Annotated in this window: 54 protein-coding genes, 1 pseudogene and 2 riboswitches (1 of these 57 running past the window's edge); of the genes and pseudogenes, 11 read left to right on the forward strand and 44 right to left on the reverse strand. The window is 42.5% G+C overall.

Features of this window, described 5'->3' with window-relative positions; translation table 11 throughout:
- A pseudogene (locus tag DWB64_RS19355) lies at positions 1–202 on the forward strand (hypothetical protein); the annotation flags it as partial.
- 226 nt (positions 203–428) lie between these two features.
- On the opposite strand, the gene DWB64_RS09345 reads toward DWB64_RS19355, so the two are convergent.
- Positions 429–935 carry a TetR/AcrR family transcriptional regulator gene (locus DWB64_RS09345; protein ID WP_129487967.1) on the reverse strand — a complete coding sequence of 169 codons (507 nt, stop codon included), beginning with the start codon at positions 933–935 and terminating at the stop codon, positions 429–431.
- A gap of 130 nt (positions 936–1,065) precedes the next feature.
- Between DWB64_RS09345 and DWB64_RS09350 the strand changes: the two genes are divergently transcribed.
- The 4 genes from DWB64_RS09350 to DWB64_RS09360 all read left to right on the forward strand — a co-directional run bounded on the left by DWB64_RS09350 (position 1,066) and on the right by DWB64_RS09360 (position 5,103).
- Positions 1,066–1,740 carry a hypothetical protein gene (locus DWB64_RS09350; protein ID WP_129487968.1) on the forward strand — a complete coding sequence of 225 codons (675 nt, stop codon included), beginning with the start codon at positions 1,066–1,068 and terminating at the stop codon, positions 1,738–1,740.
- On the forward strand, positions 1,721–2,692 hold the full coding sequence (locus DWB64_RS09355; RefSeq protein WP_129487969.1) for an alpha/beta fold hydrolase: 972 nt from the start codon (positions 1,721–1,723) through the stop codon (positions 2,690–2,692). The genes DWB64_RS09350 and DWB64_RS09355 overlap by 20 nt, the downstream gene beginning before the upstream one ends.
- Before the next feature lie 786 nt (positions 2,693–3,478).
- Entirely contained in the window at positions 3,479–3,634 is a 156-nt protein-coding gene (locus tag DWB64_RS19245) for a hypothetical protein (RefSeq protein ID WP_164980329.1), read from the forward strand.
- Positions 3,631–5,103, forward strand: coding sequence for a recombinase family protein (locus DWB64_RS09360; RefSeq protein WP_129487970.1), 1,473 nt, complete (start codon positions 3,631–3,633; stop codon positions 5,101–5,103). The genes DWB64_RS19245 and DWB64_RS09360 overlap by 4 nt, the downstream gene beginning before the upstream one ends.
- 95 nt (positions 5,104–5,198) lie before the next feature.
- Here DWB64_RS09360 and DWB64_RS09365 read toward each other — a convergent pair whose 3' ends face one another.
- From DWB64_RS09365 to DWB64_RS09385, 5 genes are all read right to left on the reverse strand, one after another.
- The gene (locus DWB64_RS09365) at positions 5,199–5,870 is read right to left on the reverse strand and encodes a GNAT family N-acetyltransferase (RefSeq protein WP_129487971.1); all 672 of its coding nucleotides are present in this window, start codon (positions 5,868–5,870) and stop codon (positions 5,199–5,201) included.
- 55 nt (positions 5,871–5,925) lie between these two features.
- Positions 5,926–6,657, reverse strand: a complete 732-nt coding sequence (locus tag DWB64_RS09370; protein ID WP_129487972.1) for a nitrilase-related carbon-nitrogen hydrolase — start codon at positions 6,655–6,657, stop codon at positions 5,926–5,928.
- 411 nt (positions 6,658–7,068) lie between these two features.
- Positions 7,069–8,202 (reverse strand): Rho termination factor N-terminal domain-containing protein, encoded by a 1,134-nt coding sequence (locus DWB64_RS09375; RefSeq protein WP_129487973.1) that lies wholly within the window; start codon positions 8,200–8,202, stop codon positions 7,069–7,071.
- Positions 8,203–8,323: 121 nt separating this feature from the next.
- The gene (locus DWB64_RS09380; RefSeq protein ID WP_129487974.1) at positions 8,324–9,895 is read right to left on the reverse strand and encodes an HD domain-containing phosphohydrolase; all 1,572 of its coding nucleotides are present in this window, start codon (positions 9,893–9,895) and stop codon (positions 8,324–8,326) included.
- Positions 9,896–10,001: 106 nt separating this feature from the next.
- Complete coding sequence (locus DWB64_RS09385; protein ID WP_129487975.1) at positions 10,002–10,760, reverse strand: YaaA family protein; 759 nt, start codon at positions 10,758–10,760, stop codon at positions 10,002–10,004.
- 304 nt (positions 10,761–11,064) lie between these two features.
- Between DWB64_RS09385 and DWB64_RS09390 the strand changes: the two genes are divergently transcribed.
- From DWB64_RS09390 to DWB64_RS09405, 4 genes are all read left to right on the forward strand, one after another.
- On the forward strand, positions 11,065–12,171 hold the full coding sequence (locus tag DWB64_RS09390; protein WP_129487976.1) for an SPFH domain-containing protein: 1,107 nt from the start codon (positions 11,065–11,067) through the stop codon (positions 12,169–12,171).
- The gene (locus DWB64_RS09395) at positions 12,168–13,313 is read left to right on the forward strand and encodes a hypothetical protein (protein WP_129487977.1); all 1,146 of its coding nucleotides are present in this window, start codon (positions 12,168–12,170) and stop codon (positions 13,311–13,313) included. Before DWB64_RS09390 ends, DWB64_RS09395 begins: the two co-directional genes overlap by 4 nt.
- Positions 13,314–13,380: 67 nt before the next feature.
- Positions 13,381–13,752: a VOC family protein gene (locus tag DWB64_RS09400; protein ID WP_129487978.1), complete on the forward strand. Its 372-nt coding sequence runs from the start codon at positions 13,381–13,383 to the stop codon at positions 13,750–13,752.
- A 3-nt stretch (positions 13,753–13,755) separates the two neighbouring features.
- The gene (locus tag DWB64_RS09405) at positions 13,756–14,208 is read left to right on the forward strand and encodes an SRPBCC domain-containing protein (protein WP_129487979.1); all 453 of its coding nucleotides are present in this window, start codon (positions 13,756–13,758) and stop codon (positions 14,206–14,208) included.
- A gap of 68 nt (positions 14,209–14,276) precedes the next feature.
- Here DWB64_RS09405 and DWB64_RS09410 read toward each other — a convergent pair whose 3' ends face one another.
- Complete coding sequence (locus DWB64_RS09410) at positions 14,277–15,518, reverse strand: aminopeptidase P N-terminal domain-containing protein (protein ID WP_129487980.1); 1,242 nt, start codon at positions 15,516–15,518, stop codon at positions 14,277–14,279.
- Between the two features lie 206 nt (positions 15,519–15,724).
- On the opposite strand from DWB64_RS09410, the gene DWB64_RS09415 reads away from it, so the two are divergent.
- Entirely contained in the window at positions 15,725–16,654 is a 930-nt protein-coding gene (locus tag DWB64_RS09415) for a phosphotransferase family protein (protein WP_129487981.1), read from the forward strand.
- A 52-nt stretch (positions 16,655–16,706) separates the two neighbouring features.
- Here DWB64_RS09415 and DWB64_RS19250 read toward each other — a convergent pair whose 3' ends face one another.
- From DWB64_RS19250 to DWB64_RS09495, 16 genes are all read right to left on the reverse strand, one after another.
- Positions 16,707–21,500 (reverse strand): HD domain-containing protein, encoded by a 4,794-nt coding sequence (locus tag DWB64_RS19250; RefSeq protein WP_164980330.1) that lies wholly within the window; start codon positions 21,498–21,500, stop codon positions 16,707–16,709.
- 87 nt (positions 21,501–21,587) lie between these two features.
- On the reverse strand, positions 21,588–23,933 hold the full coding sequence (locus DWB64_RS09425) for a pyruvate formate lyase family protein (protein WP_129487982.1): 2,346 nt from the start codon (positions 23,931–23,933) through the stop codon (positions 21,588–21,590).
- A gap of 1 nt (position 23,934) precedes the next feature.
- A complete protein-coding gene (locus DWB64_RS09430; RefSeq protein ID WP_129487983.1) occupies positions 23,935–24,822 on the reverse strand; it encodes a glycyl-radical enzyme activating protein in 888 nt (295 codons plus the stop codon).
- 161 nt (positions 24,823–24,983) lie between these two features.
- Positions 24,984–26,372, reverse strand: a complete 1,389-nt coding sequence (locus DWB64_RS09435; protein ID WP_164980331.1) for a sigma-54-dependent Fis family transcriptional regulator — start codon at positions 26,370–26,372, stop codon at positions 24,984–24,986.
- A gap of 8 nt (positions 26,373–26,380) precedes the next feature.
- The gene (locus DWB64_RS09440; RefSeq protein WP_129487985.1) at positions 26,381–27,721 is read right to left on the reverse strand and encodes a hypothetical protein; all 1,341 of its coding nucleotides are present in this window, start codon (positions 27,719–27,721) and stop codon (positions 26,381–26,383) included.
- Positions 27,714–28,988: a glutamate-cysteine ligase family protein gene (locus DWB64_RS09445; RefSeq protein WP_164980332.1), complete on the reverse strand. Its 1,275-nt coding sequence runs from the start codon at positions 28,986–28,988 to the stop codon at positions 27,714–27,716. The genes DWB64_RS09440 and DWB64_RS09445 overlap by 8 nt, the downstream gene beginning before the upstream one ends.
- Before the next feature lie 224 nt (positions 28,989–29,212).
- Positions 29,213–29,371 (reverse strand): rubredoxin, encoded by a 159-nt coding sequence (locus DWB64_RS09450; RefSeq protein ID WP_129487987.1) that lies wholly within the window; start codon positions 29,369–29,371, stop codon positions 29,213–29,215.
- Positions 29,372–29,396: 25 nt separating this feature from the next.
- Positions 29,397–29,984 (reverse strand): thiamine phosphate synthase, encoded by a 588-nt coding sequence (locus DWB64_RS09455; RefSeq protein WP_129487988.1) that lies wholly within the window; start codon positions 29,982–29,984, stop codon positions 29,397–29,399.
- Positions 29,981–31,297: a phosphomethylpyrimidine synthase ThiC gene (thiC, locus tag DWB64_RS09460; protein WP_129487989.1), complete on the reverse strand. Its 1,317-nt coding sequence runs from the start codon at positions 31,295–31,297 to the stop codon at positions 29,981–29,983. The genes DWB64_RS09455 and thiC overlap by 4 nt, the downstream gene beginning before the upstream one ends.
- A 44-nt stretch (positions 31,298–31,341) precedes the next feature.
- Entirely contained in the window at positions 31,342–32,334 is a 993-nt protein-coding gene (gene thiE / locus DWB64_RS09465; protein WP_129487990.1) for a thiamine phosphate synthase, read from the reverse strand.
- Positions 32,331–33,437 carry a 2-iminoacetate synthase ThiH gene (gene thiH / locus DWB64_RS09470; RefSeq protein ID WP_129487991.1) on the reverse strand — a complete coding sequence of 369 codons (1,107 nt, stop codon included), beginning with the start codon at positions 33,435–33,437 and terminating at the stop codon, positions 32,331–32,333. The genes thiE and thiH overlap by 4 nt, the downstream gene beginning before the upstream one ends.
- Position 33,438: 1 nt before the next feature.
- Positions 33,439–34,206: a thiazole synthase gene (locus DWB64_RS09475; RefSeq protein ID WP_305775277.1), complete on the reverse strand. Its 768-nt coding sequence runs from the start codon at positions 34,204–34,206 to the stop codon at positions 33,439–33,441.
- Positions 34,207–34,210: 4 nt separating this feature from the next.
- On the reverse strand, positions 34,211–35,011 hold the full coding sequence (thiF, locus tag DWB64_RS09480) for a sulfur carrier protein ThiS adenylyltransferase ThiF (protein ID WP_129487993.1): 801 nt from the start codon (positions 35,009–35,011) through the stop codon (positions 34,211–34,213).
- Entirely contained in the window at positions 35,011–35,205 is a 195-nt protein-coding gene (gene thiS, locus DWB64_RS09485) for a sulfur carrier protein ThiS (protein WP_129487994.1), read from the reverse strand. Before thiS ends, thiF begins: the two co-directional genes overlap by 1 nt.
- An 86-nt stretch (positions 35,206–35,291) precedes the next feature.
- Positions 35,292–35,388: riboswitch (TPP riboswitch) on the reverse strand.
- A 315-nt stretch (positions 35,389–35,703) separates the two neighbouring features.
- Positions 35,704–36,231 carry a putative metalloprotease CJM1_0395 family protein gene (locus DWB64_RS09490; RefSeq protein WP_129487995.1) on the reverse strand — a complete coding sequence of 176 codons (528 nt, stop codon included), beginning with the start codon at positions 36,229–36,231 and terminating at the stop codon, positions 35,704–35,706.
- A gap of 137 nt (positions 36,232–36,368) precedes the next feature.
- Positions 36,369–36,779, reverse strand: coding sequence for a universal stress protein (locus tag DWB64_RS09495; protein ID WP_129487996.1), 411 nt, complete (start codon positions 36,777–36,779; stop codon positions 36,369–36,371).
- A gap of 199 nt (positions 36,780–36,978) precedes the next feature.
- Here DWB64_RS09495 and DWB64_RS09500 point away from each other — a divergent pair, with 199 nt between their 5' ends.
- On the forward strand, positions 36,979–37,224 hold the full coding sequence (locus DWB64_RS09500; protein ID WP_129487997.1) for a hypothetical protein: 246 nt from the start codon (positions 36,979–36,981) through the stop codon (positions 37,222–37,224).
- A 59-nt stretch (positions 37,225–37,283) separates the two neighbouring features.
- Here the strand turns inward: DWB64_RS09500 and DWB64_RS09505 are convergent, their stop codons facing one another.
- From DWB64_RS09505 to DWB64_RS09605, 21 genes are all read right to left on the reverse strand, one after another.
- Positions 37,284–37,688, reverse strand: a complete 405-nt coding sequence (locus DWB64_RS09505) for a hypothetical protein (RefSeq protein WP_129487998.1) — start codon at positions 37,686–37,688, stop codon at positions 37,284–37,286.
- A gap of 130 nt (positions 37,689–37,818) precedes the next feature.
- A complete protein-coding gene (gene rlmN / locus DWB64_RS09510) occupies positions 37,819–38,850 on the reverse strand; it encodes a 23S rRNA (adenine(2503)-C(2))-methyltransferase RlmN (protein ID WP_129487999.1) in 1,032 nt (343 codons plus the stop codon).
- A gap of 1 nt (position 38,851) precedes the next feature.
- A complete protein-coding gene (locus DWB64_RS09515; RefSeq protein ID WP_129488000.1) occupies positions 38,852–39,574 on the reverse strand; it encodes a phosphatase in 723 nt (240 codons plus the stop codon).
- Between the two features lies 1 nt (position 39,575).
- Positions 39,576–40,517 carry an NAD(P)-dependent oxidoreductase gene (locus DWB64_RS09520; RefSeq protein WP_129488001.1) on the reverse strand — a complete coding sequence of 314 codons (942 nt, stop codon included), beginning with the start codon at positions 40,515–40,517 and terminating at the stop codon, positions 39,576–39,578.
- Positions 40,518–40,579: 62 nt separating this feature from the next.
- Positions 40,580–40,933 carry a PilZ domain-containing protein gene (locus DWB64_RS09525; protein WP_129488002.1) on the reverse strand — a complete coding sequence of 118 codons (354 nt, stop codon included), beginning with the start codon at positions 40,931–40,933 and terminating at the stop codon, positions 40,580–40,582.
- 77 nt (positions 40,934–41,010) lie between these two features.
- Positions 41,011–42,555, reverse strand: coding sequence for an HD domain-containing phosphohydrolase (locus tag DWB64_RS09530; RefSeq protein ID WP_164980333.1), 1,545 nt, complete (start codon positions 42,553–42,555; stop codon positions 41,011–41,013).
- A 169-nt stretch (positions 42,556–42,724) separates the two neighbouring features.
- The gene (gene aroQ / locus DWB64_RS09535; RefSeq protein WP_129488004.1) at positions 42,725–43,147 is read right to left on the reverse strand and encodes a type II 3-dehydroquinate dehydratase; all 423 of its coding nucleotides are present in this window, start codon (positions 43,145–43,147) and stop codon (positions 42,725–42,727) included.
- Entirely contained in the window at positions 43,119–43,631 is a 513-nt protein-coding gene (locus DWB64_RS09540; RefSeq protein WP_129488005.1) for a shikimate kinase, read from the reverse strand. Before DWB64_RS09540 ends, aroQ begins: the two co-directional genes overlap by 29 nt.
- Entirely contained in the window at positions 43,628–44,686 is a 1,059-nt protein-coding gene (aroC, locus tag DWB64_RS09545) for a chorismate synthase (RefSeq protein WP_129488006.1), read from the reverse strand. Before aroC ends, DWB64_RS09540 begins: the two co-directional genes overlap by 4 nt.
- Positions 44,679–45,938: a 3-phosphoshikimate 1-carboxyvinyltransferase gene (gene aroA, locus DWB64_RS09550; protein WP_129488007.1), complete on the reverse strand. Its 1,260-nt coding sequence runs from the start codon at positions 45,936–45,938 to the stop codon at positions 44,679–44,681. Before aroA ends, aroC begins: the two co-directional genes overlap by 8 nt.
- Entirely contained in the window at positions 45,898–46,968 is a 1,071-nt protein-coding gene (gene aroB, locus DWB64_RS09555; RefSeq protein ID WP_164980334.1) for a 3-dehydroquinate synthase, read from the reverse strand. The genes aroA and aroB overlap by 41 nt, the downstream gene beginning before the upstream one ends.
- Complete coding sequence (gene aroE / locus DWB64_RS09560; RefSeq protein ID WP_129488009.1) at positions 46,952–47,767, reverse strand: shikimate dehydrogenase; 816 nt, start codon at positions 47,765–47,767, stop codon at positions 46,952–46,954. Before aroE ends, aroB begins: the two co-directional genes overlap by 17 nt.
- 63 nt (positions 47,768–47,830) lie before the next feature.
- The gene (locus tag DWB64_RS09565) at positions 47,831–48,760 is read right to left on the reverse strand and encodes an ABC transporter permease (protein ID WP_129488010.1); all 930 of its coding nucleotides are present in this window, start codon (positions 48,758–48,760) and stop codon (positions 47,831–47,833) included.
- Entirely contained in the window at positions 48,753–49,829 is a 1,077-nt protein-coding gene (locus tag DWB64_RS09570; protein WP_129488011.1) for an ABC transporter permease, read from the reverse strand. The genes DWB64_RS09565 and DWB64_RS09570 overlap by 8 nt, the downstream gene beginning before the upstream one ends.
- On the reverse strand, positions 49,822–51,339 hold the full coding sequence (locus DWB64_RS09575; RefSeq protein ID WP_129488012.1) for an ABC transporter ATP-binding protein: 1,518 nt from the start codon (positions 51,337–51,339) through the stop codon (positions 49,822–49,824). Before DWB64_RS09575 ends, DWB64_RS09570 begins: the two co-directional genes overlap by 8 nt.
- A gap of 7 nt (positions 51,340–51,346) precedes the next feature.
- Positions 51,347–52,429: a BMP family ABC transporter substrate-binding protein gene (locus DWB64_RS09580; RefSeq protein WP_129488013.1), complete on the reverse strand. Its 1,083-nt coding sequence runs from the start codon at positions 52,427–52,429 to the stop codon at positions 51,347–51,349.
- 16 nt (positions 52,430–52,445) lie between these two features.
- The gene (locus DWB64_RS09585; protein WP_129488014.1) at positions 52,446–53,024 is read right to left on the reverse strand and encodes a xanthine phosphoribosyltransferase; all 579 of its coding nucleotides are present in this window, start codon (positions 53,022–53,024) and stop codon (positions 52,446–52,448) included.
- Between the two features lie 66 nt (positions 53,025–53,090).
- A riboswitch (purine riboswitch) is annotated at positions 53,091–53,189 on the reverse strand.
- 90 nt (positions 53,190–53,279) lie between these two features.
- Positions 53,280–54,905: a hypothetical protein gene (locus tag DWB64_RS09590; protein ID WP_129488015.1), complete on the reverse strand. Its 1,626-nt coding sequence runs from the start codon at positions 54,903–54,905 to the stop codon at positions 53,280–53,282.
- A 63-nt stretch (positions 54,906–54,968) separates the two neighbouring features.
- Positions 54,969–56,498, reverse strand: coding sequence for a sensor histidine kinase (locus DWB64_RS09595; RefSeq protein ID WP_129488016.1), 1,530 nt, complete (start codon positions 56,496–56,498; stop codon positions 54,969–54,971).
- 80 nt (positions 56,499–56,578) lie between these two features.
- Complete coding sequence (locus DWB64_RS09600) at positions 56,579–56,887, reverse strand: DUF192 domain-containing protein (protein ID WP_129488017.1); 309 nt, start codon at positions 56,885–56,887, stop codon at positions 56,579–56,581.
- Positions 56,888–56,897: 10 nt separating this feature from the next.
- Positions 56,898–57,671 carry the 3' portion of a type II secretion system F family protein gene (locus tag DWB64_RS09605; protein WP_129488018.1) on the reverse strand. 120 nt of this gene lie beyond the right edge of the window, so only the last 774 of its 894 coding nucleotides appear in the window; its start codon lies off the right edge, out of view; the stop codon is at positions 56,898–56,900.

The raw sequence follows: 57,671 nt of genomic DNA on the forward strand, positions 1-57,671 counted from the left end.
GAAACACTTCTATGCTTGTACACAAGAAGGCACTGAGAATCAAGTGTATCTAAGTCTGATCATGTACTGCTTGCTTGCACTATTTAAACAAAGCATCATAACAAGAGGGACACTGGATAAAATTAGAATCGCTATTCGAGCGAGTATTTATCAGCCATTTGAACTAGTAAAACCAAAACTTGAAAAGCTGACACCTTATTAATTGGATGTAAGTGAATAAGTGCTCCAATCACTGTGCAATGAGACCTTCTTGTTGAGGTTGTTCTTTTTTCAATCATCAGCGGAAGGTTGAGTAAAAATTATACAATAATAGGTTTTTTATCTATATCAAGAACAAGCTCAAGTGTGTTAATGCAACGCCAGTGAATACGTATGACAAATAAGAGTCATGAATAATAGTACTTCTTTTGAATGATGCAAGAGAGGTACTATTTTTCTATCAAGTCCATGATAATATCTGTCATCTCTTCTGCTGACTCTTTCATGCCTGTTTTAATCCAATGCTCTGTTATCTTGAATATCCCTGCTGTATTGAACATTCTTTTGTATAAATCAGTCTCTTTAACGACTTCAAAGAAAGACATAGTCATAAGACTATATTCTTCTAGCAGAGGAATCAGTTGGTTATTTTTAATGAGTAAATCAATATGCCTTGCAGAATGCATCATTTGAAAGTGACTGAGTAATAAATCTCCAATACTCGCATTCTTCATTTTTGAAAGTAGTTTACCTTGCTCAATAGTGTACTTAGAAAAGTAATGATAAATAACCTTATCTTTGTCCTCAAAATGACGGTAGAAAGTCATCCTCCCTACACCAGCTTTCTTTATGATATCAGAAGCCTTTATCCTATCATAATCTTCTGATTCCATTAATTCCAATAGTGCATTTACAATCATCATTTTCGATTCTTCTTTTTGTTCTTCTCTTTTCATGGTACACCTCCTGACTTCTGTATCACTTTATGTCATTCGCTTGAATTAAGTTCAATTCATTTATATAATAACACAAAACTGATACTTTATCCCACATTTTACGATAAGTATACTACAAGGAGGAATTAAAATGACACACAAAAGAAAAACAATCATCAATTGGTCAATCATCACACTTATATTTATCCTATTTTTAACTTGGCATGGTGCTTTTGATAGACCGCTGAACCAGGCTGAAGTTGATGAGCTTATGACTAAATATCATGCAGCAGACCTTGGTACTGATACTAACAAAGAAGATCTTAGAGAATTCTTAGAAAGTGGTGATGGTAAACCAGTCTATATGATAAACGTCATAAAAAATTATGATCAGCCTAAACTAACAGATGCTATGATAGAAAAAGGTATGACAACGGACATGACGGCTGAAGAAGTACTCGCTGACTATACAGGTTTTGTCTTTCCTTACCTTATAAAAAATGGTTCTTACCCGATTTACACTGGAACTGCTCTCCTAGATTCTCAAGAAGTATGGGGAATCGAAAATGCAACTGAATGGTCAAGTGGTGCTATCATACGCTATAAAGACAGAAGAACCATGATAGAAATGGCCACTGATCCAGCATTTGCACAGTTCCATGACAGTAAAATTGCAGCTATTGAAAAAACAGTCTCTTACCCTTTGACAACTCAAATGTATTTTGTTGACTTAAGCTATTTTATGTTTGTTCTTCTTGCTTTAATTGGTTCGCTCGTACAATTCTTTATTAACAGGAGGTCAAAACATGAAAAAATCACTGACTAGAACCCTCATGGCCCTTGGTAGTATACTCAGTTTATTCATCATTATTGGAATAGTTATATGGTATTGGCCAGCAGGAGATTATGGTGATTTCACCGTTATTAATGAAGATGGTACAATCGTATATGAATATATTGAGACGAATGGCATTACCCTGCATGTCGCACTTTCAGGACCCGAGGATGGTGAACCGGTATTCTTACTTCATGGTTACCCAGATGCAAGTTTTGGGTGGCGAGATCAAATCATTGCATTAAGCGAAGAAGGTTATCGAGTGATTGCACCAGATCAAAGAGGTTTCAATCTTAGTGACAAACCTAAAGGACTCGATAATTATACACCTGAAAATCATGCTAATGACATATTGGGTTTAGCTGACCACTTTGGTTATGATACTTTTAACATAGTGGGTCATGATTCTGGGGTTGTTGTCTGCTGGAATATTGTAGACAAACACGAAGACCGTGTTGATAAAATGGTTACAATAAATACACCTCATCCAAAGGTCTTATTTGAATTTCAAGAAGCAAATGAAGAACAAAGAAAAAAAAGCCAATATGCCTACTTTTTCAGAACACCCTATATTCCTGAAATTGCACTCAAATTTAACGATTATGCCCTTATGAGTAAGTCCATGGAAGACTCTTTCACAGAAGAAGAAATCAATGAATATAAGCGAGCCTGGTCACAGAAAGGGGCCAACACCGCCATGCTCAACTGGTATCGTAATTTGTTTACACAACCTGAAACTGAAGTGCCAAATAGAGTTGTTGATGTTCCATTATTAGTTATATGGGGAAAACAAGACCCCCACATGATGTGGCAACAAGCTGAACCATCCTCTAAGATGTCAACCAAAGGGTCGGTAGCGTATATTGAAGAAGCTACCCACTGGGTTATGAGGGATACACCCGATGAGCTAAACAAACTTTTATTAGACTTTCTTAAAGATTAAAATAATCAAATCAACTCATTAAAATAAATCATAGTAAGCTATGATTTATTTTTTTATACAATAGTTACTGTCACTTACCGCTATTTCAATTTGTTCATGCTCAAAACCACTACCATCTACATCGTATGGAAGTAAGTTGTTTTATGAATCTAAATTTCTATAACTCACTACAATTTCTATATCGTCCGATAAAATAGTTGGAATTTTCGGTTTTTTTAGTTTCTACTCATAATAAAAGAAGAACCCCTAGATATCAACAGATTCGAGGGTTCATTCGACACTTTTCTATATTAAGCTTTTAGCAACAGCCGCACATATCAGAATTTATTCTACTTCTTCGATGTAAAAACTTACAAACTCAAAAACTTATAATTTGTAAGTTTTTGAATCATCTATATAATTTACTTTAAATGAGGCAGTATTACTACTTTTTCGCCTTAAAAATATTAAAACAAAAAACTTATTATCAATAACTTATTAATTAGTAAGTTTTTTTGTGTAAATAGTAAGTTTTTTTGTTTTGTTAGAAATTAATATTTTACCAAAACTTCTATCTACTTTACCAAATTTTTTTGCGAGTTTACCAACAATGGGAAGCACTTTTCCAAAACTCTAATTATTCTTTCCAAAATATCTACTTAGTTTACCAAAATAATTTATTGTATTGAGGTTATTTTATACACCTACAGATATTTAGATAATCTGTCCCTTATCACTAAAAGAAATCAGTAATGATGTAAATTGCTTAGTAACAAGACTATGTTTCTTTGATCGGAGGAGCATAGTATGGATAAAATTAAGAAAACCAAAACTTTTAGTGAGATTTTTATACTTTTTTTAGTTGATGAACTTGAGCATAGAGCAAATGAGGATTACAATGATAGTAAATTAGAAATGGTCACTTCCAAGAATAGTGAAAACAACTTGGAGGTGGAACAATGAAAGCAGTAGGATATATTAGAGTCTCGACAGATAAAATAGAGCAAGAAGATTCACAAGACAACCAAAAGACGCTCTTTATACAATATATTAAGGAAAGAGGTTTTGAATTCGGTGGTTTTTATGAGGATGTTGAAAGTGGTACCAAAGAAGAACGAAACGGACTCAATAAACTTCTAGATCATGCTGAAGATAAGAAATTTGATATCATAATTTCCAAAGAATTATCCCGTCTTGTAAGAAATGTAGAACTGGCTTATCGTATCAAACGTATCATAGTGAACAATCGGATTCATTTAATTACATTAGATGGTCTAGTTGATACAAAAGATCCAGCTAAGCAAAATATGTTTGGTTTATATGCATGGATATTTGAACAAGAATCAGTTCGGATATCAACTCGTATTAAGTCTGTCTTCAGAAGTAAAATGAAAGAAGGCAAATTTCTTGGTTCATCAGCTCCTTATGGCTATGAAATTAGTAAGGATAAGTCATTAATTATTAGAGCAGACAGCGCCCCACTTGTTGTTAAAGAAATCTTTGAACTCTTTTTAAAAGAAAACAGTTTTCAAGGTATTGCTAAACTACTAACAAAAAGAAAAATACCAACACCAGCAACTGTGGCTGGAAAAAGCAATGCTGGTGACTTTTGGCATGGTTCTACAATCAAGAAGATTTTAACCAATCCACATTATATTGGTGATTTAGTTCAAGCTAGAGAAGAAAACATCAGCGTCATTAATCGTAAAAGAATACCAGTTGCCAAGGAAAATCAAGTGGTCGTAAAAAATACACATGAGCCAATTATCGACAAGAATACTTTTGAACTTGTCCAAAGCATCCTTTCTAAACGAAAGAAGAAAGGTAAAGGTAAACATAAAACAGTAACCTATCTATATACGAATTACCTCTATTGCAAGGACTGTGGCAGCGCATTAAAGTATCTCAAGCAACGAAAGGGTTATGTCTGTGGTAAGTATCATCGCTATGGGAAGGATATTTGTACATCTCATGTTATAAAAGAGGATGTTATTTCCATAAGAATTCAGAACGAATTAAAGGCTTTAGCAGAAAGCATTAATACAGAAGATCTCATTCAATCACTTCAAGCTATTGAAAAAGGTAATAGTAAACGTTTCAATGAAGTAAAGCAACTTGAAAGAGCTATTAAAAGCAACCTTTTGAAAAAGGAGAAGCTTCTGGACTTACTACTTTCTAGTACAATTGATGAAGATATCTATCATCTAAAAATGAATAAGCTAAAAAAGGAATCACTTGCTTACGAAGAAAATCTACTACAACTAAAATCTCAATCTAAAGATGATATCTACTCGCATGAACGGTTAATCAAAGAAATCACTGAAATTAAGTCCTTCGATACCATTAATCGAAATGTACTTCAAAAGTTCATTGATAAGGTAATCGTTAATGAGGATAGTACCTTTAGCATTCAGTATAACTTTAAACTATAATAGCAGGGCATTGCCCTGCTACCTAAACTAATCTATTCTGATATCACCGAAAAACACTCGAAATGTGTTGTGTGTTGATGACTACTCGCACTGTTTCAGGAATCTTGTCGTGTAACAGGTTGTGTCATAGAAGCATATGCTTCATTTGGAGTAACTGGTAGCCGCTCTTGTACATTTTGCATTAATTGGCGATTGTTCTCTACAAATTTAGCTTTATCTAATTTGAAAGCTAACCCATCATAATTCTTTCCATTGACTTGACGCAGATCTTTCTTCCGTTCAATCTCGACAAAACCACACCTATCAGCGAGTTTGACCATACCAATATTACCAGACCAGGTTCCACAGTAAAGACTCAGATCACCTGTAGTATTAAATAAATAAGCCAGCCACAATTTTAAAGCTTTCTCACCCATTCCCTTTCCCCAATGATCTTTTTCACCTATAAAAATCCCGATATAGCGACGTTCCTCTCCATCGATTTCTTTGATATATTCACTCACAGAGCCTATATGCACCTGTTCCTCAACACAGATCTGTAGTCTTCTCCACACATCTGGTTTAGGTCTTGACATAATCCGGGTAAGTCTTTCTCTAATCTCATCAGGATCACTCTGGTGGTCATCCCATGGAGAATCCTGTTTTAACCACTCTGTTTCAACAGTATGCCACCTGACATAGTTTTCAATATCTGAATTAATAGAACTTCTAATCTGTACGTCCCCATTACTCAATAGAAAAACTTCTTTATTCTCATTAGTTGTCATAATTATCCCCCATTTTCTTATTTAATCTTCGTTGCGAACTTAAATACAATCTCTTTTATAGTGTCACTTCAAGCACACCTACATTGCCAAGGGATAATTCCTGTTCAATCTTCCCTTTATTATAGACATAGCACCCACCATGGGCCCTGTTTTCATCTACACTAAAGCTGTTGATCATGAGTACCTTTTGGCCTGTTTTTCCTGCTTGCTCAGCATATTCTGCACTTACACTCTCTTGCCAGTCTTTAACACTGTAGTCTATGTATAGTGGCCACAACAAATAATCTGCCTTTACCTTTTGTACTGCATCTAGGTTTTCCTGATGGAAGAGATCCCCACAAATAAGAGTCGTAAATGTTTTACCACCAAACTCAAAAGTGTTTAGCTCTTTACCTTCTTTGTACATATCTGTGGCTATAGGTTCTTTCCAGCCTTCAGATACCCTGCGGAAAAGATTGATGATCTTACCCTTTGAATCAATGACCACATTTGATGAATACAGTTCATTGCCTTCTCTTTCGATAAAACCAAAAGAAATTCCTGTAGCTTGGTCTTTAGCGAAATTCTTTAAGTCAGCCATCAGTGGTGAATCTAAACTGATGGCGATGTCTAAATCCTTTTCATAATCCCATGTTAAACCTTCAAAGCCTTGTATGTAACTTTCGCCAAAGAAGAGCATGTCTAAGTGGTTATTATTTTTTACATAGTATTTTATTTCTTTAATCTGGTGGTCGATGTCTCCATCAATGAATGTTGCAGCAACTAAGCCAATTTTTAGACTAGTCATTAATCCCCCTATTTTTCCTACGAAATCTATTTATACATAGTCTAGCATATCAATTCGGGAAAGTAATTTTTAACCTAATTTTTCCATGATAAGATAATTTTAATTAATAAAGTAACGAACAAGATTCTCATTTCTGTCAAAGGGAACGCCTTTGTTCAAGGGTTTGATACGGATTAGGTGGTGGTTATAGACTCTATATAATCGTGTTTTTGGACACATCGCTGAAAGTGAGGGCGCACATAAGGCCTAAAGAACGTCGTTTGTTCTAAAGGCCCCTACATTTGGGAATTTGATTTTAGAGAGGCGACCACTAGGGTCGCTACTACGCGAAAGATGGCGGGCGCTTTTGTGGGCTTTGGCTTGAGTATGGAAAAAGGCTGTTGCAAGTTTGCAACAGCCTCATTTTGTCTTTTAAAGACAGCATTTCTTATATTTTTTTCCGCTTCCGCAGGCGCAGGGGTCGTTTCTGCCGATTTTATCGGTATTGACCACTTGCTTGGGCTTTTCTTGTGGCATGTCTGGCTTTGTATCCTCTTTTGGAATATACAGCTCATGCGGGGTATGGCCTTTTTCGAGCCATTTTGGCGTGTGCTGGTAAACAAGCCCGAGAAGTTGAACTAAGCCGTTTCGCTGTTCGGGATGCTCGAATTTGACTGTACCGTCAAGGTCTGAGATGATCTGTTCCATCTGCCAGTCAAGGTTCATCTTGATCATCATGTCGTCCATCAGAAGATGAGCGGACACGGGATCAAGCTGTAGGACCGATCCTAAAAACTGCTTCAGGCGGTCATGGTGAATTGAAAACGCCGGTGACTGTTTCTTTTTAACCGCGGCGATATATTCAGGTGAAATTTTCGCATAGGCTGTCTGGTCGCTGCCAAGTACCGCCTCGTATAGGGACTGGGGATTCTTTACTCGTCCATGTGCCAATAAGAACTCACTTTTTCGTGCAAGTCTTGTGAAATGCAGCGCATGGTGTATCTTTTCAAGCAGTTCCTGATCGTTCCCTTTTAATGTCGTATAGCTTCTGACCACTGCGACTACATCGTTAAAGGTCAATGCTCCATGATAGATGACGATGGTGTCAAGAAGCGCGGCCAGTTCTAGCTGGTCTTCGTTTTGTAAGCCGAGACCTACCATATTGGCAAGATTTTTTGATAACTCGCCAGGAATGATCTCGATCAGCCTGTCTTCGAAAGTACCTGTGAAGACAATTCCAAGCGCCCTTAGGTAAGCAGCACCTGTGGCCATTTCAGTTGTTCTTTCACCCGTCTGAGTCAGGTAGGTCTTTAGATAGTTGACGGCTTCTGAGGTGAGTTCCAGCTCTTCAATCTTGACAGCCGAGCACACGTGGTCGTTAATCGTCTGCACCAAATCGTTTTTACGCATGGCTGAGGTGACTTTGATACTCCAGAACTCAGCGATCTGTTTAAGGTCATTGAGTGTGTACCTGCTTAGCATTTGTGTATAGTTCATTGTCGGTTCGAGTGCTTTCTTGTTTTTTATCAACTCTTCGGCACCGAATCTTATCATTTTTTCATTCATCTTTTCACATCCTTGTCAATTCTACACTACATGTTACCATATCTCTTTTTTTGTTCAATGCTTTTCATTAAAGTTACAAAAATAAAATACAGCATCACGTGGCGTGGTGCTGTATTTTTTCTTATTTTTCAAATGACATTATTTCATCGTAGTGGTCGACAAAAATTTTCACAAGTTCAGGATCGAATTTTTTACCTGCTTCGGATTTAATCAGTTCCAGCGCATCTATTTCGTTATAGATGTCTCCATAGGTCCTGTCATGCGTGATCGCGTCGTAAACATCGACGATCGACAACATTCTTGCTGTTTTTGGTATAGCCTCACCTTTTTTTCCTTCGGGATATCCGGTTCCGTCAAATTTTTCATGGTGATTGAGTGCCATCTCAGCCGCAATCCTCAACAGATCAAGATCCGAGTGCTCTAGAATATCGTACCCTGCCTTGGTATGATGCTCGACAATTTCAATTTCGCCTTCACTTAGCGGTTCGGTTTTCCATAAAATTGTCTTTGGTATCTCAAGCTTACCGATATCATGCAGACTGCTTGATACCCTTAAGACCTCCGCCTCGCTCTGTGAATATCCGCAGGCGATGGCGAACTTACTCATCATGCATGAAGTCCTCTTAATATGGCTGTCTGGATCGGTGTAGTGGTTTTCTACTGCAGAGATCACCGCACGAATAATGTCTTTTCTCGCTGAGGATAAGATCGTACTCATCAGGTAATTATCAAGCGCCGAAGAGTAGTTAAGCAAAAATAAGTTGATCAGTTCAAAATCATATTGCTTTCTCTCGCCTTCGATATAGACGTAGTTGTTGATCATGCTGCGGCCCCTATTCTTAACGACAAAGCCTTTTTCCACTTGACTGATTGGATTTTCAAACGGTGTCTCGTTAAGTACTTTGGGATCTATGAATGAAAGTTCCGGCACATCCTCGATGTCTTTACCAATATATTCTTTGTACTTTCCTGTTGCTGCGACAATTTTTGTCTTATTGCGATTGTCTATCGTCACAAAGCCGCTATTGATCGAGTGGTCTGTATGATCCTCTCTCAAATAAACCATTCCGCTTGGTTCCTGATAGAAATTGGACAGTTCATCCAGCACACTTGTTAAGAAGTCGTTGAGTGAGGCGTGACTGAATAATTGGCTACTAGTTTTAATGATTCTCTCCAAACCTTTTTTATGGTCACTCAGTTGCCTTAGGTCGCGATAATTTCTAAGTGCTGTGTACAGGGTAGTATGCAGCCTCTTTACTGTCAGTTCTGTCTTTAGCCTATAATCGTTGATATCATACTGCTTAATGACATCTTCCTCAGGAGCTTCTCCCGGTTGGCCTGTCCTTAGTACGATTCTGGTCATCGTATTTTTTAACACATCCCGCATATAGGTGACCACTTCAAGTCCGGAATGATGGCTTTCCATGACCACATCTAAAAATACAATCGCGATATCCGATTCTCTCTTTATAAGCTCGATGGTTTCTTTCCCTGAATAGGTATCGAAGAACTCCAGTTTGCTTCCTTCAAATTCAAACTCTTTCAAAATCATCTTCGTGATCATATGAACTTCTTGATCGTCATCGGCGATGATTATCTTATATGGTTTTTTGACAGGCTTATTCCCAACGTCTTCAACATCATCAATCAGAAAGTCCAGCGTGAAATCTTCGTTTTCATTTTTATAACCCATAGCAGCCTCCGCCAGTCAACTTATAAACAAACCGTTTTCTCTTTCTTATTGAATACCTTTATTCGAGTACAATAATCAAGTTTTATGAATTTCCTAAAAAAAACCGCTATCTATTACTCATTTGAACCGCAGACGCATAAGACTCAAATGGTTTGATAAAGACAAAGTCTTCACTGCTTGATAGCGACTGTGAAAATGCATAGCCCGCCTCACTGAATTTTTTTATCTCTTCAGGATTGTTTATGCAGTGAGACACGAGATAGTCTACCATTAGTCCCCTCGCCTGCTTTGCATGAACTGTCACGATCTTTAGCTTGCCGTCTGATTGCTCTTCTTTAAAATGGATATTCAACATCTTTTTCTTATGATTCTTCAGCATTCTGCTGAATTCCACCGAGGCTAAGTTGATGATCAGGTTTTCTGTACTGAAGTATCGGTCCACTTGCTCCTGCCAATACTCATATAGGTTGATACCACTCGGTCTTGTCGTCATATCCAAACGATAGGGCTCAATCAAAGAGTTTGGCTCCAGTACACCATACATCGCGCTGAGCACCACCAGATGGTCGACCAGATACTGTGTCTGCACAGGGTCATAACTTCTCCAATTGATCTCATTAAATACGATTCCGTTATAGCTGGCGATCACATGACCGCACTGCTTTTCTTTTGAGTGGAAATTGTCAAAGGTCTGATCGAGTAACTTGCCTTTTATCTTATAAAGTCTTCCAAGCTCCTCATAAGTCAGTGAAGAGATAAGGTCTTTTAAATGCTGCGCTTTGCCTTTATCAAAAGCAGACTTTGTCTGCATGGTTTCTACGAGCTCATTCTTTTGCAGTTTACTCGGCGATAGGATAATTTTCATCTTTTGCTCCTTTAGAAAATGGTGTGCAGTTCTATATAAAGGATACAATGTCGCCTATGAGATTGCAACAAGCCGATTGCCATAAAAAAAAAGAGTGCCATACGGCACAAATTAAGAGATATGTTGGGGGCTGCGGCTTTAACCGCCATCAGAATATGTTAAACATAAGACTGATGTATCTTTCTTATACCTTAAGATTACGACTTTAAACAGAAAATTGGTCCTGCACAATAATTATTTCAGACACCATTGGTAAATCAATCCATAATTTGATAAACTGAAACTATCAAAAAGGAGGTCTACTATGGGACTATTTAAGCAGTTTATAGAAGTAATCGAATGGCAAGAGTCAAGATCGAATCGAATGGTTTATCAGTTTCCTGTACATAAAAATGAGATTAAAATGGGCGCTCAGCTTACCGTGCGGGAATCTCAAGTCGCTATTTTTGTAAATGAAGGCCAAATCGCAGATGTTTACGAACCGGGCCGTTACGAGCTTACCACTCAGAACATGCCTATACTGACCAAGTTGAAATCCTGGTCATACGGTTTTAACTCCCCTTTTAAGGCGGAGATCTACTTTGTGAACACCACTCAGTTTCTCAATCAAAAATGGGGTACCACAAACCCCATCATGATGCGGGACAAGGAGTTCGGCATCATCCGCTTGAGAGGTTTCGGTTCCTTCGCATACCGGGTGACCGATCCTGTACAGTTCATGCGAGAAGTTTTCGGCACCAATAAGTTCGCAGATACAGAGATGATCACACCTCAACTTAAAAAGCAGATACTTTCATCGCTTACAGACCTTCTTGCCGAGTCCGGCATTGCTGCGCTTGATTTGGCAATGCATTACGATGAGTTCGCACAGGCTTGCAAAGAAAAAGTATCTGAGCAGTTCAACGAATACGGCTTATCCATAACAAACTTCACCATAGAAAACCTGTCGCTGCCTAAAGAGGTGGAAGCCGCAATGGACCAGCGCACACAGATGGGCGTACTGGGTGACTTGAACAAGTTCACACAGTATCAGACGGCACAGGCCATCAGAGATGCCGCGAACAATCCAGGTGGCGGGATGGCAAGTATCGGTGCGGGTATCGGCGCGTCTACCGCTATCGCAGGTGCCATGCAGGGGCAAAGCCATCAGTCGCAGACCTCAGAAGCTAAAGTGATTTGCCCACACTGCTCAGCTCAAGTCGCAGCAGGGAGCAAATTCTGTTCGGCATGCGGAAAAAGCATCTCACCACAAACTAAATCCTGCGTCTCATGCAAACTGGACATACCTGAAGATGCCAAATTCTGCGCACACTGCGGTGCCAATCAAACCGTGGCGACTGAATGTCCAAAATGCCATCAGACACTTACTCCAGGTTCTAAATTTTGCACAAATTGTGGGACTACCCTATGAAAGGTTATGACGAAAATGAGCAAATCATAGCGGATTCAGAACAGGTCGCCTGTCCAAGTTGCAGCGGTCCTATGAAGTTCAACCCCAAAACCCAGGCACTCACATGCGAGTACTGCGATTATGAAAAACCTTTGGAGCTTGAGAACGAACTGACAAACTATGATTTCTTTGAAGCCGAATCTACAGCAAATCACATTTGGGGCTCAGAAATCAACTCTTTACACTGCGAAAGTTGTGGAGCAAGCAGCAATATGAGTTCAAAAGATACGACCTTGACCTGTCCCTTTTGCGGCTCGACCCACATTATTCCTCAGAACTCCGATTTTGGGATAAGACCCCACGGTGTTGTTCCTTTCGAGTTGACACGCGAAGACGCCTTCGAGGCATTTGAGAAGTGGATCAAAAAAAGATTTTTTGCTAAAAAAGCTGTAAAGGACGCCCAGGATTCTGAACGTTTGAAGGGCGTCTATATTCCTTACTGGCAGTTCGATGTCAACACACAAAGCTTTTATCATTGTCAAATCGGTTACAATTACACGGTCACTGTCAGTAAGACCGTCATGGAAAACGGCAAGCAGGTGACAAAAAACGTCTCTGAAACAAGAATCCGTTGGGAACATAAGACCGGACGTATCTCGAATATCTTCGATGACGAACTGATCAACGCTTCCAGACAGTTCAACACCGGTAAGATTAACGCCCTTGAACCATTCGACCTCAGAAAGACCAAGGCCTATCATACCGATTTTCTGTCGGGGTTCGTGGCTCAAAAGTACGAAATCAGCTTGAGTGAAGGCTTTGAAATTCTCAAGCCGCAATTACATCATGAAATCGTCGATTCGATCAAACGCAAGTACCACGGTGACCATATCAGGGCCGCAAGGCTCAGCACCGATTATGAGCAGGTCGAATTTAGGCATGTCCTGCTCCCCATCTGGCTTTCCAGTTACCGCTACGCCGACAAGACCTATCAGTTCGGCATAAACGGTCAGACTGGTGAAGTACAGGGTAATTACCCACTTGATTGGGTCAGGGTGATGTTGGTTGTAGGTGCCATAGCAGCGCTGATCGCCGCTTATTTCCTGTATCAGTATTCAAATGATGCCTACAGTTTAATCGAAACCTTAAGCTATTATCTTTGATCCTCACTCAAAATGTTTTTGGCTAATTTATCTTTGATTGGGTAAAAGAAGTGTAGGAGGTCTCACTATGTTGACAAAACAAAATTACACCGGCGAAATCACGTGTATCATTTCATGCCACCACTTGGCGACTTCTAGAAAATGGTATACAGATACTTTAGGATTCACTTTGATGTATCAAGTGGACGACTTGCTATGGGCTGAGTTCAAAACTCCAATGCCTGGCGTTACAGTGGGTCTTGAAGAAGTTGAATCCTTTATTCCTCAGAATTCTATTTTGACAATTTCTACGCCCGATATAGAAGCAGTCGCTTCAAAGCTTGACCTGTTGGATGTGAAGCGCGATGAGATAAAAACCATCGAAGGTTTGGTAAAACTCATGAAGATCTATGATCCCGACAACAATGTCCTTCAGTTCGCACAAAGCTTGGGAGTGTGACTTATGACCAGTGTCATTCATTTAGCATTTGACATACCGCTCGCTGCGGACATCTGCTTTCAGTATTTTACTGAGGAACACCTTATAAAGTCCTGGCTGGCTGAGGATGCGCACATCGTTCCGCACGAAGGCGGCGCCTATGAGCTTTATTGGAATTTGGAGGATCGGGCTGTTGACAATACAAAAGGCTGTGTCATCACCGGTTATTGCCTCAACCGTATGCTCGGCTTCACTTGGAAAGGACCGCAGCGGTTCAGTCACTTCATGAACCATCACGATCCTTTGACCCATGTCTCCATCAGTTTTTTCAGTACAACCGATAAGCATACCCAAGTCCACCTTGTTCATTCGGGATGGCCGCAACGAGAGGATTGGCAAGAGGCAAAAGAGTGGTTCGAAGACACTTGGAAAAAGGCTATTGAAAATTTGATTCTTCAAATCACCGCCAAGTCATGAACGAATACAAAGAAAAAACCTGATGAGTGATCAATCAATCATCAGGTTTTTTTAGGTTTGTTCTCTTCTTATTTTTGAGCCATGAACGCTTCGATTTCTTCCACTGTTTTAATAATATCCTTAGAAAGATTTCTGTGGCCGTCTTCAGTGATTAAAATATCGTCCTCAATCCTTATGCCGATACCCTCTTCGGCGATATAAAGACCTGGTTCTACCGTGAAGACCATACCGGGCTCCAGCACGATATCTCTTCCACCTAAGTCGTGGACGTCAAGTCCTAAGTGGTGGCTTACTCCATGGTAATAGTACTTGCTTAGCTCTTCAGGTTTTTCGATCAAACCGATGTCAGTCAATTCCTTGACAAGAACATCAGAACACGTCTTGTTCAAGTCATTGAAGGCGATTCCAGGTTTCATACTTTCAATGACCGCATTCATCGCTTTTAAGACGATGTTATAGATTGTCTTTTGCCTTTCTGTGAACTTACCCGACACAGGATAAGTTCTAGTGATATCGGCACTGTATTCATGATACTGAGCACCAAGATCCATAAGCACAAGCGTGTTTTCCTCACAAGCCTTATTGTTCTCAACATAATGAAGGATAACAGCATCTTCACCCGAAGCCGCTATCGTTGGGAACGAGTTGCCGTCCGCTCCGTTATATCTGATCGTATGACTGAATACGGATTCCAGCTGATACTCCATCATTCCCGGCTTTAGCTCATTCATGACGGCTTCAAGGCCTACTTTAGTCAGTTCAACGGCTTTCTCGATTTTTACGATTTCATAGTCCCGTTTGATTCGTCTTAATCGATTGAATATCGGATGAGCCGATTTTACTGGAATATGGACAAAACGCGAGCTGAAGTCCTGGGCAAAGTGATGCGCAGTAGAATGGCTTTCTTTCCAGCTGAGTTTTTCAAGATCCAGATAGACCGTTTTAATGGCGTCATTGTAGATGCCGCCAGTTAAGAACCTTTCAAACCCTTCGATGTAATCGACCTTGTCTATTCCCGAAATTTCAGCGGCCTTTTCCTTTTTTAATTTTCTACCCATCCATTTTTCGATATCATAATCGGATTTTTCAATAAATAGAGTCGATTTCGCCTGATCATCCACCTTCTGAACGGCTAAAATGAAATTCTCTTGTGTTAGCCCAGTCAAATAGTAAAAGTTCTTATTCGCTTTAAAAACATAGTGCGCATCCGCTGTGCTCTTTGGCGCTTGTCCGGCAAAGAGAATCACAACATCTCCATTGTTCAGGTCTTTTACTAGATTTTCGCGATTCTGTGTGAAAAAAGTATGCATATTGCCTCCTTCAAATCTTATAGCCAGTTATCCGAATTGCAAATTCTCTTGCAATGATTGTTCATTTTATTATAACCTTTTTTAGAGGCTAAGTTCATAAACGTTACAAATTTGCTATAAATATTTCGAAATCCGAATTATTTAAACGAGTGACCATCTCAAAACAGGGTATTTAAAGAATAGTCTACCCTACTAAGGAGCATACGATGCCTACAGATAAGTATACACGAAAAGAACTTGAGCGAATTGCCTCACAGCTTGTGGGTGAAAAAGTCACACTGATCCCCATAGGCAACCACGATCTGAACAGACATCTGGTTTACAAGCTTACCACCTCTGAAAACCAGCACTTTGTCTTTAAGTATTTCTATCAATCACATTATGCGTCAAGAGAAATCGCAGCCCTTAAATACCTTGCGACCCATAAGCTTCCAGTACCCAAAATTATCAACAGTGGAGCACTCGACGACCAGCGCACCTGGCTTTTGATGACCTACATTGAAGGTCTTCCCATGATGAAGATATTAAGACATATCCCAATCGAGCAGCAGCTTCGTCTATTCGAGGAGCTCGGCAAGGTCTTAAAGGCTTTCCATACCGTTCATTTCGACCACTTCGGAACATGGAACACTTTGCAGCTGACAACACCTCTTTCTCTAAAGACGGCATATCAGCCAAAGTTAGATTTTTTAGACCAGCGGCTAGCTGATCCAGACCTACCCAACAGGGAATGGCTGAACTTGGCTTGGAAATATCTCGAAGATCACATGTCCTGCCTAGACTATGCAACAGAAGCTGTTTTATGTCATCAAGATTTTGATGCACGAAACATTCTCATCCGAAAAATCGGTGAAAACTATGAAATCACAGCAGTCCTGGATTTCGAACACAGTGTTCCATGGGACAGCTACGCTGATTTTTCCCAGCTCTATCTAAAGCATTTTTATGACCATCCCGAATTGGAAGTCGCCTTTTTCAGAGGGTATCACCCCTCTTTTCATAGTGATCCGCACTTTGATGAACGATTTAAGTATCACCTTCTCTATTATACGCTTTCAGCATGTTCCTGGGCATACGATATCGCTCCGGATTTTTATGAGATGTGCATGAAGACACTTAAAAGGCTCTTGAAATAAGCAACAGAAAAATCCCCTCTGATGATATAATTCAAAAATCAGAGGGGTTTTTTTATTCTTCAAATAGTTTTAACAGATGCTCGAGTCTGATGATGTCACTTTCGACCATCTGGCTCGGCAAGACATGAACATCTACAGAAAGTGCTTTGCCATACTGAGGAATCCTTGGCGTGATAAACACTTCAGAAAGTCTCTCAATGGTAAATGGCCTTCTATTCATCGCTTCATATCTTTCTTCGATTACCTTCAGGAGACTATGTGAGTTATTCAAGCATTTCAGTGAAAAATCGACATAGCTTCTTTTCGGACGGCAGTAATCGTTTTTGGATACCATATAGGGCAGTATCTTGTTGACAGAGGGCATGTTTCCCGGTGGAAACTCTTCACTTAACCATAAGGAATCGCCTCCTATAAACGGATAAAGCATGCTTTCTGTGTACCACGCCGACAGGTTTGGAATATTATATGCCGCATGGACCCGGTAGCCCTTTTGTTCAATGCGTTTCCGACCTCTTCTTGACATGATTCCTACGATGATGGAGTCTACTGATACTTTCTCATTCTTAAAATACATTTCAATGGCCTGAAGTCTCAATCCTTTGTCCAGCAGATCATCAATCAGAATGACTGGCTTATTGAAGGCTTTGATGATCGCGGTCTGTTCTTCAATGGACAGGTAATACGGATAGGGCTTGACATCGAAATACCTTAACTTTTGATCGTATACCCTCTCGGTATGTAGCGCTTTTGTAACAGAATGCGGTAGTCTCCAACGTTTGAATAGTTCGCCATAAGGCACACACATCGACGCTCCGATACCCGTATCATCTAAAGGCACATTGTGATGGCTGATCATCTGATTGATTTGATCGTACATCATACCCCGGTCGAATGCCAGAACCACCTGATTGGGATGCCTGCTGACAACCGCATAAAGGAGTTTGTCACGCGTGTTCGACATACTGTTTCGAATACTTTTGTCTTTCCTGTAGTCATCCTTGAGCATAGACTGGGCATCAAGAATAATCACGACAGGATTTTTCAGACTGCACATCATGATTCTCAGTTCCTTATTTTCAGTGAATCCCGTCGTCCTCAATACTTTGAGCAGATCGGTCATCACCATCCCTTCGCCAACTTTGTAATAACAATATTCATAGCCCTGACTCATCACACTTACAAGCAGTTCAGTCTGTAGCATAAGTAAATTATTATGAAGTGGCGTTTCAGGAATTGCCACAAGCACCTCGATGAGGGCAGTGTTCTCGACATACAAGTCCACATAATCAGCCTTCAGGCTGTCGTGGTTCATCATGGCCTCAAACTCATTTTCAGTGATCCCACGATATATTCCGACACCGATAATGCTTTCAGGATTGTTTCCTTTGATCAGGATGATTTTCCTTTTGCAATTCTGTTGACAAACCACTCCTTGAAGTAGGCTGTCGACCTCCAGATGAAAGGTTTCTTGAAGCTCTTTTTTCAGCGATTCGGAAAGACCGTCCATTGTAAGCACCTCAGTCGTTTTAGGTTCCAGATCATTTTTAAACTGAGGTTCGTTTTTATACATATCGAATTTACGGATGGCTCGCGATGCAAGAGGATCCATGACATCTGTCAGATCCCAGTTCAGATCGATCGCACGCCTGATCTGATCAGGAGTGATCCGCTCTAGATCCACCATGATATTCACATGAGTCACCTGTTCTATCCCATCCATGACTTTAAGCGCCTGATCCTTCTTCTTTTTAGTAAGGTTCCCTCTACTTACTACGATATGGGGAAGGTCGAACAGATGGCTGTCCTCATTCATATAAGAAGCATTCGAAAGAAGCATATCCTCACCTGTCACCAGGTGGACAGGCTGTTCGGGGAAGAGGTCCGACAGTCTATTTGAGCTGTCTTCCATATTCAGATTGATAATTTTATTACGAGGAAACAGATAGACGCCAAACTCATCCGCTATCGTCATGTTGATCAGCTTTCTTCTTAGCAGGGTCGGCTGCGTCCTTCTCATCCAGTTGAACGGATCGATTGCGATATAAACATCGAAACCGGCATCTCTCACATGCCGTGCCACACTCTTCTGCCCCAGACTGAAGGGATCGAAGGTCCCAGGAAAATAGGCGACCTGGTGGTCCGACTCAAAGGTGAATCCCCCCTTCTCATGGATGTATTCGTTGATGAACGCATAGAGTTTGTTTAAACCGAACGCGTAATCCATGGCAGGCTCCAGTAATCCGCTGGAACTTTCATCAAGGATCGTCAGCATTTTTTTGTGCAGCAGCTGGTAGATCCGTTGTTTTTCAGACAGATTCGTGACCTTGCTCGATAGGATTCCATTAGTGATCGTATTGAAAGCGATCGAGTGGACAGGCGAATCGTATTGTACAAGTCCTGAAAGTATGATCCCCAGCATCTCTTTGATCAGGTCATCCTTCACTTTGCTTTTTCGTCCAATCATCAGAGCGGCATTGATACCGTGTCCGATAGTTTCGACAATGACCATCTTAAGTGCTGTTGACCCCATTTTCACTTTGATTTTCAGGTCGTCAAGCAGCTCGATCAGTTCGTCGCGTTCAAGGAGCATGAGTATGCGTCCCAGCACGCCTGGAATAATCTTTGAAAACTGATAGCTTTCAATTTCAAGACCCCTCAAGAGCTCTATCGCCACCTCGTTGATTTGTGATTTGGTCAGTTTCTCTGTAAGTGTGACAAGCGCCTTACCTGAAAGTATGCGTATATCGTGGGAGACGCTGTTTTTGATCAGGTTGCAATAATGGATTGCCGCGTAGAACTTATCCGCATTTTCAGTGGTGAGCATATGTTTGAGTATCATTTCAATATGAAGTTTCTTGACTGTCATCGCCGTCGCGGTTTTTAAATTGCTAAGGTACATGTAGGATATCTGCTCTGTGCTGATTTGATTGAATCCGAACTCGCTGTGGTTCTCGATTTGATGTTGAACGTGTAGCCTCTTATTGATCTTACTGGCCATAAAGGACTCATATGGCATCTGCTCATCGATCGTCATCAGGCCTGTCGCTAAAGCCACAATCGCCTTGTTTTTGCTGCTGGATAGATGATAAATGCATTCCATGGCAAGCAGCTTCACTTCTTTGTAGCTTGAATCCAAGGAGTCGCTCACCAAAAGTGTCAATTTGGAAAGCTGGTCGTCACTCAGCCTTGAGACAGGAAAATAAATGATCGTCCTTAACAGATACAGTCTTCGTTCTCCTTGAAACTCCGATAGTTTCTCTATCACAAGGTCCACCGTATTGACGATTTCTTTTGAATGGCGCACTACTTTTCTGATCAGATCCGATAAGGCATATCCTACCCATTCTTCCTTCTGCTTGGAATGGATGTTTTCTGGATTTAGAAACTCATTGACGAAGCTTCTTAGCACACCCGATTTTGAAAGTTTGAATACATTCGGGTCAATCGTCGGTGGAAGGTATTTGCTGTAGGGATCGTCAAAGGAGGCGATAATGGTACCCATGATTCCTGCAGCCTGCTTCCTGATATCCTCTTCAAACCTGTTCAACATACTGAAAAGAAACTTAAGCGTGATCATTTTCTGCGCCGGAGTCAGGTACTTTGAAAACTGCTCCAACAGGTGCATATATCGTCTGAAATCCTGCGCGGTCTTCTGGATACGTGCCTCGTCAAGCATGACCATCAAGGATTCTTCCGTTCTTAGTCCGTTCATCAGTAGAATGTTATGTGCAATCGCCATTTTCTTGTACTTTTTGACGATCTCCGAGCCAGTCAGCAGCGCACTCTCTCCAAACGCGACCTCTTGGGCGTTATCAAAACGCTTGTCAAATTGAACGTTTACTCCCAAATAGAGCATGTAGTCTTCGAAATCCTTGAGTTTTTCATAGACCTTTCTATATCGCTTTTCCTTTTTTTTGTCCACATTATCCAGTTTATCTAAAATAATATCAAACGAATCGTCTATATTGAAAAACTTCATCGCGTATGGCCAGTTTGGATCCTTATGCCTTTTCACCCTAAAATCCGAATAGATGAGCACCAGCGACTCAAGCGACAAATGTTCAAGCTCGAGATCCCAGGTAGAATGGTTCACTGCTATGTTTCTTATGTATTTGATATTCTTTCGGTAGAACCATTCATCGGAATAGTAATAATGAAAATAGGCTACCTTGCTCTTCTCTTCAGGCTTACATCCGAACTTTCCGATGTCATGGAGCGCCGCCGCACCCGAAACGATTCCCAAGTCTACGGGCAGGCCGAGTTTTTTCAGCTGCCTTGCTATGTATAGGGCCAGATAATGCACACCCGTGATATGTTCGAGTGTGGCATGTCCCGATACCTCTTTGTTGAGCTTCATCATCTCATAGATATAGTCAAATCTGAACGACTCTTGAATGATTTCATATTCAGAGGTATTCTCTAGATCCTTCACTTCTTGTGGCAACAATAACTCAAAGGGATATCTGCTGATATAGCTTTCCTTACTCGACTTCTTCTCCACCTGGTTGATCAATCTAAAGAGTTCTAGGAATACGACTGAACAGTCCTCTAGACCGTCAATTTCAGGAATCACAGCGGTCTGGGGATAACTCTTACAAAGGGCGAACTGATAGATCGCGCTGATCCACTCGTCCGCTGATATCGCAGTTTGATTGTCAAAGGCTAAAAACAGTTCTACAAGAGACCTTCCAGAGTAATCGCACCGATTGATCATCTTCGAAAGGCCATCAGAGAAGTTCTTTTCTGACAACGCTGCAAACCACATGCAGCCAAGCGCTGAATCGTGGTTAAGCTTTCTTATGTTCGCCACTGCCTCTTTGATTAGTATTGCTGTCATATCAATCACGTCACACCTCCGGATAATACATAATTTATTACACCTTTACCCAAAATAAAAGCTTCTCACCGAAAATTACGATAAGAAGCTAATTAATTACATTTGCGCCGTGCGAGTGATGATCTCATTTTGTAAAAGAGGCGTCAGATGGTTGAAATAATCCGAATAGCCCGCCACTCTCACCACAAGATTTTTATATTCTTTGGGAGATTTCTGAGCATTCAGCAAGTTCTCCCTATCCACCACATTGAACTGGATATGATGCCCGCCTAAACCGAAGTACGTTCTTACGAGCGCTTGAACCGCGTTTTTCCCTTTTATCGACTTGAAAAAATCAGGAGTGTACTTCTGATTCAAAAGTGTTCCGCCAGTGAGCTCATGAGGGATCTTCGACACCGATAGGATCACCGATGTAGGTCCCTTGACGTCCATTCCCTGAACCGGTGATATGCCTTCAGATAAGGGCTCACCACTCAACCTGCCGTCTGAAGAAGCGATCATGACATGACCGAAATACACATGACAGGTCGTCGGAAGCAGGTTGACCCTATAGACAAATCCCATGGGTGATATCACGGAATCCACATTTCTGAAAAAAATATCAAAGGCGTCTTTCACGCACTCATCTGCCCGCATGTCATTGTTTCCAAACTTAGGCGTTTTATTCAGCAGCTCACTTCTCAACTCCTCATGACCCACAAAGTTGTTCTTAAGGGCCGTCTTAAGTCTATCGATTGTCAGCCTTTCATCTCCATAAACCCTATGCTTTATCACAGACAGCATATCGGCAGTGCTTCCGATACCTACCCCTTGAACGTAGCGGGTGCGGTACCTTGGACCATAAGAATGATAGTTCGCTCCCCTTTCGATACAGTCATCTGTGACGATGGACAGGGTCATCGCCGGCATTTTTTCCTCAAACAACTTTTCGATGATATGGTTCCCGTTCAGCTTAATTCTTAAAAAATGCTTCATCTGAACTTCAAATGCCGTTAAGAACTCGTCGTAGGTCGTCATTGCTTCAACAGAAATCCCCGAGAGTCCGTTTCTCTTGTTCAAATAATGGTCGAAGCCGTTAAATAGCGTCATCTCGACAATCTTTGCGATATTGAAGTAGCCTGTCAGAATATACGCTTCTTTTCCAAAAGCGCCCGTTTCAACACAGCCGCTTGTACCACCCTGTATGGCATCCTCTCTAGTTTTTCCCTGCCTCAAAAGCTGTTTGACAACGCCGTCCGCATTAAATAGCGAAGGCTGTCCCCTGCCGTTTTCAATGACTTTTAGAGCGCTATGCAAAAAATCATCCGGCATGTTCTGAGTGACCTGTATGTTGGTAGACGGTTGTAAAAGCGCCATCTCATCGATCACCTTAAGCAGCAACACGCTTACCTCATTCACTCCAGATGAGCCATCCATCTTCAGCCCGCCTAAGGAGATATTCGCAAAATCGGTGTAGGTCCCGCTTTCAAGAAGCGTGATTCCCACCTTGGGCGGTGCCGGCTGATTGTTGAATTTGATCCAAAAACACTGCAAGAGTTCCTCCATGTCCTCTTTGGAAAATCCGTCATTCAAATCCTTTTCATAATATCCGATCAGATGCTGGTCCAGCCGTCCTGGAGAGTACGCATCCCATGTGTTGAGCTCTGTGATGATCGCCAGATGGATAAACCAGTACATCTGAAGTGCTTCATGCGTGTTACGCGGCGGGTGTTTAGGAACCCGTTTGAGCGTTTGAAGAACTCGCCTTAGAGTTTTAAGCTCTTGTGGACTCTGAGTCTTTTCGATTTCGTCTTCAATAAGCTTTTCGTATCGCTGCCCGTAGGCAATGATCGCATCCGCTGTAATCAACATCGCCCGTAACTGTTCGACAATAGAATCGTCTTCCTTTGTTTTGATCGCACGTGTCAGTCGTTCATTGATTTCCTGCTTAAATCCGATCATTCCCTTTTCGATGACCTTTTTATCCGCCACCGTATGGCCAGGAGCGCGCTGCTCCATAAACTCAGTGAATATTCCTCCCTGATAGGCCTCATGCCACTCTTGTGGCAATGATTTTAGAATCATCGACCTCATCGACCGATCTTTCCAAAAAGGTATGATATAGGTTTCGTGCTTGTTGATTTCCTTATCCTCTATCTTAAATGGAATCTTTGCCCGAGAACGGATGTGTTCTAGGTCTTCCACCGTATGGCAGCAAAGTTCAGGATAAGTCGGGACCTCTCCGGGTACCGAGCCCCTCTCTCCTACGATCAGTTCACCTTTTCCATAATAGAGGGCTTTCTTCTCTAAAATATGTTTCAAAACAAGCGCTCTTAAAACCGGCGTGCTGACACTTCCCTCATAGAGTCGATAGGCGTCTGTGACAAGACAAGCCCTTTCCATGCTCATCGATGGTACGACATCGATGCTTTGTTTTCTTAACTCCACCACTCTTTTTCTCATCTTACTCCTCCACAGCGCACTTCATATTATTTGCTAAGCATTTCTTTACGATAGAGTCCAGCACTTGCCTTTGCGGCGTATAAAATGCCTGGTCCTCCATTTTCACAGCGCACTTCTCTCTTTTTTGTGCGCCGTAGCTGTGGTAAGGAACCACCGTCACTTCGGTTACATGGCGACGTTTAAAAAGTTCAATCATCCCCTCAATCGTAGACCAGCTGTCATTGACACCACCGATCAGAGGCCACCGGACGATTACCCGCGCCTTGGAAGCAAGTGAGATATCCAGTCCATCAAGCACATGTTCCAAATCTCCACCTGTCCATTTTTTAAAAGCGTCAGGATCATAGTGTTTGATGTCGAAAAGTACTCCATCCACAATCCCTACAAGCTCCTCAAGCAGGTTTAAATCGCCATAACCGCTGGTATCAAGCCATACGTCTATGTTGCGTTCCTTCAGTCCCTTTACCAGATCGACTAGTTCATATCCCTGATAAAGCGGTTCGCCACCCGATAAGGTCACACCACCGGCTGAGGCCTTGTGAAAGACTTCATCCTCAATCAGCTGATCGATCAGTTCATCTGTTATTAGGTCCCTGCCCACTCTGATGAGAGCTGAGCTGTCGCATGCGTCTGTACATTTAGAGCAGTGCATCAACTCAGTGCACCCAAGCATTTGCTCCTTGGTTTCAAAGCCGCTTGGACACCGGCGAATGCATTTGTCGCAGTCATTGCATAAGTTTTTATGCCACATCAGCTGCAACTGCATCGAGATCGACTCTGGATTGTGACACCAGCTACATTCCAAAGGACACCCCTTAAAGAAGGCAGTCGTTCTTATTCCCGGTCCATCATGCACCGCGAACCGTTTGATATCGAATATTCTTAGCATTGGTCCACCTAAACCCGTTAATTTTTTTATGATAAAGCTCCATGAGTTTCTGTCTTTTTATAATGCAATTACCATGCCATCAATTTCAGCCTGATTGCGCCTCATTCAAATTAAAAAAGTCCCAAAAAAGGGACAAGTCCAGTCTCATTTTTGGGACAGTCCTATTTTTGGGACGCAGCGGTCAACTCATATTTCTTCATCTTATTATGAAGTGTCTGTTTGGGTAGTCCAAGCAAGTCAGCGGCTTTGCTGATATGGCCTCCCGTAGCGGACAAGGCTTCCTGAATGCAGTTTATTTCGAAGCTTGCAACACGTGATTTGAGCTGAAGGTGCCCATATGTTTTTGAAACACCCGCATTGACGGCGGGTTCCTGGTCTTCTTCTATACATTCGAGTAAAACCATCTTATCTACAGCGGTTGTCTCATAGAGGTTATAGATTCTTTCGATCAGTGCTTTGAGCTCTCGTATGTTTCCTTCCCACTGCTTTTCTGTCAAGATCTCGATAGCGCTCTGATCAAAATGCTTCAAAGGCTTATCCATCGATCCTGAGAGTAAAAGGCTAAAATGATCCACCAGTAGTCCGATGTCGCTTATTCGCTCTCTGAGAGCGGGAAGATGGAATCCCACCACGTTTAGCCTGTAGTATAGGTCCGGTCTGAATTCATTCACCCGGATCGCCTTTTTCAGGTCACTGTTAGAGGAAGCGACTACCCTCACATCGACCACCAAATCCACCTCACTGCCGATGGGTCTGACTACACCGTCTTGCAAGACACGCAGCAGCTTGCTCTGTAAATCATAAGGCATCGCATTTATTTCATCCAAGAACAAAGTACCGCCATTTGCCAGTTCAAAAAGGCCACGGGTATTCTTCGCACCTGTAAAACTTCCAATCACCGTTCCAAAGAGGACACTCTCAAGTAGCGTACCTGGAATAGCGGCACAATTTTGTGCCACAAATGGTTTGTTGCTCCTTGCACTGTGGCTATGAAGCGCCTGTGCGACAAGTTCTTTTCCTGTTCCTGTTTCACCTGTGATAAGCACTGTCGACGGGGTCAGGGCAACCGAAGCGATTTTTTCTTTCAACCTGATGATGCTCGGATGTTTGCCCACAATTGCTTCGCAGGTATGGATCGTTCTGGAATCCTTATTTTTTTTCGAGACGATAAATGTCCCCAATTTTTCAATCATCATCCTATAGGGCTTTAAATCCCGATAGATTTCAAAGGCGCCGATCACCATTCCATTTTCAAGGATAGGAAAAGTCGACGAGAGAATCGCCTGTTTTTCGCCTCTGGCGTTCTCATACTCCTGCAAGAAGTCAACGACGGGCTCACCGTATTTAAGTACCCGCATCAGGGTCGATTGATCCTGCTTCAGTTTACCGAACACTTTGAGAAGATGTTTACCGATGACAGACTCGCCGTCAACGCCTGCAATTCCACTTGCCGGTTCGTTGAAGTGGGTGATGATCCCCTCAGAGTCGATCACGATGATTCCTTCCGCCATATGTTCGAGCATGGTGTCAAACAATTTATTGATTTCCATCATCCCACCTATGTCAAGCTCATCTCATCCTCTGTTTTTACAAAAAACGTCGGAAGCGTGAATACATCGTGCAGTCCTGATATGATCGCTGTACGTCCCGCTCTTGAATAGACGCCATAGACCTTTTCGTTGTAGATATAAAGACCGGTGATATTCTTGTACTCTCCGACTTGAAGCTCACCATCGACCATGTCCACATTGCTTGTGATCGCAGGTTTGCAAAAACGTTGAATCAGATAAGGTTTGTCCAGATGCTCTTCAAGAATCTTGCGCCACTCCTCACTTGTATGAGAAGCACCCGCATACACGCCGATTGACGCATAGAAGTCCAGAGGCTTGATTAAGTACTGGTCCTTGTTTTCAACAAACTTATCTATGGAATAACTGATATTCCTAATAGGGTCCGTATATGGCACGTGTCTGTCGATAAAAGCCAGTTCGTCCTTTGTGAAGAACTCTCTGACCGATTCATCGAATAACAGCTCGAAGAAGACTTTCGTATGCACGACCTGCGACCGTATGTTTCCTATCACGACCGTCTTATTGTCAAGGCATGCCTTTTCAAATGCCGGAATCTCGTCTATCCTATCCATCATATCCCTTGTCACCAGTCTTCTATAGACCACATCAAGCTTTACATCCTCAAACATCAGACCGTCATCATAGGTCAAATCCCTGGGATCGGCAATGTATGCCTCAAATCCCGCTTTTTCAAATCTGAGCTTGAACTCTTCAAACTCGATATTGCTGCCCTTATCGATGAAATCGACAATCGCCACAGTCGGCTTACTCAGTTTCCCGGTCGCTTCCGTGTAGATGCTCTGAACCTCTTTCACCCAAGTGTCAAATAGCTCGAAGCTTCGCATTTCGAATGTCTCGCTCATCTCCTCAACGATCTCGCTCTCTCCAAGTATCGAAGCGAGAATCATGTCCTCGTTCATCGCAGAGGTTCCATCGGTGTTCAGTTCGCAAAACATAAAGTCGTCGGGTCCATAGTAAAACACGTCGAATCTGGCCATTGGAACGTAAGACCGATATGCTTCATCCTTTAGGATCAACGCTTCAAGCCTTGAGTCAAAATTGTATTTCTTTCTGATTAAAGGAACGCTTCTATATAGGTCGATCATCTTTCTACAGATTTTCATCATGCTTTCCGTTAGGCGATTGAAGGATGCCAGATCGTGTTCCGTATAAAACTTAGGCATGTAAAGGAAGGGTACCGGTTTACCTTTATAGATGGCCTTAGAACTGGCTACCGCCTGGTTCACTTTCTTGTAATCCTCTGCGTAATGCTCCTTATTGTCCATCACCTTATTGATAAACCACTGATCAAGGGCTTCTCTAGTCATTGAACTTTACCTCCAATTCTTCCAGTAGATTTTCTTTGCTAAGTCCCGCAAGGTATTTCGCGTATCCATGCGGGTGTTGCTCGAACGTTTCTCTGAGCGAGCCAAAATAAGTTAAGTCATGACAAGATTTAGAAACCCTGTCCATCAGATCAAGCATGAAGCTTCTGACGGTCCGCCCTCTAAAGCTAGCGGTATTTCCGTGTACGGCGATATCCGCCTTTAACTGCTGAATCTCATTATAGGTACAGGTCTTGGCCCACTGGCTGTAATAATCGTAAAGATTGCTGCAATAGGTCAGTCCGTAGATCAGCTCCACATAACCCATATTGAGAGGAAAAGGCATCGCATCCGCCATTCTCACCTCTACAAAATTCTTGAGTCTGACATCTGGGAACAGCATGGTCAGAACATGGTTGATCTGATCCTTGTCCATCTCGATCTCATCAAGTAGCGATCCCAAGGTCTTCTCGTGAGTAGCCTTGACATCCGAGCCGTCGAGTACAAGAATCGGAGGACATTTCAAAACCCTATCGGCATAATCCCCAAAAGAAAAGGTTGGCGAAAATGCTTCTTCTAAAACTCCTGATCGGTCGCTATCCGTCTCTTCCCAGATCTGCATTCTCATCGCATGTCCCGGAACCTTTTCCCCTTCAAAATAGGGAGTCGTATCGAAGAAGGCTGTAAAGAATGGAGACAAGGCGGAAAACATCCTGTATTTGTCCATACAGTCCTGCTCCGAGCTAAAGTCGACTCCCACTTGCGTCGAGGCTGTACCTTTCATCATGTTATGCGCATAACGGCCCCTTTTAGTGAAGTATGCGGACATCTCGCCGTATCTTGATTTGGGTATAAAGGGTATGTCGTTGATTTTAGATACCGGATGATAGCCCACACTGATCAGCGCCTGCTCCTCGGTAAGACATGCGTTGATATCCCTTACAAAGGATTTGTAGATGGCTGTCAGCTCCGACACGAACTCATTGGGCATGATACTTAGCTCAATCTGACCGCCTGGCTCAAGTGTTATGATGCCATCACCTTTTCTCATCATCATGATCGCGTCTGTCGCGTCATCTGAGTTCCAACCGTAAGACTTCATTTTGAGTAAAATATCCTTGATTCCGTTCTCTTCATAGTAATTGTAACTTTCAAGCGTGCTTCTTCTTACTATAAAATGCTCGAACTCCGCACCGATTAAATAATTTGATTTGATACCTGATTTAAAAACAGATATGAGTTGCTCTTTAACTTCTTCTCTTTTCGTCATGACTGCTCCCTGATAATATTTAGATAGTCGAAATATCATGATAATCTAAAGGGACAAAACTTGACACTTTGTCCCTAATCATATGAAAATTCTTTCATGTATTATACCCTTAGTTTATCTGAATAATCTATTAAGTGCAAGGTGCATCAAAATTATTATGGTACTTCTGTGAACTTCTATAAAAAAAACTGCTGTAAAACGTTTCGTCTTACAACAGTTTTTTATCACATTTTTTGAAAAACAACCTTTGGCTGACCGCACATAGGACATTTATAGTCTTCAGGCAGATCTTCAAAAGCTACTCCTGGCGGGATCTCATTGATGTAATCTCCGCGCTCAGGTTTATACATATAACCGCAAATCGTGCATTTGTAATTATCCATATGCCCCTCCTTATGACTAATCTTATTAGAAACCCATCTCTTTGTAAAGCCCAATCAGTTCGAGCGGGTTTTCAACAGTCATCAGCGACGACCTTAGTGCGATGTGCTCGAATCCGATTTCTTTGAGCGATTTCGCATTTTCAACCGTAACGCCTCCGAGGGCGACAAGATTCTCATCAAAAACACTCAGAGCTTCTTTCATGGCCTCTTCAGTCAAGGGTGCGCATCCCGGTTTACAGGCCGTTTCGAAGGCAGGCCCTATCAGGGTGAACAAGGTTCCCTTCTCCAAAGCTTTAAGCCCATCAACCGAATGGACGCTGTAGCTGTATTTTGTATGTGATCTTCTCGCTTCTGTCACTCGAGATTCTGGTAAATGCACATAGGTAAGCCCTAAATGCCTTGCCGCCTCCACTTGAGAATGAACGACAATCTTTCTGCATGCGTTGTCTGTGGCTGACATGAACTCAAGCAGCAAAGAAACCATCTCCTCAGCATTAAGGGCTTTTTCTCTAAGAATCAGGTAATCCAGATCGCTGTCAAGCAGTGTGACTACCCTTTCTTTAAATGACTCCCAGGTATCAAAAAGTGAACTGTCTGTAATTCCAATAATCATGTGATCTCCTTGCTAAGTAAAGTCACATCCTCACCAGCCATGATCTTGTTCATATTGCGCATCGAGCACATTTTGCCGCACATGGTACAGCTGTCGTCGTGTTCAGGCATCGATTCATGTCGATATCTAACCGCTTTTTCAGAATCGATGGCGAGCTCGAACATACGCTCCCAATTCAGCGCCTGCCTTGCCTCACTCATCCTATAATCCCAATCTCTCGCACCTTTGATGCCATTTGCGATGTCAGCGGCATGTGCGGCGATTTTAGCCGCGATAATGCCTTCTTTCATGTCGTCAAGATTTGGAAGTCTAAGGTGTTCTGCAGGCGTCACATAGCATAGGAAGTTTGCTCCATGGCTTGCGGCGATAGCACCACCGATTGCGCTTGTGATATGATCATATCCAGGTGCGATGTCAGTTACGATAGGTCCGAGTACATAAAAAGGAGCTCCATGGCAAAGTCTCTTTTGAATCACCATGTTCGCTTCGATTTCGTTAATGGCCATATGCCCCGGACCTTCAACCATCACTTGTACATTACGCTTCCAAGCCCGTTTTGTCAACTCACCAAGCACCATTAATTCTTTGATCTGGCTTGCATCTGTCGAATCGTTGATGCTGCCTGGACGCATCGCATCTCCTAGAGAGAGCGTCATGTCGTAGGCTTCACAGATTTCAAGCAGCCTGTCGTACTGCTCATAAAAAGGATTCTCCGCCTGATTGAGTTCCATCCACGCATAAAGGAGCGAGCCTCCACGTGATACGATATGGTTCAGTCTTGGATTACGTTTGAACGTGTCCATGGTTTCCCTATTTAATCCCGCGTGGATCGTGACAAAATCCACTCCGTTTTCAGCGTGTTTCTCGACCACCTTGAAGAACTCATCCGCCGTGATATCCTTTAGATCCTTATCATAAAACCCTATCGCATCATAGATAGGCACTGTCCCGATCATAGCCGGAGACCTCTCAACAAGCGCTTTTCTAAACTCCTCAGTCTTGCCGTATGAACTCAGATCCATGATCGCCTCGGCACCCATCTCGATCGCCTTGTCCACCTTTTCAAGTTCCTTTTCAAAGCTGTTCTCATCTTTTGAAATTCCGAGATTGACGTTGATCTTAACCTTAAGTCCGTCACCGACACCTTCTGCTACAATCGATTTATGGTTCTTGTTTGCAGGGATGATCACTTGTCCGAGCGCCATCTTCTCTAGCAGCCACGTCATATCCAGATTTTCTTTTTCCGCAACAACTCTCATTTGTTCAGTGACAATACCTTTTCTAGCCGCATCCATTTGCGTTGAATAATTCATGTTATCTCCTTGAGTTCCTTATGTATTTTCATTGAAGCCATACTTTAATTTGTGTAGGCCTCGACCAACTTCCTAATTGTTGCTTCGTTTTCAAGCGCGCTAATCATGGCGCATGCGTCGATGCCGATTTTCTTTAATCTGACCAGTTCCTCAATTCCTATACCGCCGATAGCAACAAGCGCAAGTTCAGTGCGTTTTCTGGCCCATCTGGCATAGGACTCTCCGCTGCATGGCTCGACATCCTTCTTCGATGTCGTCCCGTAGATCGGTCCAAGGGCGATATAATCCGGGGAATGATTCAGTGCCTCTTCAAACTGAACTTCATTATGGGTGGAGATACCGATAATCATATCCTTGCAAAGTCTTCTTACCTTGCATAGGGATTCATCCTCCTGTCCGACATGTACGCCGTCTGCACGACTTGCCATAGCAAGCGTCGGTGAGTCATTGACGATGAAGATCACACCGTGTTCCATTGTCAGTTCACGGATCCTTAAGGCGATTTCGAGCTTGACCGATTCTGAGTTGCACTTGTCCCTATACTGGATGATTCCAACACCGCTGTCGATAAACATCTGCACCTGGCAAAGGATCTCATCGCGGCTTCCTTGAGAGGTAATCGCGTACAAGCCTTTGATTTGTCTTTTGATGCTTATTGTCGATTCCAATTCATACATCCTATACCTGTACCGTTCCATTCTTTTAGCGGTTTCATAGTGATCGATCACTTTGTAATATTCCTCAAGCACCCTTAAGGCTTCTTGCACCCTCACAAAATTCGCAGTCAGCACCTGCTTAACCGACGTTTTGTCGTCAAGGGTGTTGGAAGAAGAAACGTCTCTACCTACATCTCCCTGTGCATCCCTATGATCTTGTGCATTCTCAGGCATCGATTTTCTGATATCGTGTCTCATGCTCCTAAGTTCACTCATCCATACCGGGTCATCCGTTATGAACCTGATGTACTCTTCTAGTACCCTTATGCCTTCACCCGCCCTGTTGACATTGACATCGATTATTCTTAATAGTTTACTCATCTTCTCACCCAATCCGATAGCACGTGCTGTATCCCTTTAGTCTTTAGCATGTCCATAATCTCTTCTACAGACCTCTTATCGTCGATGTCGAATTGAACATCGCTTGCAGCCTTGTCGCTATGACCTCCTACCGTGGTTTTCACACCAGCGGACATCTTTGTGATACCAAGGGCTAGCAGATGCTCTCGTAGTTCTTGCGACTCTCTTGTCGACAGATTTATTCCCAGCCTTGGAAAGCATATTCTAAACGCCAACAGCAGCTGTACAAAGAGCTTATCAGAAACCGTCGTTGCTCCAAACTCCAAGTCCCCCGAAATGGGTTTTAACCTGGGGAGTGAAATACTAAGCTCCACTTGCGGATAGCGCTTTTCAAGATACCTCAGATGATGATATAGCTTGATCGCATCAGATTTTGGATCGGACAGGCCGAAAAGCGCGCCGATTCCGATTTGTGCCATTCCCGCCTTGGCGGCGCGTTCGGGTGCGTTTAAACGGTACTCGTAATCTTTTTTTGGGCCCTTCAGATGAAGCCTGTCATAGACCGCTTCGTCATAGGTCTCCTGGTAGATCGTAAGACTGTTCACTCCCGCACTGATCAAACGCTCATATCCGGACTCATCCAGCGGATAAATCTCGATTCCGATGGACTTGAACTTCACAGCAGCCATCGCGACCGCCTTTTCGATATAGTCTACAGGAGTGTGCTTATTGGACTCCCCTGTCAAAAGCAATACCTCACGCAGTCCGGTACCGTATATGGCATCCAGTTCCTTTTGAATCTCTTCCTGGTCAAGCTTGTTTCGAACAGTCGATGATTCGCTGTTGAACCCGCAGTACACGCACTGGTTCTCACAAAAGTTACCCAAATAGAGGGGGGTATAAAGCCCGATCGTCTTTCCAAACTGCCTCGCGCTTATTCCACTCGCCTTCACAGCAAGTTTTTCAAGATGCTTTGAGGCCTCAGTCGATATCAGCGATAAAAAGTGTTCAAACGATGCAAAATCGATATCAAGGGCGTCTTTCACATGCTTCTCGCCGAACCGCTCGGACTTTTCTAGCAGCAATTCTGTATCCAGGCTTCTAAGGAGCTTGATCAAACTCATCTTAGGCACCTAAAAAACCGGTGAGTGGTGATGAGGCGACAGCAGAAGAGCTTTTAGGTCCAAGCTTGGCCTCAAAGGCGCTGCGCCCCGCTTCAACCGCCTGCCTGAAGGCTTTTGCCATGATCTCAGGACAATCAGACGAAGCGATCGCCGTATTCACCATCACCGCATCCGCTCCCATCTCCATCGCCTCGCAGGCTTCAGAAGGTCTGCCGATTCCGGCGTCAATGATCACCGGCACGTCGATTTCCTCTATGATGATACGAATCATCTCTTTTGTCTGAATCCCCCTATTGGACCCAATCGGCGATCCCAGAGGCATGACAGCCGCAGCCCCTGCCTCCTGAAGCTTTCTTGCCGCAATCAGGTCTGGATTCATATAGGGGAGTACGATAAAACCTTCTTCAGCGAGTACCTTGGTCGCCTTGATGGTCTCTTCATTATCAGGAAGCAGGTACTTTGTGTCGTTAATCACTTCAATTTTTATAAAATCGCCGCAACCCATCGTTCTTGCAAGTCTGGCGATCCGAATGGCCTCTTCGGCGTTTGTAGCCCCAGAAGTGTTGGGAAGCAGTGTAAGGTCCTTTGGTATGTATTCTAAGATATTGTCGCTACCCGCTTCTAAATCCACACGCCTTAAGGCAAGTGTCACCATCTGCGCACCGCTTGCTTCAATCACTGCGGGCATGAGGGCCTGGTCAGAAAACTTGCCACTTCCTATGATCAGCCTCGATTTGAATTCCATGTTTCCCAGTTTAAGCATCTCTATTCTCCTACGTTTCCTTTTCGCCTAAGATCAACCGCACAGCCATGTTTGCCTGATGAGCGCTTGCTACCATGACTCTTGGCGCCATAAGTCCCATGTGTTCCTTAGCTCCTGTGACAAGATCACCTACAAGGTATAACCTGTCGAACCTACGCGTCGTTTCAATCGTGTTGCTTGAAAGTGTACCTGCCATGCCAGACCCCGCTACAATCGGCATCTTACAGTGCGTAAGCAGCTCTGATACCAGCATTGCCTTGCTCTTTGGGTCATCGAAGGCTTCGATGACCACATCGCATCCTTCGAATAGCGACACGGCGTTTTTCTCATCCACTTTCACATGATGGCACTCAACGACGATATATGGATTCACTTTCGAAACCAGCTCTTTCATCGCATCCACCTTTAGAAGACCCAGATGTTCGATAAAGTAGGCCTGCCTGTTAAGATTGGATGGTTCCACCACATCGAAATCGACGATGACAAGCCTTCCGACTCCCATTCTTGCCAGTGCCAGCACAGCGTTTGATCCCAGCCCACCGACACCTGCGATACCAACAGTAGAAGCCTTCATCTGTTCATGAACCTTTGGTGTATGCCTGCTTGCCATCAAATGTTCAAGCGTCTCACTAGATGGCTTGCGCCCGCGCTTGATCAGGACCACTTCGTCCCCGTCCTGCAAGAGGTAGTCGTCGCATGCGCTGAATCCATTGACGTACCTGATATCGGCATCCTCATCATGAAGAAGCCTGAATGACTTCAAATCAATCGATGACGACTCGATAATACAACCATTGTATTTAATCCTCATCAGCCACCTCCTACAAACTGAACTACCTCGAGATTATCACCTGGTTTCAACCGGATGCTATCATAGTCCGCCTTTTCTACAATCACCTTATTCAACTCGACCACAACAAGAACAGGATTCAAGTGAAGATCTAGGAGCATTTGAGAAATCGTTTTGTGATCAAGTTCCATTTCCTTACCATTTACCACAACCATACGTTCACCTCCATCATGTAAAACACATTCTGTATACTATATAGACAAAAATAAAAGGACTTATTCACGTAGAATAAGTCCTCTTGCACTCGCAATTAGTATACTCCCTACGCTGGTCTTAACCAAACAGGTTCTTAGGGTTAGCATACGCCTCTCAGCCTTTCGGCACCCCTGATACAAAATAACTATTTAATTCCCTTTGAGTGTATCAAAGTGTTTCTGAAAAAACAACCGCTAAATTTGTGACACTTTATCTATATGTCATATTTTGACATGAGAAGGTAAAAAAAAGGAGACCAATCGGTCTCAAAACAAAATGAAGGGGATTTATTAATTAATAGGGGTTTTAGCTCATATAAACTTTACCAAGAAGTTGCTCCGGATGCAATAACGACTTCGTCACATTCAGATTAACAATTCTTAAAAAATCAAGCTTTGTTACAACTCTGTTACTTTTATACCCTCACTTTTTTTGAATAATCAGAATTATGGCTGATCTTACAACAATAAATCAACCGTATTGTCCTTCTTGTCCTCTTTTTGCGCTTCATATCTTTTTGATGCAAGCAACATCCTTGCCTGAGAAGCCATCTGTTGTGCGCGCGAAGCAACACTGATATCCTGTGAGGACGGTTTCACAGGTGCCATCGCAGCTTTAATGACCTGCTGGGCGATTTGTATCATTTCCTCAGGATCATCAGAACCTGGAATGGACAGACTAACTTCACCGCCGCTTATATAGCGTTTCCCATCGGGACCAATCGTATAGGTATAGGAGGCGCTGCCTGCGATGTCTCCGCCTGCGGATTGATGGGCGCGCTCATGCGCTATCACTTCCCGCTCCCTGTTTACAAGCTCCCTGATCACAGACCTGTTCTTTGAATCATCTGTCGTAGTCTGACTCTCCACGCCAGAAGCGTTCTTCACGTCCTTTTCAATCGGTCTATCTGCTTGTACTCTTTGATCGCGATCCGAAGGATTATTAGGATAAGCATTTACGTTTTTTTTGTAAGTATCGATACGCATGTTGAACACCTACCTTACTTTATTGATACCCATTATCGATGATTTCAAGCCTCAGCAGTATCTTTTCCATGTCACTTCGACCAAATTTCCTACAAAAAAAACACCACGCAAGTGGTGTTCAGTCAATTAATTTGTCATCAGCTGGCTTGGTCGCCTTCGTCAGAAATTTTGACGATTTCAAACTTCACATTCTTCTTTGTGATGTTTTGTAATCGGTGTATCATATTTTGCTGTTTGGTGACTTCGAGCGATTCTCCCATCACGATATAATCGACATTCAGCTTTTGTGCGAAGTCAGCCAGAGACGCATCGATATCTTTTGATTTTAAGACATTGACACTGGCGTTGTAGTCTTTAGATATGTCAAACAGATATTCCAGCGCATCCGATTCTTTCATTTTTCCAAAATATCTCCAGTTTTCCTTAACCACGTGTACCATATATATTTCATCATGATCGTGTCTGGCTAATTCAGCAGCGTGAGCCAGCAGCCTTTCACAAGATTTTTGCTGGGTGACACAAACCATCACTTTTGTTTTGCTTCTCATAAATACCTCCCTGATTCCTCATGATAATCATACTTGCAAAATATGAACATATTATGACGAGCAACTAAACTCCTTCACGATTGTGAAAACGTTTCCCAAACAATTATACCCCATACGATAGTCAAATAACAGACGGATATCTTTCTATTTTTGTGTTTTTCATATATAATCAATCAGTAGCGTACAAAGGGAGGTTAACATGACAACATACCACAAAATATTTTCTTTGAAAGATTCCTATTTTCTAAAAGAATACGAAACAATCAAACATCATAAGAATAAAATCAGATATTTAAGGGAAGAAACCGTTGCTTCGGCATTTAAAGCCGGAGACGTTCAAATTATCGTTCACTTCGAAGAATCAGGACGCGTTATTGAAATTGATGACTTTTCTGATCGTGAAGTGATCAAGAAGTATCTTGGTCCCAAATTTCTTACTTTCTGATAGGCAAAAAATCTAAAAAGCCGAGCGTAAGCTCGGCTTTTAATTTTAATCAACACAACTTATATCAGGTAACCGTCTAGTTCAGACGGAAGCTCGTCGCAACTAATTGTAGCAATAAAACTAATGTCATAACGCTTACTGATTTCTTCCAGTTTCGAAACGAACTCAGGCGTTTGAGTCACCTTGCAGTCCATTACTTTGCAAAGACCATCAATGAAAATATGTTCGATATCATAATCGTTCGATATCACACCGCATACAAAACCTAAGAACTCACTGATTGATGTAACCGGATAATCAGCCATACTGATAAATCTCAAATCATGCTTTAGATCATACATATGTCTCTTGTCATCATCGATGAATACGACATGTCCTGCCGATTTTTCCATCGCCTCGTTAGCTAATTGAATAATTCTTTTAGTTTTACCTGAACCCATTTTTCCTGAAATTAATTTGACCATGTTAACCATCTCCTTAATCATACCCATTTCGGGCGATGTCGTGTTGTAATAACCTGATACAAATATATTTCGACGTTCCTTCGCCAATCCCTTTAAATTTTCTGAATTTTTTATTTTTTTGTTTTTTTAGCTAGTTCTGCTCAAAAGATCTTCTCAACTGACCGCAAGCTGCGTCAATATCATCGCCTAACTCTCTTCTTACGGTTACATTGAGTTTTCCGCTTTCCAGCATCTTTTTGAACTGAAGGACATCTTTTTTAAGGGTCGGTTCGTAATCGCGCTCTTCGATCGGATTGATAGGAATAAGATTGACATGAATCAACTTGCCTTTCAAAAGCTTTACAAGCGCGCCCGCATGCTCTCTTGTGTCATTGACTCCTTTAATGAGCGCATATTCGACAGTCACCCTACGCCCGGTCAAGGCGATATAGCGGTCAACAGAAGCCATCAGGACCTCAATCGGGTATTTCTTATTCACGGGTACTACTAGGCTTCTCTCATCGTTAAACGGCTGATGAAGCGAGATGGCAAGTGTGATCTGAAGCTTCTCGTCTGCAAGCTGATCGATACGGTTGACAAGTCCACACGTCGAAACGGTAATATGTCGCTGTCCGATTCCTAGATGTTCCTGATTGCTTACCGTTTTGATAAACTCAACCACCGCTTCAAAGTTGTCCAAAGGTTCGCCACTACCCATCAGAACCACATGAGACACCCTTACATTCGCATCCGCAGCCACGATTGAGATTTGCTCCCACAGCTCGTAACTTTCCAGGTTCCTTGCAAGTCCGTCGATTGTCGAAGCACAGAATGTGCAGCCCATTCTACATCCGACTTGCGATGAGATGCAAATGGAATTTCCATGCGCGTATTTCATCAATACCGCTTCCACCTGATGACCATCCCTTAAGGAGATCAGATATTTTTTCGTCGAACTTTCCTCACTGCCCTGCACTTTAACGATTTTCATGTCGAAAAGTTGGTATTTTGCAGAAAGCTTATCCTTAAGTTTTTTAGGAATATTATGCATTTCATCGATAGAAGCGACTCGTTTATTCATCATGAATTCCCAAATCTGCTTCGCTCTAAATTTTGGTTCCCCTAAGGATACGACCACTTGCTCGAGTGAGGCCATATCCAAAGCATATAAACTCGGTTTCATTTTACACCTCTAGTCCTTCCACACCCAACCAATTGAAAAATTGATCGCGTCTGTAGTTAATCGGATAGTCTCTTGGGATCGATGCCCTGTCAAGCAGCTGGTAACACTGAGAGAACTCTGCAAGGTCAAAGTGGATATGCGCGTCGCTGCCCAGTATGATCGGAATGTTGTTTTCATAGCATAGTTTCGCGAGCATCATGCAATGCTCCTCGCTGCCTGATCTGCTTCCTGAGACAAATGTGCTGTTGTTGATTTCAATGGCTATGTTTTTGTCCTTACACGCCCTAACGATCGCAGCATAATCAAGTGGAAACTTAGGATTTCCCAAATGACCTAAAATCCTAACCTTGCTTTTCTCTATCGCACCGCAGACCGCACTCGTATTCTGCTCGACAGTACCCGGTTTAAGTACGACATCGTGAAGTGACGCGATCGCATAGTCAAGCCTATCTAAAAACTTCTCCTCGATATCGATATCTCCGTTGAAGTTGATGATGTTCGCTTCTACCCCTCTTAGGATAAGCACGTCATCGATATATCTTGGTATGACGGTCTGGTTTGCGATATGAAACACATTGGGACCACCCGGCATTGCCGGTCCGTGATCGGATATGCCAAATGCGCTGATGGCATGTTCTTTTGCGTAGTTCACATAATCCATCAATGTGGAATATGCATGCCCGCTCGAAATTGTATGTGTGTGTAAATCTACGATAAATGCCATCCTAATACCCTCTTTCGATATCTACTGTATTGATCAAATCACCTTGTGCGGTGAATCTTTTCAAATTTTTCATAATGACCTCAAGTCGTCTTGAATTCCTATGCTCCGATACCCACGAATTGTGTGGCGTGATCAGAACCTGATCATAGGTCCATAGGCTTGAATCCGAATTCAAAGGTTCCTCTTTTGTGACATCTAGCGCCACAAACCTGAATTTCCCTTTTAGAAGCTCCTCTTCAAGCGCTCGCTCATCGAGTACCGAACCTCTTGATATATTGATGAGTATCGCATCATCCTTCATCAGAGACAATCTATAACTATCCATAAACTGCTCTGTATGAACGGTTTGCGGTAAACAAAGCACAAGTGCGTCGGCATTTTTAATATACTCATCTACCTGATCTTTACCTATGACCTTGTCAAACCCCTCTACATAGTGTCCGCTTCTGTTCATGCCGATAGTATAGGCACCAAATCCCTTAAGGCGTTTAATCGCTTCTTGAGCGATCGATCCTGTTCCTAAGAACAAAATTTGCTTATCTGTCAGTTCTTCAACCTGCGTATCGATCTTCCAAATTCTATTTAAGGACTGCACAATCAGAGGATATGCCCTTTTAACGCCCACAAGCAGCATCATGACGATCCACTCACCCATCGGTGGGCTATATCCGCCCCTATTGTTTGTGATGATCAGCCCTTCTCTCGAGCTTAACTTTTCAGGAACCTGATCCACTCCTACACTTGAGAGCATGATCAGCTTGAGATTCGTCAGTGTGGACAGGTTCATTCTGCCAAACGGATCATAGCAGATTAAAACCTCGGCCCTTGAAAAATCCATTTCTTCTGTAATTCCCGATTCAGGAACTATTTCGACAGAGTAGCCGAGCGACTCTATCTCATCAATCACTTCTTTACCATAATCATAAGTCATCACAACATGCATCCTGTCACCTCACCTACGAAAAACGAGTCAGATACATTTTCTGCATCTGACTCGTACAACTTTTAATCTTCCAGCGGCTCTGTTAATTCAGCATATTCATCAACTGTCGATGCTAATATATCCGCTAAACCTACAAACTCACAACCGTATTGATAGACATTACCTTCCTGACCGATTCTAATGATTTTCAAGACTGAATAAAAGAATTTCTCATCATCAAAAGTGATTTTGGAATTGAAGTAGTAATTCAGCGGCAATTCATGTGTCGAAGCGAAGCCGACACCTGTTTTAGATACGTCTGTCACTGTAATATCTTCATTCACATTGTCAATCTTCACATAGTCTTGCTTATAGAGCGATTCGATTCTTATGGAAATATGTGTAGGATATCTGGTTGAACGTCTTCTATCTTTCATTATTTCACCTCATCTTCATTAAGTAATTATAGTGTATCATACAACCGTGAGAGTCACAATATATACGACAGTCAATGTCAATCCGTATCGGGATACGCTTTTTTGATTTTAATAAACTCATCGATATGCTCTGTCAGGAGTTCAACGAGTTCTGGCTGAAACATTTTTCCGCTCTCACTCTGGATATAGCGTAAAACATCCTCGTCCGCCCATGCTTCCTTATAGACCCTTTTGTGACTTAGGGCGTCATATACATCCGCAATAGAGGTGATTCTAGAATATACATCGATTTCCTCACCCTTTTTACCGTTTGGATATCCGGATCCATCCCATCGTTCATGGTGTGAAAGAGCGATCGTGGCCGCAGTTTTCAGAATCGGACGTTTAGACCGCTTCAGTACGTCATATCCGATCTGAGTATGGGTTTTGATGATTTCGAATTCTTCCGGGGTCAGCTTTCCAGGTTTATTCAGTATCTGGTCGGGAATCCCCACTTTACCGATATCATGCATCGGCGAAGCCAACCTCAAGAGGTTAGCATCCTCATCGTTATGTCCGTAAAGCTGTGCTAACTTAAACGAATACTCGGCAACCCTCACAACGTGGTTGGCTGTCTCTTTAGAACGTGTTTCAACTATCTCACCTAAAGTCACAATTACTTCTTTTTGCGTTTCCACAATCTCTGAATTAAGCAGTGTATTGTCATATGCGACTTTAGCGTTATTGGCATAAATTTTAATCAAATCTCTTTGCAAGTCCGAAAAGTCGACTTCGCTTTTAACATAAAAGTACTGGCTCATGTCTGAGAGTCCGGCAAAGTAGAATACAAACGATTGGTCGCTGAACACGATATCCTTATGATATTTCGACGACTCGATCTGATTCAATAACCCCTTAAAGGTATGCTCTGTGATAAGGATGTCCTTGCTATGTTCAAAATCACCATAAGTGTTGCCCACCGTGTATTCTCCATCGATCTCATTGACTACAAGTGCCGATATATGAGGGGTCGTACCTGTTTCGATGGCTAGAAGTTCTCGGTAGTGCTGAAGCATCAAGGCGTCATACTGCTCGAACTCCTTAAAGTTGAAAAGCTCTCTGGACTGATTGAGAATCAGTTCAAGACCACGCCTGTTTCTATCTATCATCCGCATGTCCATGTAGGACCTAAGGGATGCGATGACTGCAGTGTATAACTTTTGAACAGTAAGTTCCGTTTTAGATTTATAATCGTTGATATCATAGTTTCTAATCACATCGTCCTGAGGAGCTTGTCCAGGTTGTCCTGTCCTTAGGATGATCCGAACAAATGGATTTTGCAGCTCATCTCTGATGTATTTAACGACTTCAAGACCGGAATCTTCGTTTTCCATGACCACATCAAGAAGAACAATCGCAACATCTTCATGCTCCCTCATCAGTCTCTTGGTATCCTCGCCAGAATATGCGGTTAGAAGTTGAATCCCTCTGTTTTCATATTGAAATTTTCGCATTACCATTTTAGTCATGATATGAACTTCTTCTTCATCATCGGCAACAATCACTTTCCAAGGCTGCAGGTGGACAGGACTTGTTGCAGTTGGCGTCTGATCTTCATAAAATAGCAAATCGTTATCGTTCATTTTCATCACCTTCTTCGCATTTGGCAAATAAACTATGTCATAAAAAATGTATTTACATACTACCGTCCCCATGTATGCATGGAATAAGCCTTACCTCATATATACCAAAAATAAATGGCTGTAACCAAACATTTGAAAATTTAATTATGAGTTTCTTACCTGATATCTATCATTTTTTGATCAGATAATCAACAGCGCTGAAATATCCATCGGTGCCCAAGCCAGCAATCACACCATCGACTCCTTTGGTTGTGATCAGCTTACTTCGAAAGGATTCACGGTTGTGTACGTTGCTGATGTGCACCTCTATTTTGGGGCACTTAAGATTGTACAGCGCATCGAGAACCGCAACAGAGGTATGACTGTATGCAGCCGGATTGATAATCAACTTGTCAAATGCATCTGTCTGCTGCAACCAATCGATGAGTTGTCCTTCATGATTGGATTGTAGCACTTCAATTTGAACCTCGTGCTCGATTCCATATGCTACCAAGTTCTTTTTTAGTTCTTCATAACTAAGATTACCATAAATTTGGGGCTCACGGGTGCCCAATTTGTTGAGATTAGGGCCGTTTATGATTCGAATTCTCATATCTTCTTACCTCCTCAACCAGTTTTCTAAGCGCTTTTTTTCGATTCGAGCAATTGACAACCACATGCCTCGCCCGCTTATATGACTGTTTCCTCTTATGATACAGCTTATATAGTATTGACGGATCGTCTTTGAGCATCGGTCTTTTTTTTGTATTGATATGCCCTACGATCTTATCTATCGGACGGTCCAACTGAATGACCAGGCCGTTGCTCCTCATCCACTTCACATTTTCCTCACGGGTGACAACACCACCTCCAGTCGCAACGACTAGCGATCTTGTTGTCGGCAAAGCCTTTAGGCTTTCTGTTTCCCAGTCTCTAAATACAGATTCACCTTCACTAAAAAGTTCGGGGATTCTCTTTTTTGATCTGATTTCAATCCAAGCGTCCAAGTCGACAAATCCGAAATTGAGTTTTTTTGCCAACATCCTACCGATTGAACTTTTTCCAACGCCCGTGATGCCAATGATAAAAACCATCATCTTTGAGCCATCCTCATCAGATCGTAAAGCGCCATCGCAATGACTGACTCTACGACAATGGGTGTTCTTATAACAAATGCCGGATCATGTCTTCCGGTCAACTCATGCTCTATGTTGACTTTTTCCCTGATATCAATCGTTTCCTGTCTTATATAGATCGATGGCGTCGGTTTAAAGGTGCATTTCAATTCAAGATCCATTCCATTGGTTATGCCTCCGAATATGCCGCCATTAAAATTAGTTTTGTGCTTCACAAGGCCATCTTCATAGTAAGCCTTGTCATTCACCTGACTTCCATGGGCTTTGGCAAAATCGATTCCCAAGCCAAACTGAACCGCTTTCATTCCTGGGATGCCGTATAGCCATGCTGCAAGCTCCGATTCAACCGAATTGAAATGTGGTTCGCCAATACCGGCAGGCATTCCGCTTACATTCACCGCCACCTCACCACCTACTGAATCACCTTTTCCTTGAACCTCGCTTAAGAGCTGAGTCACAAGTTTTTTCCACTCCGGTCGAAGGCACTCATACCAAGTACCTGTTCCACTGTCTACGGCATCAAAAGGAAGCGTCAGTCTTCCAAGCCTGACAAGACTGGCTTTTATTCTCAGACCCTCGGTTTCTAAAAGTTGTCTGACAAGCGTCCCGGCAACCACGTAACAAGCTGTCAATCTACCCGAAAACATTCCGCCACCCCGTATATCGTTCTTACCGCCGTACTTGATATAGGCTGGGTAATCCGCATGCGATGGTCGCATGATATGCGCCAGTTGATCGTAATCTTTGGATTTATGGTCTGAGTTTCTGATGATAAACGTAAGTGGAGCGCCAGTCGTTTGTCCAAGATAAACTCCTGAAATCCATTCGACGCTATCTGTTTCGCGTCTTTGACTGGCATATTGACCGCCAGTACTTCTTTTACTTAGTGCGTTTCTTATAGAATCCTCATCGATCGTCAGACCGCTGGGGAGGTTGTTTATCGTCATGCCGATAGCAGGTCCGTGCGATTCACCGAACAGTGAGTATTGGACCACGTTTCCTTTGATACTACTCACGACAATCGCCTCCTAAACGAGCAAAGTCATCATAAAAATGCGGGTAAGACTTTTTAACCGCTTCAGCGCCATCGATGATGACCGGTTGCTCGCATACCGTACTCGCGATCGCCATCGCCATCGCTATCCTGTGGTCGTTCCAAGAGGACACGCTGCCACCTTCTAATTTGGATACGCCATTGATGATCATTCCATCTTCTGTCTCTATGATATCCGCACCAAGCTTCGATAATTCAGAAACAGTGCTTTTAATCCTATCGGATTCCTTGATTCTTAACCGCTGTCCGTTGATGACCCTAGTACGTCCTTCTGATACAGATGCTAAAACGCAAAGTATCGGAATGATATCAGGAATCTCAGACGCGTCAATCGTCGTACCATGAGTTCTAGTCGGAGTACTGATCAGCATGTCGCCTTCCCAGTTTAAACCGCCTTTCATTTCATTGATCACGTCGATGACCTGCGAGTCTCTCTGTAAGGATTCCTTATGCAATCCCTTTAGTCGAATCTCATCGCTTATCTGTCCTGCGACAATCCAGAACGCAGCATTTGAATAGTCACCTTCAACGACATAATCTGTCGTCTCATACTCTTGATTTCCCTTAATGATAAACCGTTTATAATCCTCATTGATCACTTCAATGTTATGCTTTTTAAGAGTATTCAGAGTCATATCGACATATCCTTTTGACTCCAGTTCACCCTCTACGATTACTTCTGTATCATGCTCCATCAGCGGCAGGATGAAAAACAGTCCTGAATAATACTGCGAGCTCACATTTCCAGACAGGCTGACACTTCCATCAATGGCTTTTCCAACTACCGTAAGAGGTAATTTCCCGTCGTAGCGATACTCAACCTGTTTCGCATCGAATATATGTAAAAAATCGTCGATCGGTCTTTCAACCAATCTGTTTCGTCCTGTAAAAGTGGTTTTTCCGTCGACAAGAAGCGACATAGGGATCATAAACCTAAGGGTCGAACCCGATTCATTGCAATCAACTTCTGTTTGAGGAGCGACAAGGGGCTTAGGTTTTATCCTCACGCTGTCTTCCTGCTCATCGAGGTCCACACCAAATGCCCTAAGCGCGTTTATCGTCGCTTTGATATCTTCAGAGAAGATCAGATTGGACACTGTGGAATCCGCTCGACAAAGAGACGCACTGATTAGCGCTCTGTGGGAATCGGATTTCGAAGGAGGTACCCTTAAGTCACCGCCAATTTTCTTTGATAAGATCTTGATTGATTTCACTGAAAATCCCCCTCAACACTTCTACAAGTTCAGTTTCTTCAATAGAATGAATCACTGGACATCCATAATCCTTTAATAGAATCAGATTCAACTTATTTTCTCGAATTTTTTTATCCTGCCTTAGGCCATTGATAAACCACTGCGGATGTTTGTAGACGCTTGAGTCAAACCAAGGCTCTGAGGACATCCACTGAAGAAATTCCAGATAGATCCGCTCATCCATTCCAATCATGTTTTTAGATAATGACAAAGCGATCACTATACCATACATGACGGACTCACCATGTCCGAACCCCTTGTAATCAAATTCCTTTTCCAGGCAGTGTCCGAAAGTATGGCCAAAATTCAGCACCATCCTATGACTTGATTCCTTTAAATCCGAGTGTACGATTTCGAGTTTATAGTTTACGCAGCTTTCAATCACCTCACTGATGTGATCGGCCCACTTCTCACCCTTTTCAACTACAAAATCGAACAAGCTTTTATCGTATATCATACCATATTTCTGAAGTTCTCCAAGTCCATTCAGCCATTCTTTTCTTGGTAGCGTTTTCAAAAAATCCAGTCGGTAGAAAATCTTCTCCGGCTCATGAAAAGTACCGATCAGATTCTTCCCAAAAGAAGTGTTTACAGCAGTTTTACCACCAATCGCAGCATCTATCATTCCAAGCAAGGTGGTAGGACATGCGATCCAAGGCATTCCCCGCTTATAGATTGAGGCTACAAAACCACTGACATCGGTGACAACCCCGCCACCAATGGCAATGAGCAGATCATCTCTGTTTAGTTCCAGTTCCAGCAGCTGGTTTAAAATCAGTTGGACATTTTCAAAATTCTTGTCTGTTTCCCCACCGATCTTGTCATACATGCCTACGACCAAGCTGTTATCAAGCAGTTGGTCTATCCACGACTTATGGAGCATACTAACTTGCCTGTCGACAACGAGAAAAATCCTTCTGCCGTTTGCAAGTGACACAAGTTCCTTAGTACCTGAATCAGGTTTTAACACATACTTAGCCGATAAGCTCATGGATGATCTCCTCAATCGCTTCATCAGAAACGGTCTCTCCTTGCCAGATCTCTTGAGCAAGTACCGCTTGACATACAAGCATATCTATCCCATGAAATACTTTTTTATCAAGAGCGGTAGCCTGTTCAATAAGCGGCGTCTTATGTGGCTTGTAGACAATGTCCGCCACATGGCTCACTGTCATCTTCTCAAGATCGATCACACGCTCTCCAGGAAAATGGGGACCGCCCACAGGTGTCGTATTGATCACCAGATCAACCACGATGCCTGAATAGTCATCCACCACCATCATACGGTGGTCTTTGAACTGTTTGCTGAGAATACTGAAAAGCTCATTTCTCTTTTTTGTGCTTCTGTTGTAAAGCAGTACCTGTTTTACTCCAGAAGTCAATAGAGCATGGACAATTCCTCTAGCGGCACCTCCAGCTCCAATTACAAGTACCCTCATGCCCGTCACAGAACAGCCTCTTAAGCCCAGTCCTTTTACAAATCCCAAACCGTCGGTATTGTCACCGACCCACTTGCCGTCGTTGACAGTCACCGTGTTGATACTGCCGATTCCTTTGGCATGCTCAGTGACCTCATCAACATGTTTTAGCATTTCTTCCTTATAGGGAATCGTAATGTTGAATCCTTCATAACCCTCGTCTTTAATACGTTCCAAAGCACCATAGAACGAATCCATGGCGTCTACTATCTCATAGTTGCACGGTTTTCCCATCCTGTCAGAGATCATCTGATGTAGTTGGGGTGAAAGCGAATAATCTATATGGTTTCCTAATAATGCAAATTTTTTCATAAAACACCTCGAATATAATAAAAGAGCCCTTGCTAGGCTCTTTTATTATATGAAATGTGCGCGCTAATGTCTATCCTCTCTAAAATATGATACACCCAAATGTTCAGGTTCTTCATTTTTAGCATGTTTATTCATCGAAACACCGATCAGTACAAAAATAGTGATCAGATAAGGCAGCATGTCGAAAAAGTACTGGGATACTGGTAAATTCATAGACTGAATCCTAAATCCGACAATATCCAGCCCACCGAATAGAAACGCTCCTGCGATTGCTTTTTTTGTATCCCATCTACTGAAGATAACCAGTGCGATCGCGATCCATCCTCTGCCAGAAGTCAGATTATCCTGCCACGCAGGAACATAGACAAGCGACAGATAGGCTCCACCCAGACCGCAAAGAGCTCCACCTAGGATGATATGAATGTATTTATATAGACTTACATTGATTCCACTCGCATCAGCGGCAGCTGGATTCTCACCGACCACCCTCAGATTTAAGCCGAACCTTGTCTTTGCCAGGTAAATGCTGCACACGATTGCGACAAAGTACCCTAAATATACGAAGATATTCTGATTGAATAACACATGTCCGATCACCGGCACCTTTGAAAGGAGAGGTATGGCAATCGGTTTGTAAAACTGTCTGAACTGTTCTGATAATACTTCACCCATCAGAAGCTGTCCGACAAATCCTGAAATGCCCGTTCCGAGTATTGTCAGGGAAAGTCCGGTGACTACTTGATTGGCCCTTAGCGTGACGGTTATAAATGCGTATAAGGCTCCGCTAAGGCCAGCAGCCATCATCGCCACCATCATCGCTAGGACGGGTGAATTGGTCATATGGCCTACTAAAAAGCCGAATACCGCTCCAATGAGCATCATCCCCTCGACACCTAAGTTGAGATTACCCGACTTCTCAGTCATGATCTCACCTGTTGTCGCGAACAAAAGTGGTGTTCCAGCTTGTACAGCCGCAAATAGAAAATCAATCATAAGCGCCTGCCTTTCTGTCTTTTAAAGAAATTCTCTTTATTTCATAGGCGGTGAAGAACTCACTACCTAAGGCAAAAATCAAAATCATCGCTTGAAGGATCTCTGCAACCGATTGTGGAATTTGAAACGCAGTTTGGATGAACATCGCACCTTGCGTTAGAATTGCAAACAAGAATGCGGTGATTGGAATGATTAACGTGCTCATTCCTGATAACCAGGCAATGATGATCGCTGTAAATCCATATCCACCGGAGACATCCACAGAAAGCGTTCCATTGATGGCAGACGCTTGAACAATTCCAACGATTCCTGCGATCGCACCACTTAAGAACACCGTTTTGAGGATCGTGCCATCCACGTTCATTCCTGCATACTTGGCAGTGTTTTTCGAACTACCCACAACACATATCTCATAACCCAATTTTGTGTGGTTAATCAGCAAATAGACAACCGCTACCAGAAGGATCGTGATCACCCAACCGATATGCACACCAAAAATCGACGGAAAAACCGCTTTGGGATCAAATTGTGCAATCTTAGCGAACCCAAATCCGTTTGGATCCTTCCAGAGTGAAAACTGGAGATACACCACTATTTTAATAGCGATATAGTTCATCATCAGCGTGAACAGCGTTTCATTGCTATCGTACCTGACCTTAAAGAATCCAGGTATCAGGGCCCATAAGCCCCCAAGCACAGCTGCTACCACAAGCATTGTTAAAAGCAGGATCGGTGTGGGAAGGTACGTATGGTAAAGCGCGATATAAGTACCGCCGATCGCGCCCATCATGATTTGCCCTTCAGCACCGATGTTCCAGAATTTCATTTTAAAGGCCAGCAAAATCCCGATTGCGGTCATTGTTAGTGGAATTGCAATCTTGATTGTCTCTTTGACCCTGTATGCTGAACCCAATGATCCGTTGATCATTTCGCCGTAAACTTTGATGGGATTATGACCGAGTAACATTAGAAATATGGCCAGTGTCAAAAGCGCCAGTAAAATTGCGCTTGTTTTGATCATCAGATGTCTTCTAAATGAAATAGAAGCCCGTTTTGAAATCCTAAACATGTCCATCCTCCATTACTCCGCCTGACATCATAAAACCGATAGTCTCCTTGTCAAATTCAGACTTATGGTTCAAGACACCGGTGACTCTCCCGCTGGATAAGACAATCAATCTATCTGAAAGACCCATGAGCACATCAAGATCCTCGCCTACAAAGATAATGCCCACACCTTTTTCCTTCTGTTCGTTCAATAAGTCATATACCAGATGAGAGGATCCGATATCCAGCCCCCTTGATGGGTAGGCTGTAATGATCAGATGAGGATTATTCTCTATTTCCCTGCCAAGTAGCACCTTTTGAATATTTCCACCAGAAAGAAGCCTCACAGGGTGTGTTACTCCGGGAGTATCGATATTGAGCTTTTCAACTAAATAGTTCGCCATCTTCTTACTGTTCTTTCTTGTAATGAAAAAACTTTTTTGCTTGTGGTACTCCTTGAGCAGAATATTGTTGGTGATATCCATGGTCGACACCAATCCCATACCGAGCCTGTCTTCAGGAACAAAACTCAAGGATATGCCTCTTGAGATGATTTCTCTCGGGTTGAGTGCTACAATATCCTCACCCTCGTAGATGACTTCGCCTTTTTTTATCGGTAGCAGACCGGCGATCGCTTCACAAAGCTCTTTTTGACCACTTCCGGCCACACCTGCGATACCTAATATTTCACCTTTTCTTAAGTCAAAGCTTACATCCTTTAACCGCTTGCTTCCACTTGAATCATCCACTGACAGGCCTTTAAGGCTGAGCAGTATTTCATCATAATCCGTCGTCGGACAAGAAAGGGACAAATCCACTTCTCTGCCTACCATTGCATTCGTAAGATCACGTTCTGAACTTTCCAGTGTGATTTTCGTTTCGATATATTCACCTTTTCGCATGATGGTGACACGATCGCTGATCGACATCACTTCTCCTAGCTTATGGGTGATTATGATCACGCTATGACCGCTATTTTTCATCGCTGTGAGTACTTCGAACAGATGGTCTGTCTCTTGCGGAGTAAGAACAGCCGTTGGTTCGTCAAGAATCAACGTTTTCGCTCCCCTGTAAAGCACTTTTAGGATTTCGACACGTTGCTTCTCAGCGACAGACATTCGATAGACCGGTTTTGACGGATCTATTTTAAGACCGAATCGTACCGAAAGTTCGCTGATCTGCTTTTCAACTTCCTTTTTATTGATCCAGTTCTTCTTTTCATTTCCTGCGATGATATTTTCAGCTGCTGTAAGTGCGTTAACAAGCTTAAAATGTTGATGAATCATACCGATTCCAAGGTCGATGGCCATACGCGGCGTTCTGACTTGTACGTGTTCTCCATATACTTTGACTGTGCCTTCGTCAGGCTGATAGATGCCTGCGAGCACGTTCATCAGAGTGCTTTTTCCCGCACCGTTTTCACCTAAAATCGAATGTATCTCACCAACAAAGACGTCCAATCGGACGTCCTTGAGTGCTTGTACCTCACCAAAGCATTTAGAAATACCAATCATTTCAATTGCTTTATCCATGAGTCACCTATTCTATTTTTCCAATAACACCTTCAACAAACCACATCATACCAAGCATGTCTCCATCAGACAATACTTCGCCTTCAGCCACTTTCAACTCGCCGTTTTGATCATAGACCGGACCGGCAAAAGGATGAAGCTCACCAGATATGATCTTCTGGGCACTTTCTTCAACCACTTTTTTAGCCTCTGCTGGAGCGTTCTCCGTTAAAGTATCGATCGCAACGACACCATCAGCCATTCCACCCCAGTAGTTTACTGAAGTCCACGTACCATCAATCACCTTTTGTACCTGGTCTACGTAGTACGGTCCCCAGTTCCAAACTGGAGCTGTCATATAAGCACTCGGCGCCTTATCTCTTGAATCTGTATTGTATCCGATTGCAAATACGCCAGCCTCTTCAGCCGCTTGTTGAGGACCTGCAGTATCCTGATGTTGCGCGATAACATCCGCACCACCATCGATGAGAGCCTTTGCAGCTTCTTTTTCGGTAGCAGGGTCATACCATGTATGGGTCCAAACTACTTCAACTTCAACATCCGGATTAACCGATTGCGCACCTAGTGTGAAGGCGTTGATTCCACGAATAACTTCTGGTATTTCAAAAGCAGCGACATAACCTAGTTTATTCGTTTCTGTCTTTAGACCCGCAACGATACCCGATAAGAATCTAGGCTCGTACATTCTTCCAAAATAATTATTGAAGTTTTCTGCAGAAGTATATCCTGAACAATGTAAGAAGGTCACATCAGGAAACTCCTTAGCAAGTTGGTCAATGTATTCCATATAACCGAAGCTTGTGGCGAAAATCACAGATGCACCCTGATCGATCATACCGGTGACTACTGTTTTCACTTCAGCATCTTCAGCTACTGTCTCTTTATATAGCGTTTTAACTCCAAGTTCATTTTCAAGGACTAAGCGTCCTTCATTATGTGCATAAGTCCAACCACCGTCTCCGACAGGTCCCACATACACAAATCCGACCGTTAATGTCTGATCTTCAGACTTTGTTTCTTCCGTTGAACCGCAAGCGATAAGGCTGAAACTTAACAACATGATTAAAACAACTGCAATCACTCTTTTCATTTTTTTCTCCTTTGGACTAATCCTGTTTAAAAGTAACCCCATCAGTATCTGACATCTTTTCTACTACAGCCAGTGAATATAAAGGCAGATTTCTTGCTCTTAACTCCTTGCCACCGTCTTGAAATCCCTTTTCGATCGCAATGCCTATTCCGCCGAGCTTCGCTCCTGCCATTTCGGTGATTTCTATCAAGCCCCTGCATGCGCTTCCTTCCGCTAAGAAATCGTCCATGATCAGCATCACATCGCTTTTATCGATAAATCGTTTAGCGACCATGATATCATAGGTTTTGTTCTTCGTGTAGGAATGCACTTTGGTGGTTAACATGTCACCATCAAGATTCAGAGATTGTGCTTTCTTTGCAAAAACAACAGGCACATTGAAATATTGCGCCGCAATACTTGCAATAGCAATGCCCGACGCCTCGATTGTCAATATTTTTGTGATGCCCTCATTTTTAAAGCGCTCAAAAAATACCTTTCCCATCTCATTGAGCAATCCAATATCCAGCTGATGGTTTAAAAACGCATCCACCTTCAAGATATGATTCCCGATAACATGACCCTCTGTTCGAATTTTTGCCTTAAGAAATTCCACAATTCACCTCTCGATATTCCTGTTTGGGTTGGCGTACAAAAAAAACTCCTCAAAAAAGGAGTTTAATGCATACGCGCTAAACTCCGTAGCCAGACTATTGACGGTAGTCGGTAGAAACTTTGGACCATATTTCCAAATTATACGAAGTGATTTATGTTTTTATCTGTTACATCATAAATGATTTGCTTACTTGAATCAAGCTATTTTATAAAAAAAGCACAAACATCTTCTCCGATGTTTGTGCTTATTATCCAATCACTCCGCAATTGATCTGGTTTCTACCTTTTCGACAAAGTCGATGTTGCCATTCCATTTGACTATCGATCCATCTTCTAACAGGGCGAACCCCCTATTCGTCGTGACACCGATATCCTTGACGTACTTAAGACCCTCTATCTTTTGAGGCTTGTAGTAGGTTTCGCCCTCTTTGCTTGAATAGCGTCCCCAAGTAAAGACTTCACCGATATCACTCATCGCAACAGCAAAGGATTCACTTGCCACAACCTTTACGATACTCTTGAGTCCTGGAATCTCTTTTGCGAACATAACATCCGTCTCCGAATCCATCCCCAGCTGTCCGTTGTTATTATGTCCGAAACATTTCACCTTTCCAGTATCTAAAACAATAATTGTAAAATTCTTACCGTTTGCAGCGTAAAACGCTCCCGTAATATTCGAAACTGTGGGCGGAGTCGCTTTTCCTTTGAAACCTGTTCCCAGCTGTCCATGGCTGTTGTCTCCCCAAGAGACTACCGTGCCGTCATGTAGCACACAGGTCGCATGGGTGGAACTTAAGCTGATCTGTTTAACTTTACTGACATCCTTTACACGTTTAGGGAGCTCCTTGAACTTTGATACCTCATCGCCAAGCTGACCGAACTCGTTGTTTCCCCAAGTAAGCACCGCACCTGACGCTAGTATCGCAGCGCTATAATCAGGTCCCGCTACGACTTGCTTCACCTGCTCGAGCCCCCAGATTTTTTGAGGCGACTTCGAATGGTTCCTAGTGCCAATTCCAAGTTGCCCATAATCATTGTTTCCACAACTATAGGCTATACCGTCATTGGCCTTAAATAGAGTATGTGTGTCGCCACCGGATATCTGAGCGACATTCTCCACTCCGATCCCCCTTTGAAGCTTGTCATAATCATTGAGTGTTCCGTCACCTATTTGTCCGTACTGGTTCTTCCCGAAAGCGTCGACTTTACCGGAATTGTGGATTCTAAAGAGCGTACCGGCAGAGCATGCCATGCCCTTGATCCCTTTTTCCTCGTTGACCTCAATCTCCACGCTGGCCCAGTCCGACCAATTGTCATTTCTATCCTGTATGCGCATTTCGATCGTATAGGTTCCTATTTTGGAATAGCGTTCCTTTTTGTTTTTCCATTCGACATGTTTGAATTCCTTGTTGTCTGCAATGGACTGATTGTGATTCCACTCCAATTTCGTTGTTGTCGTGATATTGTCTTTCGGAAAATAAGTAATCACCGCCACCGGTTCAACCTTGCTGAGCTTGAACTTATACAAGGCTAAATACAACTTCTTTTCCTCATCATTATAATAGGAGCTGCCACCTATTTTCTCAATCAGTTGATCTCGATGACTGATCTCATTGGCCCTATTTACAATCAAGAACTTTTGGTCGCTAGTCAGTTCATAATTGAGCAGAATGATTGAGGCGTCTTTCTCAATATACTTGTTCAGCTCTGAGATCGATTTGATACCTGTCAAATTCGCTTTATTAAACTCGCTAAGCGCTCTTTTTATCACCTTGAAATCTTCATAAATGTCTGCTTTGCCATTATTCGGTTTAGTTGCAGTATAAATCACTAAACCGCTGATCACTGCAACAAGTGCTGATCCTATTAAAATTCCAGTCACATTAATTCTCCTCAGATAAAACTTTATATTTTTTCACATACCTTAAGATCAAATACTCCCCTGTCAGCTCTTAAACTTCGGAAGCATCACTATAAATCGGTTACCATCTTCAGTCACTCTCAGCTCGAGCATCCCAGACAATTCGTTGACAACCGAATTTACGATATGTAGTCCTAATCCTCTATTAATTCCATTTGTCGAAAATCCTTTTTCAAAAATCTTTTTCTGATTCTCCTCACTTATTATCGGAGTATTATTAAAGATCTCAATTCGATAAAACATAGCTGTCTCATGAATATCGAGCGAAACAACTTTTTCCAGTTTATCAGAAGAAGCTGTCGCTTCAAATGCGTTTTTCAACAAATTTCCGATAATTGTATTCACTTTGTAAACATCTAGATTGAAATCCTCGATTTCCTTCAGCGTAATATCAAATTCGAGACCCAGTTGCTTCGCTCTTTTAATATACCCGAATATCAGTATCTCAACTTCTGGAACACCAAGTTCGTACTTTCCCTTGGAGTAACTGGCATCCCTTGATAACTGCTTTATGTAAGAAAGCGCCTTATCATTGGATTCCACTTCAATCAGTCCTGTGATAACCTGCAAATGATTCATCAGGTCGTGCTTGTATATCCTAAGTTTCTGGTTATGCTGCTCAGTCAATTGTAGCTGTAGCGCATTCAGTTGAGATGATTTATGATTTTCCAACATCAGATAATAACTAAGCGTCAAAAGTGAAATGGAGATCAATGAGATCAGAACGTAATAAAAGTACGAGGTATTCACCCTATCGGTAGTTTGCTCAATTATGCTTTCTATATTGACGTATTTTGTAAATGCCCATGGATAAGAAGACAACACGTCGCTCATCACTTCGTACTTATTCTCACCATTTTTTAGTATCGCATCAGAATCGGGAACCGTACTGCCAAGCAACTGCAGTTTGTCATCTTTTAAGCTGAATGCTTCAATTTCTTTGTTCTTAACCTTAAGTTCAAGTTCTGATAGATTTACATTAACAAGCATGAAGGATACGACCTTATGGTCGGCTATACCGTATAAGGGCTTTAAAAGTACAATATCAGCATTAACAAACGGTTTAAAAAATTCCCTGTCGCTGATCACTCCGCCGTCGCTTTCATTAAGTGCCAGGCATTCCTGATACAGCACTTCTCCTTCTTCCCAACCATAACGGGGTTCAGGATAGATCATCGTTCCACCAGGCGTTATGTAGGTTACCGCCCTTACAATCGATTCCTTTTCAATAAGTTCTTGTGACTTCTCTGCTAAGAACTCGTCAAATTTCTGTTTATTGGCAAGTTCCAAATTGTCGTAAATCTCCAAGCCTCTCATCACACCTGCATGAGAGGCCACCTGATCGATATTGCTAGCTAAAGCAGAAGTCGCCCTATCCAAGCTATCATAAGAAGCTTCATAGCTTTGATAATGTAGCAGTAAATCATTTTTTAGTTCAAGGGCGACAGTATTGTCAAAATGCAATTTTACAATGATAAGAAAAGGCATATATACGATAAATAAAAACACAAAAAAATACTTCCAATTGATCGTGGACCATTTAAGTTTCTTCATCTTGATTCTCCATATAGGTCTAAGTTCCTAGGCTAGGTCTTATTATACACGATTTGTACAATGAAAAACAGATTCAAGTTCTAAACCACTCGAATCTGCTCACCTATTTTCAAATGATATTCATCTATTAATCCGACACGCCCTTCCAACACGGCTTTCGCACCACGATGGTAGAGCATTTTATTTTTTCCTATGTTTCTGTGAAGTGCCAAAATTTGATCAGTTTCATCCACAAAAACGACATCAAGTGACAGTTTCATAAAAAAAGTATGGATACTTGAGCAAGGTGTCAGTAGATAGAACTTACCTGAGTCGATTGTAGATCTACCCATCAAACCGGTTAAACGGGTGAAGAAGGTCTCCATTTTAACAACTTCAACTAATGTCATCTCAACATCCTCACATAAACATATCAGAGATTCGAATCACTGCCGGCCCAAGTATAACTACAAATATGGATGGAAAGATAAATACGATTAGTGGAATCAGCATTTTGACTGGAGCCTTAAGCGCTTTTTCACGTGCGATCATTTTTCTGTTCTCGCGTATGAGCATTGCTTGAACCTTTAGTACCTTTGCTATACTCACACCTAGTTCATCCGCCTGTATCACCGATAAAAGCAGTGTGTTAAGCTCATCGATATTCACTCTTTTCATCATGTTTCTCAATGCGTCTCTTCTTACGACGCCCATCTTGATATCCTTCAAAAGTTTTTCGAACTCATCCGATAGTGGATTAGACCTGGTCTGAACGACTTTTAGGATCGCTCCGTCAAAGGACAATCCCGCTTCGACACTGACTGTAACCAAATCAAGTGTAAATGGCAGCTCGCGTATCATAGACGCATTTCGTTTCTTCTCAACCCTTAAGGTATAGAATCTAAAGCAGTACTTTGCAAAAGAATACACCACAATCGACACCAGAATCAGTTTCAGATCAAAAGCTCCGCTAGCGATCCACATTAAGAGTGTGGCAATGACCGTAATGATAAAACTAACTAAGTTCGTTAGCAACATCCATTCAGTCGGTGTATATTTTTTAGACAATCCACAGTTATCAAGTTTCACTTGTAGCCTTTTAAGCTTGTTGGCAGGTGTGATTTTTAAGAATAACTCACTTAATTTGGCGAGCTGTCCGATATAGGCCTTCTTGCCCTTGTCCTCTGCCTGGAT

Source organism: Fusibacter sp. A1 (genome assembly GCF_004125825.1).
Lineage (GTDB): Bacteria > Bacillota > Clostridia > Peptostreptococcales > Acidaminobacteraceae > QQWI01.

Bases quoted from the DNA above. Each gene is read 5' to 3' on its own strand.
- DWB64_RS09345 (WP_129487967.1), bottom strand. From the start codon at position 935: ATGAAAAGAGAAGAACAAAAAGAAGAATCGAAAATGATGATTGTAAAT.
- DWB64_RS09350 (WP_129487968.1), top strand. From the start codon at position 1,066: ATGACACACAAAAGAAAAACAATCATCAATTGGTCAATCATCACACTT.
- DWB64_RS09355 (WP_129487969.1), top strand. From the start codon at position 1,721: ATGAAAAAATCACTGACTAGAACCCTCATGGCCCTTGGTAGTATACTC.
- DWB64_RS19245 (WP_164980329.1), top strand. From the start codon at position 3,479: ATGGATAAAATTAAGAAAACCAAAACTTTTAGTGAGATTTTTATACTT.
- DWB64_RS09360 (WP_129487970.1), top strand. From the start codon at position 3,631: ATGAAAGCAGTAGGATATATTAGAGTCTCGACAGATAAAATAGAGCAA.
- DWB64_RS09365 (WP_129487971.1), bottom strand. From the start codon at position 5,870: ATGACAACTAATGAGAATAAAGAAGTTTTTCTATTGAGTAATGGGGAC.
- DWB64_RS09370 (WP_129487972.1), bottom strand. From the start codon at position 6,657: ATGACTAGTCTAAAAATTGGCTTAGTTGCTGCAACATTCATTGATGGA.
- DWB64_RS09375 (WP_129487973.1), bottom strand. From the start codon at position 8,202: ATGAATGAAAAAATGATAAGATTCGGTGCCGAAGAGTTGATAAAAAAC.
- DWB64_RS09380 (WP_129487974.1), bottom strand. From the start codon at position 9,895: ATGGGTTATAAAAATGAAAACGAAGATTTCACGCTGGACTTTCTGATT.
- DWB64_RS09385 (WP_129487975.1), bottom strand. From the start codon at position 10,760: ATGAAAATTATCCTATCGCCGAGTAAACTGCAAAAGAATGAGCTCGTA.
- DWB64_RS09390 (WP_129487976.1), top strand. From the start codon at position 11,065: ATGGGACTATTTAAGCAGTTTATAGAAGTAATCGAATGGCAAGAGTCA.
- DWB64_RS09395 (WP_129487977.1), top strand. From the start codon at position 12,168: ATGAAAGGTTATGACGAAAATGAGCAAATCATAGCGGATTCAGAACAG.
- DWB64_RS09400 (WP_129487978.1), top strand. From the start codon at position 13,381: ATGTTGACAAAACAAAATTACACCGGCGAAATCACGTGTATCATTTCA.
- DWB64_RS09405 (WP_129487979.1), top strand. From the start codon at position 13,756: ATGACCAGTGTCATTCATTTAGCATTTGACATACCGCTCGCTGCGGAC.
- DWB64_RS09410 (WP_129487980.1), bottom strand. From the start codon at position 15,518: ATGCATACTTTTTTCACACAGAATCGCGAAAATCTAGTAAAAGACCTG.
- DWB64_RS09415 (WP_129487981.1), top strand. From the start codon at position 15,725: ATGCCTACAGATAAGTATACACGAAAAGAACTTGAGCGAATTGCCTCA.
- DWB64_RS09425 (WP_129487982.1), bottom strand. From the start codon at position 23,933: ATGAGAAAAAGAGTGGTGGAGTTAAGAAAACAAAGCATCGATGTCGTA.
- DWB64_RS09430 (WP_129487983.1), bottom strand. From the start codon at position 24,822: ATGCTAAGAATATTCGATATCAAACGGTTCGCGGTGCATGATGGACCG.
- DWB64_RS09435 (WP_164980331.1), bottom strand. From the start codon at position 26,372: ATGGAAATCAATAAATTGTTTGACACCATGCTCGAACATATGGCGGAA.
- DWB64_RS09440 (WP_129487985.1), bottom strand. From the start codon at position 27,721: ATGACTAGAGAAGCCCTTGATCAGTGGTTTATCAATAAGGTGATGGAC.
- DWB64_RS09445 (WP_164980332.1), bottom strand. From the start codon at position 28,988: ATGACGAAAAGAGAAGAAGTTAAAGAGCAACTCATATCTGTTTTTAAA.
- DWB64_RS09450 (WP_129487987.1), bottom strand. From the start codon at position 29,371: ATGGATAATTACAAATGCACGATTTGCGGTTATATGTATAAACCTGAG.
- DWB64_RS09455 (WP_129487988.1), bottom strand. From the start codon at position 29,984: ATGATTATTGGAATTACAGACAGTTCACTTTTTGATACCTGGGAGTCA.
- thiC (WP_129487989.1), bottom strand. From the start codon at position 31,297: ATGAATTATTCAACGCAAATGGATGCGGCTAGAAAAGGTATTGTCACT.
- thiE (WP_129487990.1), bottom strand. From the start codon at position 32,334: ATGAGTAAACTATTAAGAATAATCGATGTCAATGTCAACAGGGCGGGT.
- thiH (WP_129487991.1), bottom strand. From the start codon at position 33,437: ATGAGTTTGATCAAGCTCCTTAGAAGCCTGGATACAGAATTGCTGCTA.
- thiF (WP_129487993.1), bottom strand. From the start codon at position 35,011: ATGAGGATTAAATACAATGGTTGTATTATCGAGTCGTCATCGATTGAT.
- thiS (WP_129487994.1), bottom strand. From the start codon at position 35,205: ATGGTTGTGGTAAATGGTAAGGAAATGGAACTTGATCACAAAACGATT.
- DWB64_RS09490 (WP_129487995.1), bottom strand. From the start codon at position 36,231: ATGCGTATCGATACTTACAAAAAAAACGTAAATGCTTATCCTAATAAT.
- DWB64_RS09495 (WP_129487996.1), bottom strand. From the start codon at position 36,779: ATGAGAAGCAAAACAAAAGTGATGGTTTGTGTCACCCAGCAAAAATCT.
- DWB64_RS09500 (WP_129487997.1), top strand. From the start codon at position 36,979: ATGACAACATACCACAAAATATTTTCTTTGAAAGATTCCTATTTTCTA.
- DWB64_RS09505 (WP_129487998.1), bottom strand. From the start codon at position 37,688: ATGGTCAAATTAATTTCAGGAAAAATGGGTTCAGGTAAAACTAAAAGA.
- rlmN (WP_129487999.1), bottom strand. From the start codon at position 38,850: ATGAAACCGAGTTTATATGCTTTGGATATGGCCTCACTCGAGCAAGTG.
- DWB64_RS09515 (WP_129488000.1), bottom strand. From the start codon at position 39,574: ATGGCATTTATCGTAGATTTACACACACATACAATTTCGAGCGGGCAT.
- DWB64_RS09520 (WP_129488001.1), bottom strand. From the start codon at position 40,517: ATGCATGTTGTGATGACTTATGATTATGGTAAAGAAGTGATTGATGAG.
- DWB64_RS09525 (WP_129488002.1), bottom strand. From the start codon at position 40,933: ATGAAAGATAGAAGACGTTCAACCAGATATCCTACACATATTTCCATA.
- DWB64_RS09530 (WP_164980333.1), bottom strand. From the start codon at position 42,555: ATGAACGATAACGATTTGCTATTTTATGAAGATCAGACGCCAACTGCA.
- aroQ (WP_129488004.1), bottom strand. From the start codon at position 43,147: ATGAGAATTCGAATCATAAACGGCCCTAATCTCAACAAATTGGGCACC.
- DWB64_RS09540 (WP_129488005.1), bottom strand. From the start codon at position 43,631: ATGATGGTTTTTATCATTGGCATCACGGGCGTTGGAAAAAGTTCAATC.
- aroB (WP_164980334.1), bottom strand. From the start codon at position 46,968: ATGAGCTTATCGGCTAAGTATGTGTTAAAACCTGATTCAGGTACTAAG.
- aroE (WP_129488009.1), bottom strand. From the start codon at position 47,767: ATGAAAAAATTTGCATTATTAGGAAACCATATAGATTATTCGCTTTCA.
- DWB64_RS09565 (WP_129488010.1), bottom strand. From the start codon at position 48,760: ATGATTGATTTTCTATTTGCGGCTGTACAAGCTGGAACACCACTTTTG.
- DWB64_RS09570 (WP_129488011.1), bottom strand. From the start codon at position 49,829: ATGTTTAGGATTTCAAAACGGGCTTCTATTTCATTTAGAAGACATCTG.
- DWB64_RS09575 (WP_129488012.1), bottom strand. From the start codon at position 51,339: ATGGATAAAGCAATTGAAATGATTGGTATTTCTAAATGCTTTGGTGAG.
- DWB64_RS09580 (WP_129488013.1), bottom strand. From the start codon at position 52,429: ATGAAAAGAGTGATTGCAGTTGTTTTAATCATGTTGTTAAGTTTCAGC.
- DWB64_RS09595 (WP_129488016.1), bottom strand. From the start codon at position 56,498: ATGAAGAAACTTAAATGGTCCACGATCAATTGGAAGTATTTTTTTGTG.
- DWB64_RS09600 (WP_129488017.1), bottom strand. From the start codon at position 56,887: ATGACATTAGTTGAAGTTGTTAAAATGGAGACCTTCTTCACCCGTTTA.